Here is a 57,671-nt window from a genome sequence, read left to right on the forward strand (position 1 = left end):
TTGAAAAAGGAACACTCAAGCAACGGATTGTACAAATTCTCGGCAACCAATACAACGCTAAACTCGTAACAGTGCAGGAGCATACGGATTATATGAATATCCGTGGCTTTATCGGTAAACCTGAAACCGCCAAGAAAACAAGAGGTGATCAATACTTTTTTGTAAACAACCGTTTTATTAAGAGTGCTTATCTCAATCATGCAGTGGCAAGTGCGTTCCAGGAAATGATTGCGGCTGATAGTTTTCCTGCCTATGTTTTGTTTATTGACCTTGATCCGTCCCAGGTAGATGTAAATGTGCATCCCACGAAACAGGAAATAAAGTTTGAAGATGAAAAAATTGTTTACGCCTTTGTACAATCTGCCGTGAAACATGCATTGGCACAATTCAGTATCACACCTACGTTGGATTTTGATTTAGACCCCGGCATTCAGCAATTAGATGCCGTTAGCAAACCTTTTACGGAACAACGTAAAAACGAAGCTTCTTCTTCATCGCTTTACCAAACCTTTACGCAAAAATATGCGGCACATAAAATAGATCCTTCTCACAAAAGTGAATTGAAACATTGGAAGGATTTTTATACTGCAGATAGTCAGCTAACAGATGAGCGTAACAAGATGACAGATGAAAGAGGACCGATGACAGTCAATACAGGTACTGATGTGCAAGCACTGTCAACTTCCGGCTATCATCCTTCTACTTTACCCGACCAGGATTTTACACAACTGCACAACACTTATATAGTTGCTGCAACTAATAAAGGCATCATACTTATTCATCAGCAAAATGCACATGAGCGTATTTTGTTTGAACGTTATCAACAGGCTATGAGCGGCACAGCAGTGGCTACACAGCGAAGTTTGTTTCCTGCCACCTTACAGGTGTCGCCACAGGATGCAGTTATGCTGAATGAAATTATTCCTGATTTGCATCAACTCGGTTATCATGTAGAGCCATTTGGTAAAAACACATTTGTAATACAAGGCACACCGGCTGATGTAGAGCAGGGTAATGAAAGCTTTGCCATTGAACTGCTGCTGGAGCAAATCAAACATTTCAGCAGTGATGTGAAGTTTTCAAAGCGTGAAAAAGTGATTCGCTCCCTGGCACAACAGCATTCTGTTAAAGCAGGCCGTTCCCTCACACAAAAAGAAATGAAACAATTAGTGGATGATTTGTTTCAATGCCGCCAGCCCAATGTAACGGCACTGGGTAATCCTACTTATACTGAATTAAAGAAAGAAGAACTGGAGAAATTATTCGGCAAATAAAAAGCAGCCCTTAGAAAAGAGCTGCTTGTTTGCTATAAGAAAAGTAAATCGCCGTCTTTAATTCACTTTTTGAAATTTACTGCTGCATACAATACCATTGTATTTTACTTCGAGTGTGTAATAACCTGCCGGTAATGTAGCAATACCAATATTGAAACTGTTCCATCCCTGCAAACCGTTAAAGAAATGTACGGTTCTGCGTACCCCCATTGCATCAACGATTGAAGCAGTTACAGTTTGATTGCCTCTTAACTCCAGCCTGAAGAATATTTGTGTTGTGGCAGGATTAGGTGTTACCTGTAAACTGCAGGTGCTTGGGATTTCACCTATGCGGATGGTATCACAATATTCTTTTACACAACCGTTAATCGTTACAGCACGCAGACAAACTTTATAGATGCCCGGCTGTGTAAACGTGTAAGTAGGATTATTGGCATTAATGATCACCGGTGTTGTTGCATTATCTTTTTGAATGCTCCAGCGTTGTGAGATGATGGTTTGATTGCTCACTGCAGTAAACTTAATACTGTTGCCTGCACTGTTAAGCCGCTGGTATTCAAATTTTACAGTTGTTAATGAGCAGGGTAACGGTCCCACCACAATTTCTTTACAGGTGGTGGAAGCACAGTTTTCACCACGATATACTGTTAAACAAATGGTGTATTTGCCCGGCTTTGCATAGGTATGTGAAGTGGATGCTGTAAAAGCTCCCGTACCATCTCCAAACGTCCATACATATTTTAAACTGCTGTTGGCAATCGCAGCTTCTGCTTTGATGGTATTAGGTACAGAGGTTAAACGTACTTCAAAATTGCTGAGACGCTCACATGATGCCGGTTCCGGAATTACAATGGTTTTACACACTTCTTTAGTGCATCCTTCAAAGAAGGCAATCTTCAAACATACATGGTAAGTTCCCGGTTTTTCATATTTATGGAAGGGATTCCATTCGCTGCTTTCAGTACCATCACCAAAACTCCAGCGTACACGAAGAGGTTGAATAGTGAGTACAGGTGTTGTATTTCTGAACTGAACACCACGTAATGGGTAAATACTATCTAATTGCCAGCTGAAACCCGGTTCAATAGTGCAGGCACGTACCACCACCTGTTTGCAGATTTCTTTGACACAGGTATTGCTGATGTACACCTTTAAACAAACAGTATAAACACCGGCCTCTTTGTATTCATGTGTGGGGTTCCATTCGCTGCTGGAAGCGCCATCACCAAAACTCCATCTTACCTGTGCTGTAGTTGAAGTGGGTGCTGTCAGATTGGTGAATTTATACTTCAGCGGATTGGATGCATCGGCAGTCCAGCTGAAATTCGGCTGCAGATTACAAGGAGGAGGAACAATAACTTTTGCACAGAATGTTTTTTCGCAAACGCCATCAATACGCATGATCAGGCATACTTCATACTCGCCCGGTTGCTGATAAATATGTACAGGAGAAAAATCAGAAGAAGAACTTCCATCTCCAAAACTCCATTTAAAACTTACACCTGCCGGTGGAGGGTTGGGTTGCGATACGTTGTAAAATTTAATACGTGCAGGATGTGCAGAATCTCTTTGCCATTCAAATTTCGGCTTGAGCAGATCGCAGACATTGCCAAGCCTGATTTCTTTAACAGCAGAATCATAACAGTTCAGCACTTCATCCTTTATATAGTGTATTACTTTGTACACACCCGGACTGTTATAGGTAAATACAGGATTAGCTGCATCTGAGCTTGCATCGCCTTGGCCAAAAAGCCAGCGATGTTTCAGTTGCGTATTACTGGTGTTAAGAGAGTAAAAGTTTACAGTAAGATTATTTACCGTAAACTGAAAATTTGCCTTCCCGGTGCAGGGATTTGTGGTTCCCTGGGCAGCGGCTCCGCTTGCCCAGAAAAACAAAAGGGCATAAAGAGGGTACAAAACCTTTTTCATACTTTTTTGGTTTGGGTTTTAAAATGCTGTTTACTCACGGAAGTGTCCAGCAACAAAGGAATTTTCAAAAGGGTTTACAGGTATAGTTCCCTTTTTAATGAACAGCGATGCCCGGCAGCAGAATTTTTTTTTAGAAAAAACTATATCATTTAAATAGTGGGGAGATTGCGGGGTATAGCCCGCTGCAATTTTTAAAGCAGCAGAACTTAGTAATCAGTTTTTTACCCTGAGCTCTTTAATAAATTTTTCTACGGCCCTTCTTACCGCAGCAGAAGAAGTATTATGATTATTTACAAGAAATGAAAAGACCAGCAGGTTGTTTTTATTGGTGTAGAGATAACCGCTCAGTGCTACTACGCCGCTGAGCGTTCCTGTTTTGGCATAAATGTAACCGGCTTCCTCTTTATAGTAGTTGCGGAGTGTTCCGGTATTGCCGGTTGCAAAAATATTTTTCAGCCGCTCCATTCCGAATTCATCTTTCATCTTAAGCAGGAGCCACACAAAATCATCAGGTGAAAACAAATTATAACGGCTGAGCCCGCTGCCATCTGCCCAGCGAGGTCGTTGGGGCATGTTTTTAAAATCGGATCTGATGAGCGAATCTGTCAATCGTTGCTCATCCATATAACCCAGCAACTGCTGGCTCACCATCAGCAATGTTTGTTCCGCAAAAAAGTTATCACTCCGGTACATCAATGGTTTAAACATGGAATCAGATGGCTGGGAATAGATAATGGAGGGTTTCTTTAATTGTGTAGTAGTTGTATAAATTTCTTTTTGCAAACTGTCTTTCAGTAATTCCAGCGTTGCTTCAATGCCATTGGTAACAAAAGGTACTTCCAGCTCAGCTTTCATTTCCCTGCCTTCAGTAATGGTGTATTTATTTTCTGTACGTGGGCGGTACACATCAAACGAGCGTGCTTTTACCGGTTCAAATGTTACGGGCCAATTTATTTCTGGCTCAGTTGTAATGATAACACCGGTATCTTTTTTCCCGTTCTGTTCTTCAATTGTTTTTTGTTGTGTCCACTTAATATAGTTTCCATACACAGGCATGGGGCTACGCTCAACGCTGTAATAACCGAGATAATCATTCCAGGTCCATCCGCTGCCAAGTGCTTCTGTTTTCCAGTTGCTGCTGTTTACAGCAACAGGTTTGTTTACTGATTTGAGAAAATCAAACACCGGGTGCTTTTTATAGTCTGCATGTAAAAAAGTAGGATCTCCTGCAGGGGCGATAAGCAGGGTATCGTTTCTGTCTTCTGCGAGCAGACCGGGCAATTGCAGCCCTAGGTATTTCATGCCTGCATACAGAGTTGGAATTTTTGTATTACTGGCCGGTACAAAATATTTACGGCTGTTGTATTGTAAGATTGTTTTTTGCAGGGTAGCATTATAAACAGAAACACCAATATGTGCATTTAGTAAAGCACTGTCTGCGGCATAATGTTTTTGAAATGCCTTTACAATTTTTCCAGTTGAAGAACAGGAACTAAATAAACTGCCGATGATAAGCGAAATAACTGTAAGACTTGGCTTCATGGTTGATGAATTGAAGAAAACGAGGCAATAAATATACAGGTTTCTGTATGGTTGTTTTGTATTGCATACGAGGTTGCTTATTTTTAAAGTATGTATTGGTTCCGCCGTTTACGTTACTTCAGTGGGTTGATTCTTCCCTTGGGTTTGTTTTTCATACTCCTGCTTACAGGTACGTTTGGCTATATGCTCATTGAGAAGTATTCTTTTTTTGATGCCTTGTACATGACGGTGATTACAGTGGGCACAGTTGGTTATATGGAAGTGCATCCGCTTTCTGTGGCCGGGCGGGTGTTTACGGTTTGTATCATCCTTGTTAACATCGGCGCCTTTACCTTTTTTGTTACCTATCTAACCCGTTACCTGCTCGACGGGGAATTTATAAGAACGTATAAACAAATGAAAATGGACAATGCTATTCAGCAACTCAGAAATCATGTGATTGTTTGCGGTTTAGGAAGAAACGGTACTGAGTGTGCACAGGTGTTACATAATAATAATATTCCTTTCGTAGTGGTGGAAGAGAAAAATGAAATGCCCGATGATCTTCCTTTTAAAGTAGATTATTTTATGAAAGGTGATGCCACAAAAGATGAAACACTGCATGAAGCAGGGATTGAGCATGCCCGTGCCATTATTGCAACAATGCCCATTGATGCTGATAATTTATTTATGGTGCTTACAGCAAGACAATTGAATCCTAACATTACCATCATCAGCCGTGCATCACAGGACAGCAGTGTGGGTAAACTGAAAATTGCCGGTGCTAACAATGTGATTATGCCCGATAAAATAGGCGGAGCACAAATGGCCACTCTTGTTTTGAATCCTGATGTGCAGGAAATGATTGCGTTAATGGCCAGCAAAAACAACAAACAGTTTCAATTGGTGGAAATGGTGGCTACAAAGAATACATCACTCAGCGATATAAATCTTTGGGCCCGCACAGGCAGTACCTTGCTGGCTGTGAAAAATGCAAATGAATATATTCTCAACCCCGGTCCTTCCTTTGTTATACATGGCGGGGAACGATTGATTCTTATGGGCAGCGAAGAACAACTGGAACAGGCAAAAAAGCTGCTGTAACTACACCTTGATGTAGATTTTCTTTTTGTCCAGCCAGTAGCAGATAGCCCAGTACATGATGATCATAGAAAGGGCGTAGAATAATGATCCGTTTTCAGGAATGCCCGGCACCAGTTTGCAGATTTTTTCATAGTACCAATCAAAAGCACTTAAATAATCAGGAGTACCATCTTCATTCATACCATTGGGTAAGCGGAACAAACCGAGGAATCTTGGTAAAAAGCCACTGAGTACAAAGATGAAAAGCGGGTTTTTGCCAAATACATCAAAGAACTTTGTCCATCCTCCTTTTACCTGTTTAAACTCTATCAGGTAAATCATCGTTGATAGGGTGAAAATAGCCAAGCCCGTTGTGTACATCACATAAGAGCTGGTCCATATTTTTTTATTGATGGGGAAAGCAAGATCCCAGCAAACACCGGTTACAGTGAGCACAACGCCGGCTGTAAACAAACCGCTGAGCATTTCATGATTCTTTCCTTTGGTTTGAATATAATCACCCACGAGGTATCCTAAGATAACCTGTGCAATAGGAGCAAACGTGCTCATGAAACCTTCCGGGTCAAAAGGCACCCCTTCACCTTTGTACAAATGTTTTTCACCTAAAAGAGCAATGTCGTATTTATTGCCAAACCAGCCCTCGAGGCTGTATGGATCAACAGCATTTCCTAACAGTAAACACAGGAGCCAATAAAAAAGTAATAGCACCATGCTTACTACAAATGCTCCTTTTTGTTTGAGGTAATAAACAGCGACGGACGCAAAAAAGTAACAAAGGGCAATCCGTTGCAATACCCCCAGGATGCGTACATTTTCCCATGCTTTGAATACCAGGTTATCGCCGCTCCATTTAATAAAAGGGCTCCAGTTTAAAAAAAGACCGATGCCAAAAATGAGGAGGGTCCTTTTGATCACTTTTTTCCAGAACACAGCATCACCCCCCGCCTGCAGTTTGGGCATTACAAAAGCCATGGCATTGCCCACCGCAAAAAGGAAAAACGGAAACACAAGATCTGTAGGCGTACATCCATGCCAGGGCGCATGTTCCAATGGAGCATAGATATGACTCCAGCTTCCCGGGTTGTTTACTAAGATCATGAGGGCAACTGTAGCACCTCTGAAAACATCAAGTGAGTAAAATCGTTGTTGCACAAGCAATGTGTTTTGGGATATAAATGTAGGGATTGTGTTATCAACAATTACCGGAAAAAACTGAATAAAAGAAACCGGCGTATTTGTTCGGGTTTCAGGTTCAAAGGCTATATTGCGGCCTGAAAAACAATGTGTAAAGGCCCGAGGCGATTAGGTAACCCAACAACAAATGATAAGGGATTTAAACCCATATCTTTGCAACTGAAAAAAGCAGGCGTTTTGACTGCTTGGTTTTATGATCAAAAGCTGTAGCAGAAAAGAGTACCAATATTTGCCGTTAAGGCATTTAAAATAGTTAAAAGGGTGGGCAGGCCTTAAAGGCATGTTTGCCCCTTTTTTTTGAAGATTTCTGAAAAGGAGACTCAGTTTTTTTTAGATGTGACTGAGGTGGCGAAGCTTTTGCCTGATATGACCGAAGCAAAAAAATGGTACGCAGTTTACACCAATCCCCGCTGGGAAAAAAAGGTGAGCGGTCTTTTTGAAAAGAAAGGTTTGGAATATTACTGTCCGCTCACCAAAGTACGCAGACGCTGGAGCGATCGCTACAAAACCATTGAAGAACCTTTATTCAAATCGTATGTGTTTGTAAAAATTACGGAAGAAGAAAAATCAAGGGTTCGCTTAACTGACGGGGTGGTAAACTTTGTATATTGGTTAGGCAAACCGGCACAGATCAAAGAAGATGAAATTGATGTTATCCGGAAATTTTTAAAAGAGTACACAGGAGTGCAGGCAATACCTGTTGATCTGAAACAAGGTGAACAGGTACGTGTTAAAACAGGAGTGCTGATGGATACGGAAGGTTCGATAATAAAAATTATCAATAACAAAGTTTTTGTATTACTGGAAAGCCTCGGCTACCAGCTAACCGCTACTTTTGAAAAATCCAATCTGGAACCCCTTCCCAATAAAAAGGCTTTATAACCGTTAAATTGTAATAATGATTCGATTCTTAACCAAAACGCTCAGGTACCGGGCCTTGCCGGCTGTATGGCTGCTTGCAGCTTTGTTCAGTTCCTGCGTATCAGCTGAAAAACTCCGGAAAGAACTGGTTTATTTTAATGAAGGGCTTGATACAGCTAAGCTTAAACAATACATGCTTGTAGAACCGGTAATCCAGAAAGGGGATGTGTTGCAGATTACCATTTCATCACGCAGTTCTTCCTCTAACCAGTTGTTTGCTCAAAACTATTCTACCAATATTTCTGGAGTTGCTTCCGGTGGTGGAACTGCAACAACTCCCGGTTCAGCAGGTTACCTGGTGGATATTACCAGCGGTGAAATAAAACTTCCGTTGCTGGGAATTATTAAGGCTGATGGTATGACCAAGCAACAACTGGAAAAAGAAATCATCAAAAGAGCATCTGAATACCTGAAAGAAGATCCTATTGTAAATATCCGTTACATGAACTTCACTGTTACTTTTCTGGGAGCAGTGGGTAATCCGGGAAGAGTAACTTTTGAATCAGAGCGGATCAACTTTTTACAGGCACTTGGCGAAGTAGGTGGTATTGCACCCGGCGGAGATTTGAAAAAAGTATTGCTGATGCGTGAACAGAACGGTGAGCGTATCTGGCAATTTATTGATCTCACCAATGGAGAATTCTTAAACTCTCCCAATTATTACCTGAAACAAAACGATGTGATTTATGTTAGCCCCTCTAAGCGCCAACTCTTGGCTGCAGACCAGGGTGCCAACCGAATTACACAGTATATGGGTCTCGGATTTGGAGTTCTTAACCTCATTGTTCTCATACTTACACGTCTATAATCCATGAATCAAAACGGCAACGAACAACTATTTACAGGTGAAGGCGAGAGCAAACTGCTTTCCTTTAAAGAAATCCTGTTCAAGTATATCTCTAATTTACCATTGTTCTTTTTTGCATTGGGCGCTGCCCTTATAACGGCATGGGCTTACCTGCGTTGGGCCACACCTGTTTATAGTGTGGGGGCCAGCATGATTATTAAAGTGGAGAATGCAGCCAATATCAAAAGCAATGATAAGTTCAGCAGCATCTTTAACCCGATTGACAAAATCAATATGGAAGATGAAATTGAGCTGATGAAGTCAAAAGAATTCCTGAGCAGGGTGGTTGATACATTGCACCTCAACAATAAGTACATTGAACATGGAAAAGTAAGAAGCAGTGAAGTGTACCAGGGCATTCCCTTTGAAGCAGAAGTGATCAATATTGCAGACAGCTCCGGTTATTATTCTTTCTCTCTTCAGATTCTGAATGAAAAATCTTTTCTGCTTAACAAAGAAACCAAACCCAGACCTTTTTACAGTAATATAGAGCTGAATGGTTCCACCTTCCGCATTGTTCCCAAAATAACCAATCCCGAGTTTGATGGTGGCAGGAAGTTTACTTATACATGGGCTCCTTCAAAAGCGATAGCAGGTGAAATCAGCGGCCGATTAATGATTTCGCAAAAGAGCCGTAACTCCAGTGTGTTATCCTTTGCACTCAATACACTCAATCCGGATAAAGGAAAAGTAATTCTGAACCAGATCATGAAGGAGTATGGTGATTATAACGTATATGATAAAAGCCGTATCTCTAAAAATTCTCTTGCATTTATTAATGAACGTTTAGGCCGTTTGGAAAATGAACTGGGAACAGTGGAAGGCAATCTACAGGATTTCAGAAAGCGTACACAGTTCCTGGACATGGAAGAGCAGTCAAAAATGTATCTCGAAGACATCAGCGCTACAGAAGAAGAATTGAGAAAGCAGGAACTGCAATTGAAAGTAATTGAACTTTTAGACGATTATATTAAAGACAAAAAGAATATCTATAATCTCACTCCCACTAACCTGGGTATTGATGATCCTGTTTTAACCAAACTTATAAGTGAATATAATAACCTCATCATTAGAAGGGATAATGAATTATTAAACAATAAGGAAACCAATCCTGTAGTAAAAGAAATTGAGTTCAATATTGAAAAAACAAGACAGGGTATTATTGAAACGCTTAAAAACATCCGGGAACTCTACGTTGTATCAAAAACAGAACTCGAAAAGAAGAATCGTGTGAGCAAAGGAGAAATGTTTTCGCTCCCTGAAAAAGAAAGCCAGATCCGTGAAATCAAACGGCAGCAGGCAATCAAAAACGAACTGTATAACTTCCTGTTGCAAAAACGTGAAGAAACAGGTATTCAACTTTCGTCTATTGTTTCCAACGCAAAAATATTTTCTGAAGCGGAGGGTGGCTACATTCCCATTTTGCCCAAACGCAAGAATGCATACATGTTGGCTATTTTCTTTGGCCTGCTCATTCCGGTAATCATCATCTTCATCAGGGATCTGATGAATGATAAAGTAACCACCAAAAACGACATCATTAAAAATACCAAGATGCCGGTGATCGGGGAACTGGGTCATAATGACAAACCGCAAACATTGGTGGTATTAAAAAACAGCCGGATCATTCTTGCAGAACAGTTCCGTATCATCCGATCCAATCTTCAATTCCTTTTGAAAAGGGATCGTACACCTGCTTTTCTCATCACTTCATCATTCAGTGGTGAGGGTAAATCGTTTGCTGCTACTAACCTTGCTGCATCCATTGCATTAACCGGTAAAAAAACGGTGTTACTTGAATTTGACTTACGCAAACCAAAAGTATTGAGTGGATTGGGCTTGCAGCGTACAGTAGGTATTACACATTTTGTAGTAGGTAAAGTTAGTGTGGAAGAACTTCCGGTAAAAGTTCCTGAAACAGATAACCTTTATGTGATTGGTTGCGGACCTACTCCTCCTAATCCATCAGAGATGTTACTTGATCCGAAGATTAAAGAGATGTTTGAATATCTCAAAGACGCTTTTGATGTAATTGTGGTGGATACCGCCCCTGTTGGACTGGTGAGTGATGCTCTTACGCTTGCCAATTTTGTGGATGCCAGTTTGTTTGTGGTGCGCCAACGCTACACTTATAAAAAGCAATTACAACTGCTGGAAGAATTGTATCAACAGAAAAAATTCCCGAACGCCGCCATTATGGTGAATGATATTAAAGTGGAAGGCTATAACAGTTACTACGGTTATGGTGGATATGGTTACGGTTACGGTTATGGATATGGTTACGGTTATGGATATTATGATACGGATAAGACACGTAACAAATGGTATATACAGGTTTTAAAATTCATCGGGCTTAAATAATCATGTGCCGCATAGCCGGTATATATAATCCTAAAGAAACATTCCTGCCGCAGCGTATTGCAGCCATGCGTGATGCTATGCAGCACGGAGGTCCTGATGACGAAGGTGTTTTTCTGCATCCGGAACTTCCGTTGGCATTTGGTCACCGGCGTCTTTCGTTAATTGATCTGTCGCCTAACGGGCATCAGCCCATGCATTTTAAAGATGCAGGATTAACCGTTGTATTTAACGGTGAAATTTATAATTACAAAGAACTTCGCTCCACCTTGCAGCATCACGGGTTTCAGTTTCAAACAGAAAGTGATACCGAGGTAATATTAAAAGCCTATGCACATTGGGGAGTGGAGTCATTTGAATTTTTTAACGGCATGTTTGCTATTGCCCTGTGGGACGATCGTAAAAAGCAACTTGTACTTGCAAGAGATCATGCCGGCATCAAACCTTTATACTATTACCTGGAAGAAGGTGTTTTATATTTTGCTTCAGAAATAAGAGCTTTTGCACATTCGGGAAAAATATTTGAAGAGCATCCGCACTGGAAGGCGGCATTTCTTTCATTTGGTCATTTGCCCGAGCCCATCACCACTTTGCACAAAGTGATTCCTTTGCCCAAAGGTTCAGCATTGGTAATTGACCTGCCTTCTCTCAACACAAGGAAGCATCATTTTTTTAAATGGAAGTTTAAAGGTGATTTAAAAAATGAAGGCGACGCATTGCAGTTGATGCGTGAAACACTGGAACAATCTGTTGAACGTCATCTCATATCCGATGCACCTATCGGTTTGTTTCTCAGCGGTGGTATTGACTCCAGTCTTTTAACCCTGCTGGCAGCACATTCACAACGGGATAATCTTCATACGCTTTCGATTGTATTCAACGAAAAAGAATTTTCAGAAGAAAAGTACCAGCAACTCATCATTCAAAAAACAAATGCAAAGCATCAATCCTTCCTGGTAACAAAAGAAATTTTTAATAAGCATATTGAAGATGCTATTGCAGCAATGGATCAGCCCAGTATTGATGGTATCAATACTTATTTTATTTCTAAATATGCGAGGGCTTATGGACTAAAAGCGGTGCTTTCAGGTGTGGGTGCAGATGAATTGTTTGGCGGATACCCTTCTTTTCAGCAACAAAAGAAAATGAAACTGGTACAGCATATCCCTGACCGTATGCTTCGTGGTTTGCAACACCTGCCGAACCAGCGTATGAAAAAACTGAGCTATGCAGGATGGCAGCACGCAGCGGCTGAATATCTTTTATACCGTGGCATATTTACATCCAATGCAACAGCTTCAATTCTTCATATGCCGCAGGGAGAAGTAGAACGAACATTGGAATCCATCAGTAAAAATTATAAGCTCAACGGATTGGAAGATGGTAATCGCATCAGCTGGATTGAAACCAACTTCTATATGCAGAATCAGTTGCTGAAGGATTCTGATTATATGAGCATGTGGCATTCACTTGAAATAAGAGTACCGTTTCTTGATAAGGAAGTAATGATGATGGCGGGTAGCATCCATTCTTCCATTAAGTTTAAAAATACAATGCCCAAATACCTGTTGGTAAAAGCATTTGAAAAAGAATTGCCTGTTGAAATCTGGAAACGGAAAAAACAGGGCTTTACATTTCCATTTGAACGCTGGTTAAAAGAAAATGAATACAGCAAGCCTCATTCAACTGAAGAAGAACGGCTGTATAAAAATTTCACCAACGGTAAATTATCATGGGGCCGTTATTGGTGTGCACTTTTGATGACCCGATTCAGTACTAAATCTGTGCATGCCGCATCGTAGAATTTTAAGTTTGGTGCTTACTTCTTTTTCCAGTACAGGAGGTATTGAAAAATTCAACCGTGCTTTTTTTAAAGCAATGGACGAAACCGGACAGCAGCTTGCTATAGAGTGGAGTGCTGCAGGTATGTATGATTCCGGTAGCGATGACCGGTATCTGCCAAAAGAAAAATTTTATCCGTTTTATGGAAACAGAATTCGCTTTATCATCCGTAACCTGTTGCGTTTTTTTTCAACGGATGAATTGATTCTCGGGCATATGAATCTTTCGGTAATGGGTGTTTTATTTAAATGGCTGAGGCCTTCAAAAAGGCTCACACTCATCTGTCATGGTATTGAAGTGTTTCAGGAGGTGAAAGGAATTCAGAAAAAAGCATTGCTTGCTGCAGATCGTATTTTGGCGGTAAGCAACTACACCAAACAACAACTTATTACACTTCAGGGATTACCGGAAGAGAAAGTGATTGTTTTTCCTAACACACTCGATCCTTTTTTTGAACTGCCTGCACAGTTTCAAAAACCTTCTTATCTGAAAGAACGCTACCGGGTGCAGGAAAATGAAAAGGTATTATTTACGCTTACAAGGCTGCGTAGTAATGAAGGGTACAAAGGGTATGATAAAGTAATCCGTGTGCTGCCCCGGCTTCTTCAAGAGGGGTATCAGTTTAAATACATTCTTGCCGGCAGTGCAGATGAGAAAGAATTATTTGCTGTTAAAAGTCTGATCAATGAACTGGGGTTACAGCAACATGTAATACTCACCGGTTTTATTGCTGATGAAGAAGTAACCGATCATTATCAACTGGCAGATGTTTTTGTGATGCCCAGTAAAGGTGAAGGTTTTGGAATTGTGTACCTGGAAGCGATGGCCTGTGGTTTACCGGTAATTGCCGGTAATAAAGATGGAAGTACAGAAGCATTGCAGTTTGGAAAACTGGGAACACTTATAAACCCTGATGATGAAGACGAACTGTTGCAGGCTTTGCAAACAAGATTACAGCAACCAAGTAATCCGTTGCAGGTACAACAGCAAATGCTGGAATATTTTGCGTTTCCAAAATTCAGGGAACAGTTACATAAAGTACTCGCTGCATAATTTTTTATGAATCATTATAACGATACAACGGATCATTGGGATCTTGAAATAAAACCCAAGGCTTCTTTGTTCAACCTTAATTTAAAGGAAGTATGGAGCTACCGTGATCTTATGTTCCTGTTTGTACGGCGTGATTTTGTTGCCCAGTACAAACAAACCATATTAGGTCCGCTCTGGCACATCATTCAGCCAATTCTTACCACCATCATGTTTTTACTGGTGTTTGGTAAGATTGCCAACATTCCTACTGATGGAATTGAGCCCATACTCTTCTATATGAGTGGCATCACCATCTGGAATTATTTCGCTACCTGCTTAACTGCAACGTCTAACACCTTTGTAGCTAATGCACATATTTTTGGTAAGGTATTTTTCCCGAGACTTGTATTGCCTTTATCAATCGTTATTTCCAATATGGTAAAGTTTGCCATACAGATGGGCATCTTATTACTGGCGATGATCTGGTTTGCTGTTTTTAAAGGAGTACCCATTGTGTTTGGATGGCAATGGTTGCTCATACCTGTACTTATGTTGTTAATGGCCGGTATCGGCCTGGGAACAGGTATCATCATTTCATCACTTACTACCAAGTACCGTGACTTTACCATACTCATCAGCTTTGCAGTGCAGTTATTAATGTATGCAACACCGGTAGCTTATCCGCTTTCTTATTTACAAAACAAATCATTTGCCCCGCTTATACAATGGAATCCGTTAAGTGCAGTGGTAGAAGGATTCCGTTATGCGTTGTTTCATACAGGCAGTTTTGAAATAGCATCACTGGCTTATAGCGCCGGTTTTATGATTGTGGTGCTGCTCTTTGGAATTGTTTATTTTAACAGGGTGGAACGTTCTTTCATGGATACTGTTTAACAAAAGACAGCCGACTTAATTTTTATTGAATGAGTAACACAGTAATCAAAGTAGAAGGTCTTTCCAAACAATACCGCCTGGGGCAGGTAAGTACCGGAACACTTACACATGATCTTAACCGCTGGTGGCACCGTGTTCGTGGTAAAGAAGATCCTTATCTGAAAGTGGGCGAAGAAAACGACCGTACCAATAAAGGAACAAGTGAATATGTATGGGCTTTGCAGGATATCAACTTTGAAGTAAAACATGGCGATGTGTTAGGTGTTATCGGTCGTAACGGAGCCGGTAAATCAACACTACTGAAAATATTGAGCCGTACAACAGCGCCTACTACAGGTTCAGTAAGAATTAAAGGACGTGTAGCCAGTTTGCTGGAAGTGGGCACCGGTTTTCATCCTGAATTAACCGGACGGGAAAACATCTTTCTGAATGGCGCTATACTTGGGATGACCAAAAATGAAATCAAACGAAAGTTTGATGAGATTGTAGATTTTGCAGGAGTGGAGCGTTACATTGATACCCCGGTAAAACGATACAGCAGTGGTATGTATGTTCGTTTGGCCTTTGCTGTGGCGGCACATTTAGAGCCTGAAATACTCGTGGTGGATGAAGTGCTTGCGGTAGGTGATTCTGAATTTCAGAAAAAAGCACTCGGTAAAATGAAGGATGTAAGTAATAAAGAGGGCCGAACGGTGTTGTTTGTAAGTCATAACCTCAGCGCTATTAACAGCCTTTGTAATACCGGTTTATTATTACAAAACGGTAAAGTGCAGATTTTTGATAAAGTAGATAAAGTACTGAATACGTACCAGCTTACAGGCAAATCATTAACAGCAGGTTTAAATACAGACAAACGGTTTGGTGCAGGCGAAATAAAAATTGCTGACCTCGAATTAATTTCTGCTCACGAATCCGGTTTGATTGCATCCGGCTCACAACTTGACATCGTGTTTTCTTATGAAGCCGCTCACATTGATCCCAATGCTTCTTATGAATTTGCACTGGGTGTGTGGAATGCATTTGAGCGTCCCATGTTCATGGCAACTAATGTGTACAAGCAGCAGCAGATACGCTTAACAAGCAATACAGGCAAGGTGATTATACGGGTTCCAAAGCTCCCGCTGCACACCGGTTTATATACCATGAATCTGGCTATCCGTAAAGATGGTATTGACCAGGATTTCCTGGAAGAAGGAAAAACCTTCCAGGTAGAGGTGGGTAATTTCTTTGAAACAGGAATTGCTTATCACAGTGAGTATGATGGTTTTTATACTGACTTTGAGGTAATCGTTGCATCTTAATTTATTCAATGTTCATGATAACACGTGGTCTTCGTTTTATAAAGCGTCAGCTCAAAGCAATACCCGCAGCAATCAGTTCATTTTATTTTGACAAACTGCTGAAGCGTTCTTACTATAAAAAAATTCCGACAGGTATTCTGTGGATGAATTTTATTCATCAGCGTTTGTTTGGCATCAACGGTAAGGTTCCATTCTCTGTTTACTATACCAATTCCATAGAAGGATTTGAAAATATTATTCTTCCGGAAAATGATGAAAGCATTAAAACCAGTTTTGCAGTGAGTGGCGGCTGTTATTTTGCAATTTTCAAAGGCACAACACTTGAAATAGGTGAAAAAACAATCTGGGCTTTTAATGTGTGTATCCAAACGGGGAATCATGATTTGTATGACCGGAGTGTTTATCACACCAGGTCTGTAAAAATTGGTAAGAATTGCTGGATCGGCAATGGAGTTACTATTCTTGCAGGAGTTGAGTTGGGAGATAATGTCACAGTAGGTGCCAACAGCGTGGTTACAAAATCATTTCCTTCTAACGTAGTTATCGGCGGTGTGCCCGCCCGTATTTTAAAAGAGCTTTAAGTATGTGTGGCATTGCAGGTATCATACAGTTTACATCCAAGCAGGTTACAACGCATGAGATCAAATCACTTACGGATGTAATTGCTCATCGTGGGCCTGATGGTGAAGGTTGCTGGATTCATCAGCAAAACTTTTTAGGTCTGGGTCATCGTCGTTTGTCCATTCTTGATCTGAGTGAACAAGGGGCACAACCCATGCATTATGCTGATGGCCGTTTAACACTCATCTTCAATGGAGAAATTTTCAACTTTGCTGAGCTGCGGGAAGAATTGAAACAAAAAGGATACAGTTTTCATTCTGATTCTGATACGGAGGTATTGCTTGCAGCCTATCATTGCTGGGGCAAGGATTGTTTGCAACGCTTTAATGGTTTCTGGGCATTTGCCTTGTGGGACGAACAAACAAAAGAATTATGGCTTGCAAGAGATCGTTTTGGCATCAAACCACTTTATTATTTATATCAATCCGGAGAACAATTGGTATTTGCTTCAGAAACACATCAGTTCAAACATGTGGAAGGTTATCAGCGGGAGGCAGAAGCATCACATCTCAGTTATCTGTTGCAAAACCCATGGGGGCTTGAAGGATTAGGAAAAACTATTTTCAAGCAAATTGAACAGGTGCGTCCGGGTCACTATCTCACAGTCAAACCTGATGGAACAATCCAGACTGTGCAATGGTGGAATACAGCAGATGAATTGATAGATGTACCGGAAAATTTTGATACCCAGTCAAAAGAATTTCTTGCGCTGTTTGAAGATGCCATCAAGCTTCGCCTGCGCAGCGATGTGAGTATTGCTTCAGCACTCAGCGGCGGACTTGATTCTTCAGCAGTGTATTGCACGATTCATCATCTCGTATCAAAACAAAAAGATTTATATCGCCTGCCTGCCGACTGGCAGCGTGCTTTTGTAGCGGTATTTCCCGGAACGGAACAGGATGAGCGTGTGTATGCAGAACAGGTATTGCAACACACCCATGGCACCGGTGAATTTTTTGATATGACTACGGGTGCAGATCTAACGGATCGTTTACTCAGCAGTATTACAGCTTATGATACGGTGTACTCTACACCATTGTTTATTTTAGATGGTGTATATGGTGCCATGCGTTCCAAAGGAATTACTGTTTCTATGGATGGTCACGGCGTGGATGAAATGATGTATGGTTACCCGGCTAATGTTTTGCAGGCATTGCAATATGCACATACACAACAGGATGCTGCTTATACTAATGATCTTACTGATACTTATCTCTCCATGCTGCCTCCTGATCAACGACAGGCAAAAGCAAAAGAGCTCAGCAATAACGGAACTTCTTTTATTCATAAGCAATGGAACAGGGTAAAACGCAAGCTTCAAACAAACGTGCAGGAAGCGGCATGGTTTGAACCATTTGATGCTTCAGCACTTTCTTTACCCTCCATGCCGGTGCCCAAACATTTTAACCGGGCAGAAGCACAGCTGTACACGGCTTTTCATTATACCGTGTTGCCTACTGTACTGCGGAATTTCGATCGTGGTGCCATGCGTAACAGTATTGAAATACGGATGCCCTTCCTTGATTACCGTTTGGTACGTTATGTGTTTTCGCTTCCCATGCAAAGTAAGTTGGGTGGTGGGTTTGCCAAACGCATTCTCCGTGAAGCCATGAAAGGTATCCTGCCGGAAAATATCCGCACCCGCAAACTCAAAACCGGTTTTAATGCGCCGCTGCAAAGCTGGTACCGTAATGAATTAAAAACATTATTGCTGGATGAAGTAAATTCTGCTTCCTTCCTCACCAGCGATTACTGGAACGGTAAAGTGATCCGTGATTTTACCGAGCGTACCTGCAAACAAAACAACTGGACAGAGGCAGCAAGTTTCCGTCTCTGGCCTGTGTTAAACGCACATTTATTATTTAAACAATCTGATAATTAGATGGGAGTTTCTCCTTTACGATTTGCCATTATTGGTTGCGGACGCATTGCCCAGCGTCATGCAGAACATATCAACAACAAAGCACAATTAACTGCTGTTTGTGATACTGTTCCTGAAAAAGCCGATGCACTGGCGCAGCAATACAATGCAAAAGCATATTATTCTGTTACTGATTTATTGAAAGACAGTAACAGCTTTGATGTACTGTCTGTTTGTTCACCTAATGGTTTGCATGCGGAGCATAGTATTCTTGCTCTCAATGCAGGTGTACATGTGCTTTGCGAAAAACCGATGGCGTTAACCGTTGCAGACTGCGGACGTATGATACAGGCTGCGGAAAAAAACAACCGTCGTTTATTTGCCATTAAACAGAACCGCTATAATCCACCTGTAGCAGCAGTCAAGCAGTTGATTGATGACGGAAAGCTGGGAAAGATTAACAGCATTCAGCTCAGCTGTTTCTGGAACAGGAATGAAGCTTATTATGCGAATTCATGGAAAGGTACCAAAGACCTGGACGGCGGCACTTTGTACACACAGTTCAGTCACTTTGTTGATTTACTTTACTGGATGGTAGGCGATGTGGGAGAGGTGCAGGCAATGATGGGCAACTATGAGCATACCAACAGCATTGAATTTGAAGATACAGGTGTTGTGATCTTACGCTTTGCCAACGGAGCAATTGGAACCATTAACTATACAGTGAACAGCTATGAAAAAAACATGGAAGGTTCTTTAACGATTTTTGCAGAAAAAGGAACAGTAAAAATTGGTGGTCAATACCTCAACGAGTTGGAGTACCAGCAAATTGAAGGAATGAAAATTGAAAATCTTCCGGAAGGCAACAAGCCAAACAATTATGGTACGTATGTAGGTTCTATGAGCAATCATAACCTGGTTTATGATAATGTGATTGAAGTACTGGAGAAAGGAGCAAGTATTACCACGAGCGCTTTTGAAGGATTGAAAACGGTTGAGATCATTCAGAAAATTTATGCAGCAGCCTCTAAATAATCAACCTAATCTCAAACAGGCCGGTATTATAAACGTTCAGTTTGGTGAAAACGTAACCGTTGTACAACCGGTTAATCTTTATGGATGCAGTATCGGTGCTCATACATTTATCGGACCGTTTACAGAGATTCAGAAAAATGTATCCATCGGCACTCATTGTAAAATTCAATCACACAGTTTTATCTGTGAGCTGGTTACTATTGGAAATCATTGCTTCATTGGTCATGGAGTGATGTTTGTAAATGATCTCTTTCAAACCGGTGGCCCGGCAGGTGGAGATGCAAGCAAGTGGAAAGCAACACACATCGGCAATCATGTTTCTATCGGCAGTAATGCAACTATATTACCGGTATCTGTTTGTGATCATGTGGTGATTGGTGCAGGTGCTGTTGTTACAAAAGATATTACAGAACCGGGCATTTATGCAGGTAACCCGGCTAAAAAACTGAGATCTATCTGATGAATAAAATTCCTTTTGTTGATTTAAAAGCCCAGTATCATTCCATCCGTTCAGAAATTGATGCTGCCATGCAGCAGGTGATGGAACAAACGGCTTTCATTGGCGGTAACAATTCTTTTGTACAACAATTTGAACAGGCATTTTCTCAGTACCTCGGCATCAAACATGTAATGAGTTGCGGTAACGGAACTGACTCACTGGAAATTTTATTAAAGGCTTATGGCATTGGTACAGGTGACGAAGTGATTGTGCCCGCCATGAGTTGGATTTCCACTTCTGAAGTGGTATCCGCAGTTGGTGCACGGCCCGTGTTTGTAGATATTGATCCTGTTTATTATACGATTGATCCTTCTAAAATTGAAGCCGCCATCACCTCCCGTACAAAAGCCATCATTCCTGTGCATTTGTATGGCCAGCCGGCTGATATGGATCCGATAATGAGCTTAGCTGCTACTCATAATTTAATTGTTATTGAAGATTGTGCTCAGGCACATGGTGCTCTCTACAATGGTAAAATGGTAGGCACCATCGGTCATGCATCTTCTTTCAGTTTTTATCCCGGCAAAAATTTAGGTGCTTATGGCGATGCAGGTGCCATGGCTACCAATGATGATCGTATAGCTGCTGTATGTCGTATGATTGCCAATCATGGTCAACAGGGTAAGCACAATCATATTATGGAAGGACGCAACAGTCGTTTGGACGGATTGCAGGCCGCAGTTCTTGCTGCTAAACTTCCACATTTAAAACAATGGACTTTACTGCGGCAGCAGCATGCACAACAATTCAATTCTTTATTACAGCATCCTTCTATTGTTACACCGCAGGTAAGCCCTTCAGGTGCGCATGTATTTCATTTATATGTGGTGCAGGTACCGGATCGCAATCAATTAGCACAACACTTAAAAGAAAAAGGAATTGAAACAGCGGTACATTACCCGGTGGCACTACCGTTTCTTACCTGTTATCAACACTATCAACATACTTCAGAACAGTTTCCTGTAGCTGCTTCGTTTCAAGATAAAATTATTTCATTGCCCATGTATGCAGAGTTAACAATGGAGACCATTGCGTACATCAGTGAACAAGTAAAACAATTGATTTAATCAGATGAAGGTTTTTCAATCGGCACATACGTTTGCAGCATTTAATCAATACCTGGAGCAGAAGCATCAGATCAGCAGGCAGCAATACAGTTTTGCACAACTGCAGCAAATGCTCATAACAGAAGGCTTTAATGCCGTACACCAGGTGTTGCCTGTTTTAGAGCCGGCAAAGGGAAAAGGCTTTTTTACGTTGTGGAATTATGAACCCATTCAGTTGCAGTGGGCTAAAGAAAAAGGATGGGCCGAAACAGATTTAAAAAAAATTCTTTTTGCCCAGATCGAAGAATTTGGGGGTGATGTGTTTTACAATTTATCACCCATTCAATATAAACCGGAAGAAATCAAACAACTGCCGGAACGGATGGTGAAGATTGGCTGGTTTGCATCACCTGAAAAAAATAATATTGATTTCAGCGTTTATCACACCCGGTTTACCAATCTTCCTTCAGATGTGGATCCTGATGCAAAGCGTGGTTTCCGCAGTCACTTCTTTCAGTTAAGTGATGCACCGGTGTTTCATGAATACACAAACAATGAGAACCGCCCCATTGATGTGCTGTTCTTCGGACAATACCTCGAAAGCCATTTTGATAAACGCAATGGTTATATTGATGAGTTGATACGTTTGCAGGAGAAACATGGGTTCAACCTCGTATTAGCTTTGATGGCAAACTATAAATACAAATATCTTTTGCCGTTTAAGCTGCCGATGGCTTTGCATCAGAAATTTAAAGTATTACAGTTTCCTCCCCGGAAGGTAGCGGCACATGCATCGCCTGCATTGTTTGGTGCTGATATGCTGCGTCATATCGGCGAAGCAAAAATTGTGTTCAATTGTCATGTGGATATGGCGGGCGATTACAGGGTAAACATGCGCATTTTTGAAGCATTGGGTTGTGGCGCACACATGTTGAGTGATGAAGGTATTTATCCTGATGGATTGCAAGCAGGCGCCCATTTCTCCGTATACAAAGATGTAGCAGAGCTGGAAGAAAAGATTCTCTACCTGTTGCAGCATGAACAGGAACGTAAACAGGTAGCAGGTGCCGGCAGTGCTGCACTGCGTACACACTATTCAAAAGAACAACAGTGGCAGCAGTTTCAGCAGATTGTTGCACAAATCAGTTGATATATGAACCAACCGTATATACTTTCTTTTCCACCTATCGGAGATGCTTCACTCGGGTATTTGTCAGTTGCACAGCAGCTTTCAGATGTTCCCTTTGAAATTGCAAGGGTTTACTGGACTTATTATACACCGCAGGATGTAACCCGTGGTGGACATGCCAATATCGATAAAGAGTTGGTGCTTGTTGCTGTTGCAGGTACTATCACCGTTACAACAGAAATGCAGGATGGCCACAAACATACTTTTGTTTTAGATCATCCCTCAAAGGGTTTATACCTGCCTAAGCTTTGCTGGCACACCATGCAGTATTCTGAAAACGCCGTGCAGATGGTGATTGCCTCCAACCTGTACAGTGAAGATGATTACATCAGGGATTATTCCTTATTCAAATCATGGCAGTAACGCTTTGTGCATTTGATACTGTTTTCCTGGAAGCTTCCTGGAATTGGTTGCAGGATGAAGAGTTGTGCAAACTGGTAGATGCGCCGGTTATTACAAAAGAACAACAGCAAAGCTGGTTTGAAACGTTGCCGCAGCGAAGGGATTATTGCATCTGGGGTGTTTTATATGACGGTAAGCCTGTGGGTGTAACCGGTATTAAAAATATTAAGAGTAACACCGGTGAATACTGGGGTTATATCGGCGATAAAAATTATTGGGGAAAGGGGATAGGTTCAGCTATGATGCAATGTACCATTGCTGAAGCATATTCCTTACAGTTGAAACAGCTTACATTAAAAGTGTTGCGTACCAATCAAAGAGCTATACAGCTTTATGAAAAGAACGGGTTTGTACAAACACAGGCTGATGAAACCCATCTGTTGATGCAAAAAACACTTTCATAAAATTTATGAGTGAGTTGAAAGACGAATGGATTGAAGTTGCTGCAGATGCCTATGCACAGGTAATACAGCATCCGTATCATATTTTTAATGCGGCTGCTTTTACAGAGTTGAACAGCAGTAAATGTGAAGAGGCTTTTTATTTACTCTATAAAGATACCAAGTACCGCCTTGCTCTTACAGCCGGTATACGTGGTGGTATATTACTTTCACCGTTTTCAGCGCCTTTCGGCGGTTTTAGCTTTTTAAAACAGGATGTTCAGATTGCTGTTATAGAAAAAGCAGTTCAGCAATTGGAAGTGTTTGCTCTTTCAAAATCCTGTAGCGGCATCCGTTTGATATTACCTCCTTTGATTTATAACGAAACCTTTCTGGCCAAACAAATCAATGTATTGTACCGGATGGGATATCGTAACAGTAATCTTGATCTGGATTTTTATATTCCGTTGCAGGCCGGTGCATCCTACGAAGAGTTGCTCTGGTACAACGCCAAAAAGAATTTACGCATCAGTCAGCAGCAGGACTTTGAAGTAACGGTTTGTAATGAGGATGTAACGGCACAGCAAACGATTTATGAAGTAATCAGGGAAAACAGAATCAGCAAGGGAAAACCAATGAACATGAGTTGGGATGAGATCCGCTCCACTGCATCTGTTATACCCACTGATTTCTTTTTGCTGAAACGTGGTGATGAAGCTATTGCCGGCGCAATTGTGTACAAGGCAGCAGCAGGTATCCGCTATGTGCCTTTTTGGGGTGATCGTCCGGGTTATACGCCGCAAAAGCCGATGAACTTTTTATCACATTACATTGCTGAGTTCTATCGCCGGGCCGGTGACCAATACCTTCATATCGGCATCTCTACGGAAAACAGTGTACCTAATTACGGGTTGTGTGAGTTTAAAGAAAGTATTGGCTGTACCATTACACCCAAGCTTAGTTTTGAAAAAAAAATTTGATCGTATAATCATCATGAATATTCCTTTTTTGTCTTTTGATGCAGTAAACCGACAGATCAAAACGGAAATCACACGTGCTTTTGAAACAGTGTTTGATGATGCCTGGTATATCATGGGGAAACAGTTAACTGCTTTTGAACAGGAGTATGCTGCTTTCAACAAGGTGCAACATGCAATCGGCATCAGTAATGGGTTGGATGCATTGCATATTGCACTGAAAGCAGTAGGTGTGGGTGCAGGTGATGAAGTGATCGTTCCTTCCCATACTTATATCGCTACGGCACTGGCCGTTTCTTATGTGGGCGCTACACCTGTTTTTGTAGAACCTGATCCTCTCACCTATAATATTGATGTAACAAAGATTGAAGCTGCCATCAGTTCCAGAACAAAAGCAATCATGCCGGTACATTTATACGGTCAGGCATGTAACATGGAAGCTATTGAAAAGATTGCAGCCAAACATCAGCTTACTATTATTGAAGATAATGCGCAGGCACATGGTGCCACATGGAATCAAAAGATTACCGGAAGCTGGGGCCATATCAATGCCACCAGTTTTTACCCCGGAAAAAATTTAGGTGCCCTTGGTGATGCAGGTGCTGTTACCACGAATGATGCTGCTCTTGCGGCCAGAGCTTCCATGCTTCGTAATTATGGTTCTGTAAAAAAGTACCATCATGAGTTGATTGGTTATAATCAACGGTTGGATGAGTTGCAGGCCGCTTTTCTTCGTGTAAAGTTGAACTACCTGCAGGAGTGGACGCTCCAACGGCAATCCATCGCTGCACAGTACAATGAACTTTTAAAAGATGTGGGTGACCTGGTGTTGCCTGCTGTAGCACCTGAAGCTACCCATGTCTATCATTTATATGTAATCCGCACTGCACAAAGAGATGCCTTGCAAACTTATTTGCAGCAACAGGGAATTGGTACACTTATCCATTATCCTATACCTGTTCATCTGCAGGAAGCATATCAATCTTTGGGTTATGCAAAAGGAAGTTTTCCTTTAGCTGAAACCATTGCTTCCACTTGCTTAAGTTTACCTGTATGGCCGGGCATGAGTACCGGCGAAGTGGAACAGGTAGCTCAAAAAATCCGTTCGTTCTTTTAATGGAAACTGCATTGCCGCTTGTTACAGTTGTGGGTTTGTGTTATAACCACAGTCGCTATGTGGTAGAAACATTAGAAAGCATCCGACAACAGACATATTCACACCTGCAGGTAATACTCATAGATGATTGTTCCAAAGATGATTCTGTTGCCATTGTTGAAAACTGGTTGCAGCAACATCAGCTTAACTGGACTTTTATTAAGCATGAACAGAATCACGGTATTACAAGATCACTCAACGAGTCGCTGCAGTCAGCACAAGGAAAATATTATAAAGCCATTGCCTGTGATGATGTATTGTTACCCCATTTCATCAGCACCATGGTGGAGCGGTTTGAACAATTGCCGAACGATTATGCACTCATTTATTCTGATGTACAAACGATCAATGAACATTCAGAAGTATTCGGCACCACACCGTTTACGGAACGTGGTTGGGATGCAGAAGAGAAAGTGCCTTCCGGAAAATTATTTGATCAGTTAGCCGGTTGGTGTTTTATTCCGGCTGTGGGAACTTTTATGCGTACATCCGTTTTAAAGGAATTGAAATTTGATGAAACGCTCATGGTTGAGGATTGGGATATGTGGCTGCAAATGGCGAGGAAGTATCAGATCAAAGGTATTGTTCCTGCCATGGGCCGGTATCGTATTCACAACGCTTCTATGTACCAGCAAAAAAGTCCTGCTTACAGGGATCATGAGTTACGTACGCTGGAAAAACACCTGGGCTTTAGTAAAGCAGCCGATGAAAAAATCAACGATTTTATTTACAAACAAAGCATATTGTTGTACATGCACAACGGAAACCGCCCGCTCCATTGGTTGTGGAAACGGTTCCTGATAAAAAAAACAGCGAATAACTTTTTGCATGTGCTACTTGCTTTGTTCAATATCTCTTATAAACAAAAGGAAAAATGGCTCAGGCGGGTGAAGTAAATGCAGTAGCAGTACTGGTATTATTCTTTAATAAACTGGATCAGACAAAGGATTGCATCCGGAGTTTTATTCCTTCCGGTCAAATGATTTATGTGCTCAACAACGGATCGTCTGAAGATCAGTGGCAGGATTTACAACAAACATTTGCAGCGCACAGCAACGTAAAATATTTTAATGCAGCAAAAAACCTGGGAGCAACCGGTGGCAGGAATTATTTGATTCAGCACACAACAGAACCCTGGATTTTCTTAGTAGATAATGATGTAACGGTGAAACAGCAAATGGAATGGGTTTCATTGTTTCATTCATTTTTAAAAAAGCAGCCGGATGCAAAACTCATCAGCTGTAATGTGTTTAACATTCATGAAAATGCTTATACGCAACAATTACGTGTAGTAAAGCAGGGAAAAAAAGTACAGATTGAAGCAGGCTCCTTTGAAATAACCAATACTTTTTCTGCCTGCGGAACGATTGTACACAGAACCATTTTTGATACCTACGGTTTGTTTGATGAAAACATGTTTGTAGGTATGGAGGAATATGAATACACTTTACGTACGATGCAATCGCCGGCCGGTGAAATAAAAGTGTATCAATACAATGCTATTGAAATCATTCATGATCACCGCTTTCAAAAAACTACGGCTGATAAGGAAGCAACAAGGGTTCGTTACAATATGGAAATGCTGCAGGCCGGTTATAATCACATGGTTCAGAAATATGATATTGAAATGGATCATGATTTTGAATGGTGGTCTAAAAAACAGGTGGTTACCATGACGGTGCCCCGCTGGAAACAAATACTTCAAAACCTGGTTACAAAACTCCTGCGTAAATAAAACGTGCATCTGTTACTGGTTACATACGAGTTTCCTCCTTTTATGGCTACCGGTGGTATTGGTTCTTATATGTATCACCTGGCACATGTAATGGCAGCTAAGGGGCATCATGTTACCGTTTTTTCTGCAACACAGACGCACAAAGAAGTTACTGTGCATAAAGAAAAAGAATACACCAATTACCTTATTCCCGCTGCTGACACCATTGTTTTTCGTAAGCAAGTTTTGAAATTATTTGAAAGCTATATTCAGAACCATCCGGTAGATGTGATAGAGAGCCCTGAAGTAGGAGCTTGCGCCCTGCCTATAAAAGAAGCCTATCCGTTTCTGCCGCTGGTGGTTAAAATGCATACACCTGGAGTGCTTATCACAAAGATTTCAAATACCTATCAATCGATATTCACAAAGTTGAGGTACGTTGCAGGTGCGTTTTTGAGGGGACGTTTTGATTTAGGTTATTGGTCAAAAACAGATTTAAATAAGGAATCAAATCCTGAGTACCGGATCTGTCAATTGGCTGATCATTTGTTATCACCTTCTACCGCATTAAAAGATTGGGCCATACGTTACTGGCAACTGCCGGAGCAAAAAATAAAAATTCTCCCGAATCCTATTTCGGCTGATGAGCATTTGTTTTCAGTCCCCATCAGCAATCGTCCTCAAACCATCTGCTTCATCGGAAAGCTTACAGTGTTAAAAGGAATGATGGCATTGACACCTGCTATCAAAGAAATTTTACTAAGGCATCCTGACTATAAAATGATTATTGCAGGAAGAGATGAAGCCTTGAGTGATGCTGTTCCTTCCATGAAAGCCTGGATGCTTCATCAGCTGGAGGCGGTAAAAGACCGTGTGTTATTTACCGGTGCACTTGAAAAAGAAAAAGTATTGGAGATTTTATCTCAAAGCAGGGTTTGCATTGTACCCAGCTTGTGGGAAAACTATCCCAATGTAGTACTGGAAGCCATGGCGGCCGGTTGTACAGTAGCAGCTGCACACAGAGGTGGTATTCCTGAATTAATTGACGATGGTAAAACCGGATTACTATTTGATCCTTTAAAACCATCTTCAATCGTAAAGGCGATTGATCAATTGCTGAACGATGAGCCAAAGCGTCTGCAATTAGCTGCCGCTGCAAGAGAAACAGTGTACAACCATCAGCACAGTACAAAACTTGCCAATGATCTGGATGCCTTTTACCGTTCCGTTCAAAAACCGGAACCGGTTATCAGCGAATTATTTTGAACATAGTTCATTTTCATAATGGTTTCGGCGGAGGTGTATTAACGGTTATCCGTAACCTGGTACAATACCGTCAGCATCCTGAATGGAAACAGTTGGTCATTTATACGTTGGATAAAAAAAAGTTTTCTGCTTTCAGTCCTATGCTGCCGGAAAATATGGAACAGAAAATATTGTATTACTCCGGTAACTGGAATTTTTATCATACCGCTAAAAAACTTTCAAAACTATTACCTGCAAGTGATACTGTTCTCATTGCACACGACTGGCTGGAACTTGCTATGATCAGTAATCTTGGTTTAAATTACCCGGTGGTTCAGTTCCTGCATGGTGATTATGACTATTATTACAGGTTAGCACAACGCAACGAAGCCTGGGTTGACTCTTTTATTTGTGTGAGTGCATCTATTGCTGATGAATTAAAAAAAAGAATGCCGGAACGAAGCAATGATATTCAGTACCTCCGTTTTCCCGTTCCTGAAGTAAATGGTACAAGAGAAGATCCATCAACACTCGAGTTGGTATTTGCCGGCCGGTGTGATGAAGCAAAAGGATATCATTTGTTGCCATGGATTGATGCAGCATTGCAGCAAAAAAATATTCAGGCGCATTGGCATATTGCAGGGCCGGGTTCTGATCAACCCAAAGTACAGCAGCAATGGAAGCAGTCGCAGGTTCGTTTTTATGGTAATCTATCTCAAAAAGAGTTGACTGCTTTGTTATTGAAGTCAACTGCTTTTGTTTTGCCTACCTTGGCAGAAGGTATGCCTCTCTCGGTAATTGAAGCGATGAAAGCAGGTTCCATACCTGTGGTTAATGATTTGAACGGCGGCTTGCGGGAACTGGTTACCAACGATGTTACAGGTTACCGCATCCCCAACAATGATCCTTTGATTTTTGCAGAACGGATAGCGGCTATTGCAGGAGATGGAGAAAAGCGAAAACAGTTATCAGCTGCAGCTGTTTCATTTGCCAATACACATTTTGATCCTGTTCAAAATACAAAGCTGTTTGAAGATTGTTTTATAAAAGCATTTCAACATGCAAAAAAGAAAACAGCTTTTAAAACAACCGGCAGCAGGTTGGATCAACCTTATCTTCCTAACCTGCTGGTAAAAACCATACGCTCACTCATTTAGACCAATCAACTGTATGAGCAAACCACTTTTTTCCATCGTAAGCCCGGTGTACAGAGCAGAGCAGATTGTTCCTGAACTGGTACGCCGCATTCGTGCTGCTGTTGAAACCATTACACAGGATTATGAAATTATCCTGGTGGAGGATGGCAGTCCTGATAGAAGCTGGGAAGCCATTGCAGCAGAAAGTAAAAAAGAAGCAAGAGTAAAAGGCATTCAGCTCAGCCGGAACTTTGGTCAGCATTATGCTATTACCGCCGGGTTAGATCATACAAATGGCGAATGGGTAGTGGTAATGGATTGTGATCTGCAGGATCAGCCGGAGGAGATTGCGTCCTTATATCAAAAAGCAAAAGAAGGATATGATGTAGTGCTGGCGCAACGGAAAGAACGACAGGATAACTTTTTTAAAAGAGGTTCATCACAACTGTTTTACCGTACACTCAGTTATTTAACCGGCACCAGGCAGGATCCTTCTATTGCCAACTTTGGCATCTATCATTACCGTGTGATTGAAGCGTTGCGAAAAATGCAGGAACCTATCCGCTATTTCCCCACTATGGTAAAATGGGTAGGCTTCCGTCGCACAGCTATGCAGGTAACACATGCAGAACGTTTTTCAGGAAATACATCTTACAACTGGAGCAAGTTGTTTCGTTTGGCATTGGATATTATCCTGGCCAATTCCGATAAGCCCATACGTTTGATTGTAAAGTTTGGATTTTTTGTTGCATTCATTTCTTTCCTCATTGGTGCTGTTGTAATCTACCGTTACCTCATGCATCAGATAACCGTGCCCGGTTATACCAGCTTACTGGTTTCCATCTGGTTTATAGGTGGTATGATTTTATTTGTATTGGGATTGATTGGTCTCTACATCGGAAAAATATTTGAAGGCGTTAAAAGCCGGCCTATTTACATCGTTTCAACCAAAACTAATTTATGATCGGTTTTTACCTGATGACGGAAAAAGGTTTTGAAGTACTTCGCTCTGTACTTCAAGCATACGGTGCACAAGCTGTTTCTTTTGTGGTAGCAGCTAAAGATGCCCAGTTGCAAAAAGATTATTATAAGGAGATTGAAATGATTTGCAGGGAACACTCCATTCCTTTTTTTAACAGGGAAGAGAAAGTTTCATTACCCTCCTGTAAGTATCGTATTGCTATTTCCTGGCGCTGGCTGCTTTCCAATGAAGAACAAAATTTAATAGTAGTGCATGATTCTTTATTGCCGAAGTATCGGGGTTTTAATCCCCTGGTTACAGCATTGATTCAGGGTGATACGGAGATTGGTGTAACGGCTTTATGGGCCGATGATGAAATGGATGCAGGGAATATCATCTTTCAGTCTTCCTGCAATATTAATTATCCCATAACCATTGCCGCAGCCATACAAAAAATTACAGCTTGTTATACGCAAGTGATTTCATTGATTATTGAAACTGTGCTTGCCAATAAAACATTGCCCTCTCTTCCGCAGGATGCGGCAAAAGTGAGTTACAGTCTGTGGCGGGATGAAGAAGATTATCATATTCAATGGCAGCAACCGGCTGCACAAATCAAACGGATGATTGATGCAACAGGCTATCCTTATGCCGGTGCTTTTTCGATGGTTGATGGTGAACAGCTCAGGATTTTGGCGGCAGAAGAAACGGAAGATATCACCATTATTAACCGTGATTGCGGAAAAATTTTAAAACTTATTAACGGCAAACCGGTGGTGGTTTGCGGCAGCGGACTTTTATTACTCAAAGAAGTAAAAGATAAAAACGGAACAGATTATAAGTTCACCAAAATGCGTTTACGATTTTCATGAGCAATTATTCCATTCCTTTTAATAAGCCCAGCTTAACCGGTAAGGAAACACAGTACATCCAGGAAGCAGTAGCTTCCGGAAAAATTTCCGGTGATGGTATGTTTACAAAAAAGTGCCATCAGTTTTTTGAAGAGCGTTATGGTTTTCAAAAATGCCTGCTCACTACTTCCTGTACGGATGCACTGGAAATGGCAGCTATCCTCATCAACATTCAACCCGGTGATGAAGTAATCATGCCTTCTTACACGTTTGTATCTACAGCCAATGCCTTTGCATTGCGGGGTGCCAGACTTGTTTTTTGTGATAGCCGTGCGGATCATCCCGGTATGGATGAATCAAAGATTGAATCCTTGATTACACCTAAAACAAAAGCCATTGTGCCGGTGCATTATGCTGGCGTAGCCTGTGATATGGATGTAATTATGAAGCTGGCAGATAAATACCAACTCTTTGTGGTAGAAGATGCAGCCCAGGCCATTGACAGTTATTATACATTTCCTGATGGCAGCCGTAAGCCATTAGGTGGTATTGGCCACCTGGCTGCTTTCAGCTTTCATGAAACGAAAAATGTTATTGCCGGTGAAGGTGGTATGCTGGTGATTAACGAGGAACGTTTTAACGAACGTGCTGAAATCATCCGTGAAAAAGGAACCAACCGCAGTAAGTTCTTCAGAGGTGAAGTGGATAAATACGGCTGGGTGGATATTGGCAGTTCTTTTCTTCCTTCGGAAATTATTGCTGCGTTTCTGTATGCACAACTGGAACATATAGGCGAAATTCAGCAAAAGCGTTCATCTATCTGGAACCGGTATCAACAACTGTTACAGCAGCCGGGTGCTCCTTATCAATTGCCGCAACTGCCGGCCTATGCTACTAACAATGCACATATGTTTTACATACGCTGTTCCTCTCTGCAGGAACGTTCTGCGTTAATCAATCATCTGCGTAAGGAAGGCATCCTGTCCGTATTTCATTACCAATCTTTACACCGTTCTGATTATTACCTGCAATCCAACCCGCTTTCAGAACTACCCATGAGTGATTATTACACGGATCATTTGCTGCGGTTACCTTTTTATAATTCTTTGCAGGAAGCTGATCTTGAAAAAATCACTTCACTTATTCTTTCCTTTTACCAACAATATACTGCCTGATGGAAAATAGTATGCAATCGTTTAAACGCCTGCAGTGGATACTCATCCTTGTATTCTTTGGTATTTTACTGTTTACGTTTTCACAGGAAAAAACAGTGAATAATGGAGCCGGTTATGATGGAATTTATTACCGTGACCTGGTGCGGAATTTTCCGGAGATGCTTCGTGCCAGTTTCAGTGATTATAAAGCCAGCCGTGTACTGCCTTTTGCTGCTGCACATTATTTACTGAATGTATTAAACATTGAACCAACAGATGGTGTGATTCTCTTTACCATCTGGGGAATGATGTTCCTGCTCATGATAGCAGGAGTTGTTTATTATTTTAAAATCGCTAAGCTGCTGCAGTGGCGGCCTGATCTTACACTGCTTGGCTTTGTACTCCTGTTTTACCAGTTTGCTGTTTTAAAATACAGTGGTTACTACCCGATACTCACGGATCATTTTATTTTTTCACTCACCATTATTGTACTGTATCATTTTTTAAAGAAACAAACCCTGTACATGATGCTTACAGGTTTTGCTGCTTGTTTTATCTGGCCCACTTACAGTTTGTTTATTCCGCTGCTCTTATTGAACAATCCTGTAAATCTTCCTGCTGAAAAGATGCAGGAAACAAAATACGGACCATTATTGTGGAAGCTGGTAAAGCTCGGACTTGCATTGGTACCGGTGGTATTGTTTGTGTACCTCATACGTTCACAAAATCTGTGGATTGAAAAACGATATCTCACAGCAGATCGTATCTATGCCAACTTCAGGCCTTATAACTTCCTTGTTTCAGTAATTGCTACAGCAGCGGTTTATGTGTACTACCTGGCTTTGTTGTGGCCGGTGCAGTGGCAGATGATTACAGGCTGGTTCAAAAGTTTATTCCAAACAAAAATCAAACAGGTGGTATTGGCGATTGTATTTGTGGCAGCAGTTGCAGCTGTAAAATATTTTATGACGCTGGGTAATACAGAACCACCTTATCCTACCATCGGTTCTTTACTGGTAGAGTTTACGTTCCGCCCGGCAGTAGCGCCTTTTAATTTTATCGTATTTGCATTCTGGTTCCTCGGTTTATTGGTCTTCTTCAGCATCCATTATTACAAGCATTTATTACAACAATTCCTGCAGCTGGGCAACGGTTATTTTATATTGCTGGTGTATTCACTTATTTTTTTAACGACGGCACAGCCACGTTTTTTAACTACCATGCTTCCGTTTTTCCTGGTAGCATTAATGCCGGTGTTGCAACAGTTCATCCCTAAACCGGTACCAGGTAAATTATTAATGGTGTTGGCCGGGTTCTCTTTATTGGTTTCCCGTTTTTGGTTTCCGGTTGAAGTAAATCCGCATTACATGGTGGATGGTGATAGTGCTGCAGAGAAACTACCCATGTTCATCGGGCCGTGGATTTCAGATTACTTCTATTGCTGGCTCATTGCAACCGGATTAGTACTTTATTTTATATGGCATCGCTGGCTGCTGCGCCCTATGCTGCAACAAACACAGGAATAATTTTATGAGTCAACCTGTTTTAGTAAGTGTGTTAATGACGGCTTATAACCGGCAGGCTTTTATTGCCGAAGCCGTTGAAAGTGTATTGGCTTCTACCTATCCGCATTTTGAATTGATCATTGTGGATGATGGTTCCAGAGATGATACGGTATCAATTGCTCAGTCTTATGCAGCAAAAGATAGCCGTGTAAAAGTGTACATCAACGAACAAAACCTCGGTGATTATAAAAACCGCAATAAAGCAGCTTCTTATGCAAGCGGTACCTATATCATGTACGTAGATTCTGATGATACTATTTTCCCGGATGGAATTGAACGGTGTGTGCATGTAATGGAGCAATATCCGCAATCAGGTTTTGGTATGACCGGTGCTAAACTGAATTTAAAGCAACCATTGTTTTTGAATAGTGAAGAAGCCATTCAGAACCATTTTTTTAAAGAACCATTTTTAATGGTAGGGCCGGGAGGTACTATTCAACGCAAACAGTTTTTTGAACAAATCAAACAGTACCCGGTAAAATATGGTCCTGCTAATGATATGTATCATCATTTGAAAGCTGCTTGTTTTTCCCCGGTTGTTTTATTGCCTTTTGAATTTATCTATTACCGCCGCCATGAAGGGCAGGAAATAAACAATCAATATTCTTACCTCTACAACAATTATAATTACCTGCGGGATGCTGTAATGGAACTGCCGCTTCCTTTATCTTCTTCAGAAAAAAAATGGATCTTAAAAAAGAATAAGCGGAGGTTTGTAACCAATATCATTTCGTATTTCACCACTACGTTTGATCTGAAAAAAACATTCGGTGCAATCCGTGCAGCTCATTTCAGTTTCCGAAACGCACTGGAAGGGATATTCCAGGTTTGAATTTGCTTAAAACCACTCTAATATGACCGACTACTATCATTCCGGTTATTTCTCTTCCAGCATATTTGACTATGATTATGCTGCTATTGCAGAAACAATAATAAAGGGGTATCAACCCAAACGAATTATAGACTTTGGCTGTGGCACCGGCGATCTTGCAAAGGCTTTTGCATCCCGTGGTGTAACCGTTGAAGCTATTGATGGGTATTCAACTCCTGATTTTTCAGCTTACAGTAATATACATTTTACAAAAGTTGATTTGAATAATACTGTTGCCACTCAGCATTTTTTAGAACAGTTTGATGGAAAGTTTGACCTGGCCATCAGTATTGAAGTGGCGGAACATTTAAACCCTGCTGTTTCATCTTCTTTTATTGAGTGGATGACTTCTATGGCCGATGTGATTGTTTTTTCAGCAGCGGTTCCCAGCCAGGATGGGGATGGTCATATCAACTGCCGTTCCCGTTCAGATTGGTATCAGTTTATAAAGCAAGATAATTTTGTGATTGCCGATACTCTCCGGCAGCATTTTATATCCAACCCCCGTTTAGGCCTCTGGCACAAACTCAATATTGTAGATTATTTGCAGAAAGATTCAGCATTTGCAAAACGAATTCAAGCAGTTGAATTAACTGAACGCCTGATTGCAGCAGAAACATTTGCTGCATCACAATGCTTTCATTATGTAAAGCATTCACAACTCAGAGAATGGGCATTAGGTTTACAACCGGTAAAAGCTGCTGTTCAATTGCGAAATATGCTTACCCGTATGCTCGGTAAGACATCTATTGAATTTTGAAGCTTTCACATAAGATGTCCCAACCACTCATTTCCATCATCACACCCTGTTATAATGCAGCTCCTTTTTTAAAGGAAGCAATGGACAGTGTATTATCTCAAACCTATCCGCATTTTGAGTGGGTACTGGTAAATGACGGATCAACAGATGCAACCGAAGCCATCATTCATTCCAGCAATGATGCACGGATACGTTATTACAAGCAGGAAAATAAAGGTCAATGTGCTGCATCCAATTTTGGTTTAAGCAAGGCAACCGGTGATTATATCAAATTTTTTGATGCCGATGATGTTATGAATGCGCAACACCTGGAAGCACAATTAAAAAAACTGAATGGCCGTACAGATGCTTTGGCTTCCTGTGCATGGGGACGTTTTTATGATGGCAATCCTGCTTCCGCACAATTTATTCCTGAAACGGTATGGGAGGACCTGGAGTCACTTACCTGGATCAGGAAAGCACTCTCGCAACAATATGATATGATGGGCGCCTGGGTTTGGTTAATTCCAAAAGGTGTTTTGGAAAAAACAGGTGGATGGGATGCTTCTCTTTCGCTCAATAATGATTTTGAGTTCAGCATCCGTCTCTTACTGGCGGTGAAAGAAGTATTGTTTACTGAAGATGCCAAAATGTATTACCGCTCCGGCAATGCATCACTCAGCCAGCGGCCATCAGAAAAAGCTTTTGCAGCCGCCATCCGTTCTACAGATATGGGTTGTGCGTATTTGCTGCAGAGAGATCACTCTCCTTTAATGAAGCAACTTTGTGCTAACCGTTACCAGGAATGGTTGTACCGTATATATCCTGATGCACCTTTGTTACAGCAGGAAGTAGAACAGAAAATAAAACTGTTAGGCGGCAGCAACCGCAGCATGGACGGAGGCAAAGTGTTTCAGTTACTCTCTTCCATATTCGGCTGGAAAAAAGCCAAGCAATTACAACGCTGGTTAAAACAAAGAGGTTACCGAAAACTTCCTTTTAACTGATGCCGCCGCATATACTTTTTGTAAGTACTTCTAATCTTGCTACCAATCCACGTTTGGTAAAAGAAATAGAACTGGCTTTGGAAAAAGGTTACCGTGTTACTGCACTGGTATGCAGCTTTCACAACTGGAGTTATGCGTTGAATGAAGCGGTGAAGAAAAAGCTGGCTGAAAAAATTCAGTTGGTGGAAGCAGTGGCAGATCGTTCAGCATTTCCGGTTTGGGTTTTGAGTACATTGCTGCAAAAGTTTCAGCTACTGAAATTAAAGCTGGGCGTTTCTAATCCTTCTGTGTTAAGTGATGTATTGATTAAGCGGAGCATACTTCTGCGTTGGAAATTAGGCCAGCTTAAAGGAAATTATCAACTGGTGATTGCACATAATCCCGGAGCTTTTGAACCGGCTGCTGTATTTGCAAAAAAGCATCGTACCCCTTTGGGTATTGATGTGGAAGATTATCATCCCGGTGAAGCAACCAATCCTGCTGAATCAAATAGAATGAAGCGACTGCTACAGCAGGTATTACCACAGGCAAATTATGTAAGTGCTGCTGCGCCTTTAATATTAGAGAAAGTACAAAAGGATTGCAGCAATGAGTTAAGGAATGCTTTTACCATACTCAACTATTTTAATAAGGCAGAGTTTGTTGCTCCACTTTCTGCTAAAGACAAGCCCTTGCAGTGTGTTTGGTTTTCGCAAAACATTGATCAAGGAAGAGGATTGGAACCTTTGCTGGCTCTTTTAAAATCTTTTGGCGAAGAGGTGCAACTTCATTTATACGGAAATGCCAATCCGTTGTTTTATGAATCACATCTGGCAGGTAATCCGCAGGTTATTCTGCATCCGCCGGTACCGCAGCAGCAATTGCATCAGCTGCTGGCATTGTATGATGTTGGGATTGCGTTAGAAGATCTAACATCAAATCTTAACCGTACAATTTGCTTAACCAATAAACTGCTTGCTTATTACCAGGCCGGGTTATACATCTTAGCAACAGATACAGCGGCACAGCAACAATTTTTAGAACAGCATCCTTCGCACGGCATCATTACATCACTTTCAAATTTGCAGGAAGGATTGCAGCAACTGGTACAGCAAAAAGAAACCATTCGTGCCGGGTCACAAACCCGTTATACAACTGCAGCAAAGCATCATGCAGCAGCTGAGTTGCAGCAACTGGCTCATTGCTGGGAACAATTGATAAAAGAAAGTTGTAAATCCTGAGATTATTCTTAGTAGTTTAAACATTGATTCAAGAAACTTATTTTTCTTAATAATGAATAAATAATTCTCTTTCTTTTATTAAAACTATAATTCTTATTTCATTAGCAACCGATGCTATTTAATTCGCTGGATTATTTTTTGTTTCTGCCGCTGGTGTTTATTCTTTACTGGTTTGTAACCTATAAGAAGCTGGCGGTGCAAAACGGCATGCTGCTGGTAATGAGTTATGTGTTTTATGGCTGGTGGGACTGGCGCTTTCTGTTTCTGCTGCTGTTTTCCACCTTGCTGGATTATTTCAGCGGTATAAAAATTCATGAATCGGAAAACCCGGTACGCCGCAAGTTCTGGCTGGTACTCAGCATTGGTATCAATCTTGGCTTTCTTGGTTTCTTTAAATACTATAACTTTTTTGCAGCAGAGTTTGGTGCTTTGCTGCAGCAACTTGGTTTTAATGTAAATGAGTTTACGTTCAGGATTATACAGATTATTCTGCCGGTAGGTATTTCATTCTATACGTTTCATGGTCTTTCTTACATCATTGATATTTATAAAAAACGAATTCCGGCTGTCTACAATTTTGTAGAGTACGCTTTGTTTGTAAGTTATTTTCCACTGCTGGTGGCAGGTCCTATTGAACGGGCAACGCACTTGCTGCCTCAATTACAAGTTCCAAGAAAATTTAATTATCACCAGGCAGTAACCGGTCTGAGGCAAATTTTATGGGGCCTGTTTAAAAAAGTAGTGATTGCAGATAGCTGTGCCTACTATGCTAATATGATTTTTAATCATAGCGGTGATTATAACGGCAGCACCCTCTTCTTAGGTGCTTTGTTTTTTACCTTCCAGATCTATGGTGATTTCAGCGGCTACTCAGATATTGCACTCGGTACTTCCAAACTGTTTGGTATTGAACTGTTGCGCAATTTTGCCTTTCCTTATTTTTCAAGAGATATAGCGGAGTTCTGGCGCCGCTGGCATATTTCACTCTCTACCTGGTTCCGTGATTATCTCTATATACCATTGGGAGGAAGTAAAGGCGGCAAATGGATGAAAGTGCGGAACACATTTGCTATTTTTTTAGTGAGCGGTTTCTGGCATGGCGCTAACTGGACCTTCATCGTCTGGGGTTTTTTAAACGCTCTTTATTTTATTCCGCTCCTGCTTTCTAACAAGAACAGGGATCATATCAATATTGTAGCCGCCGGTAAGCTATTACCCTCCATATCAGATGTGGGAAAAATTGCCATCACTTTTTTCTTAACGGTACTTGCGTGGATCTTTTTCCGGTCCGCTAATCTTACACAGGCATGGGATATTCTCACTACCATCTTTTCATCATCTCTATTACAGCCGTTGCAGGTGTTTCCAAAAGAACCTTTACTGTTGATTGTATTTTTTATGTTGATTGAATGGCTGGGAAGGGAACACCAGTTTGCACTGGAAACATTTGGTCTTAAATGGAACAGGTGGTTACGACTTGCTTTTTATATGATTCTTACTGTGATGGTGTTTATGTACAGCGGTAAAGAAGAAACATTTATTTATTTCCAGTTTTAGTAATGCGATTGTTTCTTACCAAACTGCTGCTCTTTTTAATTCCGTTCATCCTCTTATTTCCATTATATGTGGTAATGGATCCTTTTAAAGTTTTACGGAAGTATGATAGTTATTACCCGGCTTATGGTACCAGTCCGGCTAATATTAACAAGGATTACGTATCTACCCAAAACCTTTTGCACCGGTATAAATCGGCAAACTATAACAGTTTTATTTTCGGTAGTTCCCGTTCTATTTTTTACCGTGTAAATGAATGGAGCCGTTATATTCAAACGCCTCCGCAGCAATGTTATCATTATGATGCCTTTGGTGAAAGTTTGTACGGCATCACCAATAAAATCAGGTTTCTGCAAAAGCAACAAATACTCATCAAACATGCTTTGCTCATCTTTGATTATGCATTACTGGAAGGAGCAGAGCAACCGAAAGAATATTTTCGTCAGCAGCATCCTGCCATTTCCGGCAAAAGCAGTATTACCTTTCATTACAATCATTTCAAGGCGTTTTACAACTATCGTTTTCTGAAAGATTATTTTACCAACCTCTATGGAAAAAAATCATCTGTGGTACATGATGCTGCCTTATGGGAGGTGAATAAGCAAACCTATGATGCAGCTATGAATGAAGCACGCTTTGATGACCTGGAACAATTAATCCGTACAAAAGGTGATGCGTATTATAAAGAACGCAGTACTGTATTTTTTAAGCGGAGTACCACGCCGCAAGTTTATGGTGCGGTGATTCGTGAGGTGCAGCAAAAACAATTGCAACAGATCAAAGCCATCTTTGATGCCAACGCTACTGATTACCGCATCGTCATCAGTCCTTTGTACGACCAGGTACAACTAAACCCTGATGATTTACAGTTTCTTCAAAAGCTTTTCGGTAAAGAAAAGGTGTTTGATTTTTCAGGTATCAATTCTTTTACAACCCCTGTTACCAATTATTACGAAGAATCACACTACCGGCCACAGGTGGCTGATAGTATTCTGAAAATTATTTACAGTGCCCGCCAATAAGAAATTACTTATCATCAGTCCGCACTATCCGCCTTCTAACCTTGCAGCGGTACACCGCAGCAGGTTGTTTGCACAGCACCTGCCTTCCTTTGGTTGGGAGCCGATAGTTCTTACGGTTCATGAGGATTATTATGAGGAAGCATTGGATCATAACCTCGAACGTTTATTGCCAAAAGAACAAAGAATTGAAAAAGTAAAAGCATGGCGGGTAACAAAACCACGATTGATTGGTGATATTGGTCTGCGGGCTTTTTTTCAACTCCGCAAACGTGCAGTGCAGTTGGTAAAAGAAGAGCGCATTGATTTTGTATATATACCTATCCCTTCTTTTTATGCAGCGTTGCTGGGGCCTTATATAAAAAGAAAAACAGGTGTTGCTTATGGTATTGATTATATTGATCCTTGGGTGCATCGCTTTCCGGGTTCGGATCGTTTGTTTTCAAGACATTGGTTCAGTACCCAACTGGCACAATGGTTAGAACCGAAGGCCGTAAAACATTGTTCATTGATTACAGGTGTGGCACAAGGTTATTATGAAGCGGTGTTACAACGCAACCCGCAGCTCCGGCAACAATGCATTACGGGTGCTATGCCTTACGGCGGTGAAGCAGCAGATCATGAAAAAGTTAAAGAGCTTTCCCTCACACCTTACTTGTTTCAGAAAAATAAGAAACTGCAATTAGTGTATGCAGGTGCCATGTTGCCAAAAGCGTATCAACCACTGGAACAGATTCTGCAGGTAATTGCAGTGAACCGTTCTCACTTTGAAAATGTGGAGTTTCATTTCATCGGTACCGGTAAAACGCCTAATGATCCGGAAGGATTTAATATCAAACCATTGGCAGAAAAATATAGTTTGTGGGAAAGCGTAGTGTTTGAATATCCGAAACGCATTCCTTATCTCGATGTGTTAACGCATCTTGAAGCTTCAGATGGTGTGTTTATTCTTGGTAGTACAGAAGCTCATTATACACCCAGTAAAACCTACCAGGCTGTACTTAGCAAAAAGCCGGTTCTTGCTGTGCTCAATGCAGAAAGTACAGCTGTGGAAGTGCTGAGGATTGCAAATGCAGGCGAAGTGCTGGATTTTGCAGGCGAAAATGATTTGAATACAATCGGAAACAAATGGATGAGTTGCTGGGAACGTTACCTTGATTTTTATAAAAAATTTGATCCTCACAATGTGAACCGGGAGGTATTTAACAGGTATTCTGCCCGTGCTGTTACAAAAGAGTTGGCTGATTTATTGAATCAAATACCTATTTAGCATGCCTGTGCGAATTGTTCACATAATGATCTATGAAAAATTTACCCGGGATTACATTTGTTTTCTCGACACTCATTTTAATATTCAGGAACATGTTTTTTATGTGATTGGTAAAAACGATTCAGGATACCCTGTTGATGGGCTACTCAATGTTGTTAAGATCAATAGTCACTGGTCCTTACCCGGTTTAATAAAAGGACTTCTGTTTGCTGATAAAATTATTCTTCATGGCTTGTGGCATCCTGTGATGATCAGGTTGCTTCTTTTGATGCCATGGACCATTCATAAATGTTATTGGATGTTGTGGGGTGGTGACTTTTATTTTCCTGATAAAGAACCGGCTTATAAAAAGAAATTAATAAAACGCATCAGGCATTTTGTTGGGTTTATAAGAGGGGATTTTGATTTCATCTGTACTAATTATGGCGCTAAGGGTGTTTTTCATGAATGTATTTTGTATCCTGTTGTATTTGCTGAGGACACCCAAACCGTTGCTGAAACTAAAAGCAATAACGAAGATTTAAAAATTCTTGTTGGTAATTCTGCAGATCCTTCCAATAACCACCTTGAAATATTTCAGAAACTAACTGCTTTTACCGGTTCAAACTTTGAACTTTTTGTTCCCCTGTCTTATGGTAATGATGGGCATGCATTAAACGTGATTGAAGAAGGCAGAGCAAAATTTGGCAATAAGTTGAAGCCCTTGCAGCAGTTTATGTCTTTTGAATCTTACAAACAATTACTTCAAAGCGTAGATATAGCCATATTTAATCATAAGCGCCAGCAAGGCCTTGGTAATATTGTTCAATTACTTTCTAATGGAAAAAAAGTTTTTTTAAGGAAAGATGTAACAACCTGGGGGTTATTTACTGACCTGGGTGTTAAGATATACGATATTGAAGAGCTGAACCTGGAGCCGATTGATCCCACTATTGCCAAAGAAAACATTCATCTCGTACGTCAATATTTCAACGAGTTGAATTACATCCGTCAATTAGAGCAGTTGTTTGAAGTAAAGTCAAAGGAGAAATGATAATGAGGCGGTTTTTACGATACCTTTTAGTTTATGTTATCTACTCCGTCCGGCTTTTACTTTTTAAGAAGAAATTCCGGAGTTTCATTTATGATTTACGGCATTTTTTTTACTGGTACCGTCTTCAGAAAACCGGTCAATCACCGGTAGATCTGCAAATACCCTGGCTGCAGCAATTGACTTTTTGAAAAAATGGCTGCACAGGGAGATGGTCGTTTTTGAATATGGTTCAGGGGGTTCTTCTTTATTCCTTGCTGCAAGAGTAAAACATCTTTATTCAGTTGAGCATGATGCATCATGGTTTGCAACTGTACAAAAAACAATACAGGAAAAAAATATCAAGAATCTTTCTTATAAACTTACAAGGCCGGAGCCTGTTTCACCAACCCCGAGCGATTGCGGCAATCCGGGTCTTTATCTTTCCTGTATGAATGAATATAAAGGCTTTAGTTTTGAAGCATATGTAAAATCAATTGATCAATATCCTGATCAGTTTTTTGATATGGTAATTGTAGATGGCCGTGCCAGACCCTCCTGTATTCAACATGCTGTTGGAAAAATTAAAAGAAATGGCGCTTTGCTTTTAGATAATGCGAACCGCAGCTATTATCTGCAGTCTTTCCCTGATCTGATGGATACAGCACAATGGCAAAGAATAGTTTTTGAAGGTCATTTTCCCGTTAGCCCTGCATCAGTTCTTAATACAACCATGGTTTTCATCAAGCGATAATTTTATAAAGATGCTTCAGTTTGCACTTGTTATACCCTTCCGTCCTAAAAGCGAGTCAGAGAATTGGGAAACAGAAAATGAAATACTGTATCAAACGGTGCATTCCTTATTGCATCAAACTTATACTCATATACATGTATATGTAGTGTATACCGATATGCCCACTTTTGAAATGCCGGATAGCCGTTTAACACTGGTGCCATTTCCGTTTGAATTTAAAACCTATGAAGCTATTGAATGCCGGGAAGCATTAATGAAGCGGTTTAAGTCAGAAAAGCTGGTGGTACGCCGTTGGGATAAAGGCCGTAAACTGAGTTACGGCGCTATGCTGGCCAAACAAAACGGAGCAGATTATATCATGGCCTTTGATTCAGATGACCGAATAACAAAATATTTTTTTGAACGGTTGAATCAAGCTGCAGGAACTCAGAAACCTGCAGGCTGGTATATTGAAAAAGGATTTTTATTTAAAGAAGGCAGCAGCTACATGATCCGTATTCCCAAGAATATGCGGTACTACAACGGATCAACACATGTATTACGGAGCGACCTGGTACGTATTCCTGATTTTAACTCATTGGACTGGAATGATTTTAATCTCTTTACAGATCATGGATGGATCAAAGACCGCATGAAAGAAACTTATGGTGTTGAACTGCAGCCGGTAATGCAACCTTCATTGGTGTATGTTGTTCATGGATCCAATATGTCAAAAGTAAAACGGGAATTTACATTAAGCCTGAAAGGAATTGCTAAACGTATTATCCGTGGTGTTTGGTTGAATAATAATATAAGACGGGAATTTTTTTTAGAACCACGACCCACCACAGATACATTGTTTTTTTCTTTTAAGTGGCTTTCAGTATCACGCTTCACAAAAATTCTTCAATTTATAAAGGAGCACCCCCTGGCCGGCAGAAATAAATGGAAGTATTACAAACGGTTTTTCTATTGGCAAATTTCACAGCGCTTCTTTGCACATGACCAGGTATGGAGATTTACTTCTAAAACCAAGCTTGTATTGCGCAGACATTTAATAGGAGCCACCGGTAACCTGTACACAGGGTTGCAGGATTTTGCTGAAATGGGTTTTGTATTACATTTTCTGAGAAGTGAAGATCTGTTTGCTGATATTGGCGCCAATGCAGGAAGTTATACAGTACTTGCATCCGGTCATGCAGGTGCTAAAAGCCTCGTGTTTGAACCGATGCCAAGTACATTGATCGGGTTAAAGAAAAATATTAACATCAACCATCTCCAGGAAAAAACAGAACTGCATGCAGTAGCGCTGGGTGATGTAAAAACAACAGTCCGTTTTTCCAATAACCTCGATGCAGAGAATCACGTACTTCCGGATTGGGAAAAGGCCGATGAAACACTGGTGCAGGTGGAGCGTTTTGATGATTTGTTTTATCCTGCTAAAGTTCCTTTGCTGGCTAAAATTGATGTGGAAGGTTATGAAACAGCTGTGCTCAAAGGAATGAAGCAAACAATAGCTGATCATCGCTTAAAAGCCATTATCATTGAATTGAATGGTTCCGGTTACCGTTATGATTTTGATGAAAAACAGATTCATCTTGATTTATTGGCAGCAGGTTTCCGGCCTTATGCCTATGAACCATACAGCAGGCAATTAACGTTATTGGAAACCTTTGGGGCAAACAATACTATCTACATCCGGGATATAGAGTTTGTGAAACAACGATTACAAACAGCAGAGAAAGTTCGTGTAAACGGAGTGGAATTTTAAAGAACAGGAAGTGCATATTCCCAAACTTGCCATTATTACAACACACCCTATTCAGTACAATGCACCTTTATTTAAGGTGCTCAGCAGTCGTGGCAGGGTTGCAGTGAAAGTGTTTTACACCTGGGGACAGTCAAGAGATAAAGTGTATGATGCACGTTTTGGAATTGAACGTAACTGGGATGTGCCCTTGCTGGATGGATATGATTACGAATTCATCAACAGCACAACAAAGGCTCCAGACTCCAATCGTTTTTTCGGCATCGTTAATAAAGGTCTTTACCGCCGTCTTTTAAAGGAAGAGTATGATGCGGTATTGATTTACCGCTGGAGTTTGTGGAGCCATTTTTTATTAATGCAAAAGCTGGGCGGGAAGCCGCTGCTTTTTTTTCGTGGTGATTCGCATTTATTACAACAACCGTCCGGCTGGAAACGGTTATTGAAAAAATGGTTGCTTCGGTTTGTTTACAGAAAAGTAGATATGGCTTTTGCAACCGGTACCCATAGCAGGGATTATTTTTTGTTCAGTGGTTTAAAACCTCAACAGGTGCTGATTGCACCTCATGCTGTTGATAATAATTTTTTCAGTACTGATGCTCCGGCAAAAGAAACAGAAGCATTGCAACAACGTCGTCAACTGGGCATCCCTGATGAAGCAGTTGTGTTTTTATATGCCGGTAAGTTTTATGGAGTGAAACAACTGCATCTGCTCATCAATGCATATAAGAACCTGCCATCATCACAATATTATTTACTCCTCGTAGGTAATGGAGAAGAAGAAGCATCATTAAAATCTCTTGCTGCCGATCATCCCCGTATCATATTTCAGTCGTTTCAAAATCAATCGGCCATGCCGGTAGTTTACAGAACGGGTGATGTATTTGTATTACCCAGCAAAAGCGAAACATGGGGTCTTTCCATAAATGAAGCAATGGCTTGTGAACGACCCGTTATTGTGTCGGATCAATGCGGTTGTGCTCCGGATCTTATTAAAAGTGGTACAACCGGTTTTGTATTTGAGTCAGGTAATACCGTGCAATTGCAGCAGCTATTGTTGAAGTTTTCTGACAGAGCAGTTTCCCAAAAAATGGGCAAGCAGGCGTCGGCATACATAAACGAGTTTTCATTAGAAAGGATTGCAGCAGCAATAGAAGAAAGGCTACTGCAAAAGATTGCTATGTCTTTATAAGAGATGTCCGTTGTATGAAAAAATTAGCCATCATCACTTCACACCCCATACAGTATAATGCGCCTTTGTTCCGACTGCTTACTGAACGAAACAAGCTGCAACTGAAAGTTTTTTATACATGGGGACAAACACAACAAGGTCAGGTGTATGACCCTGATTTCAAAAAATCCTTTTCCTGGGATATTCCCTTGCTGGAAGGATATGATAAAGAATTTGTAGAAAACGTTTCTGCACAACCTGGAGCCGGTCATTTTAAAGGCATTCAAAATAAAGATCTTATTCAAAAGATTGAACAATACAACCCTGATGCATTACTGGTATTTGGATGGAGTTTTAAAAGTCATTTGGAAGTGTTGCGTTTTTTCAGCGGTAAGAAAAAAATAGTATTTCGTGGCGATTCAACTTTATTGGATGAACCTGAAGGCTTTTCATTTAAAAAATTATTACGCCGTTCTTTTTTAAAATGGGTGTACCGTCATATAGATGTTGCATTGTACACAGGTGCAGCCAATAAGGATTATTATCTCAAACATGGGTTACTTACTTCTCAATTGATGTATGCGCCGCATGCAATAGAAAATGAACGCTTTTATGAACAACCTGCTTTGAATTACGAACAGCAGGCAGAGCAATGGCGTAAAGAATTAGGTATCGATAACGATTGTTTTGTGTTTTTATTTGCAGGTAAATGGGAGCCCAAGAAAGACCCGCTGTTGCTTTTAGAAGCATTCTGCAGCATAAAAAATAAAGAACTGCGTTTGATTATGGTGGGAGATGGTGTGCTGAAAGAACAGGTGAAACAATTTGCCGCAAAGGACGAACGGGTGATCCTGCTTGGTTTTCAAAATCAACAGAAAATGCCCGTAGTGTACCGTTTGGGTGATGTGTTTGTGCTTCCATCAGCAGGGCCGGGCGAAACCTGGGGATTGAGTGTAAACGAAGCGATGGCTTGCAGCAGACCGGTTCTTGTAAGCAGCAAATGCGGATGTGCAGCCGATCTTGTAAAAGAAAATGGCTTTGTATTTGAAGCTCAGAATAAAGATGCATTAGTAAAGGCAATGCTTAGTTTTGTGGATCAAAAAAGTGCCTGCGAACAAATGAGTTTAAAAAGCAAAACAATTATTGAACAGTTTACGCATGAGCAGATAGCTGCATGTGTGGAAGAAGCAGTATGAGATGGAATAAAGGCATATACGGATTAATTGCTTTCATTGCTGTTGCTTTCGCTTCAACGATCGAAAGTATTCGTATAGAGGAGTTGATCGGCATCGGTTTATTTATATATGTTTTGCTGGATTTTATTGACTCTATTGGACGTACTTACAACATTCTTGATATCCCCATCCTGCTGGCCTTATTTCAATGTGTGCTTATGCCTGCAGTGGTGTATCATAATTTCAATGATGATCCGCTGGTTATTGCGTTGAAATATGATATGACTGTTTCGGCTGATGTTTATTATGGCTTTATGTTGCCGGCAATTATTGCAATGACTGTAGGTATGAAATTGCCTCCCATCTTCATGCCTTCTTATGAACAGCGCTTTCAACGGGCTGTGTTTAATGTAAGAGCTTATCTGAAAGGAAGAGGTAACCTCGGTGTGTTGCTCATGCTGGTTGGTTTTGTACCTAATATTTTCCGTGATTTTGTTACGGGGCAGATTCAATACATAGTTTACCTGCTCAGCTTGTTGTTTTATATCGGAGTGTTGTACAGTTATTTTTCAGATCATAAACAAAGGAAATGGTTTCTCATAGGTGGTCTAATTGTAATTTTTGTACAGGCTATTGCCAAGGGAATGTTTGGAGAGTTGGTATATGTGATGTTATTGGCCATACAATTAGCCTTGTTAGGTACTAAAATCAAAAACTCACTTAAGTTTTCCCTTGCCATTGTGGGCATGTTTGCTGTGATCTTACTTCAAAGTATCAAAGCCGAGTTCAGGGATATTACCTGGAGAGGTATTGGTGCAGGAGAAGAATCAAAAACGGAAGTTTTTTTCAATCTTATAAGCGGACGTTTAACAGAACTGGATCAGTTTGCTGATATCAAAGCGATGTTCCCTACCATCAACCGCTTTAACCAGGGAATGATTGTTGGAAAAGTGCTGGATCATGTTCCGAAAAATGCTCCGTACGCAGAGGGTGAAACAATATTCGTATCCCTGGCGGCCACCTTCGTGCCACGATTGTTATGGCCCGATAAACCCATGGCCGGCGGTCAGTTTAACATGGAGCGTTTTGCAGGTTTTCGTATTGAAGGGGTGAGTATGAACATCAGCCCGATGGGGGAGGCGTATGGTAATTATGGGGTGCAGGGCGGTATATTCTTTATGTTTTTGTACGGCCTGTTCTTTTCGCTGCTCATTGTAATCCTGATGAACAGCGTAAAAAGCAGACCTACACTCATCCTCTGGTTTCCTGTATTGTTTCTGAACTCCATACAAATTGAAACAGATATACTCATGTGTTTAAATTCCTTTATTAAGAACGGCCTTTTTGTAGCTGTTTGTTATTGGGTATTTAAACGTATGCGTTTGAATTTATAGGTTCCTTACTTTTTGTGAAGACAAAACTTCTTATTTTTTACGATCATTTTTATCCTTCCTATAAAGCAGGAGGTCCCACACAATCCGTAGTTAACCTGGTGAGGGCACTGCATCAAGAATTTGAACTATCCGTTGTGTGTAAACCACATGAAATGGGTGCAAGTGAAACGCTCCCCGGCATCCGCATCAACCAATGGATGGATTGGGAGCAGAAAGCCCGTGTGTTCTACTGGAAGTATGGCTGGCGTCAAATACTGCAATTGAAAAGAGTGATAATGGATGCAGCGCCGGGTATCATTTATATCAATGGTATTTATTCTTTGTTTTTCAATTTCCTTCCTTTGTTAGTAGCCCGTTCTGTTGGAGCTGCTATTGTTGTGGCGCCAAGAGGGATGCTGCATGACGGAGCCCTCTCACAAAAAACCTGGAAGAAAATACCTTTTCTGTTTTTGTTTCAGCTGCTTGGCTTGCCCAAAAAAATACACTGGCATGCTACCGATGAAACAGAAGCCAATTTTATCCGCTCTAAAATGGGAAATGATGTTCGTATTTCTATAGCACCCAATTTGCCAAACTTGTTAAGCATCTTGCCGGCGCCTGAAAAAAAGAAAGGCGAATTAATATTGGGTAGCATTGCACTCATCAGCCCTATGAAAAATCATCTGGAAGTGATTAAAGCCTTGCAACACGTACAGGCAAAAGTAGAGTGGCATATTTACGGTCCTGTTAAAGATGCAGCTTACTGGAAACAATGCAAGGCCATGACACAGCAGCTTCCTGCAAATGTGCAAATGCATTATCATGGTGAACTGCCGCCACAGGAGTTGAGCAATGCCATGCAGCAATTCCAGGTATTTATCCTGCCCAGTAAAAGTGAAAACTTCGGGCATGCATTAGCTGAGGCATTAAGTGCAGGTAAGCCTATCATTACTTCTGTTAACACACCATTTGCAGGCATTGAATCTTATGGATGTGGTAAGGCCGTTACAGAACAGGAAATGCACTTACAATTAGCGGAAGCTATTGAACAGTATGCGTCAATGGACGCTACTGAATTTAACCAGCAGGTTACAGCCACTCAAAGCTATACTGAACTGAAATTTAAAAATACCGATGTGCTGAAACGTTATTATTCTCTTTTCAGTGATAGTTTTGCTTCATGATGCAAACAAGACTAGATCAATATAACAACAGTTGGTATAAGCCAGGCCGTTCTGTTGCGGTGCGGATGCTCTGGCATTGTACCAGTGTGCTGCTGGTACAATGCAGTTGGAATCTGTCTTCTGCTGTTCGTACCTGGTGTTTGCGTTTGTTTGGTGCAAGTATTGGTAAAGGCGTTGTTATTAAACCCGGCGTGCAAATAAAATATCCATGGCTGCTCAAAGTAGGGAATCATGTTTGGATAGGAGAGCATGTATGGATTGATAATTTAACAACAGTTACGATTGATGATCATGTATGTATATCACAAGGTGCTTACCTGTTAACCGGTAATCATGATTACACATCAGAAAAATTTAATTTGATGGTAAAGCCGATTATGTTGCAACAGGGTGTTTGGATTGGTGCAAAAGCCATTGTGGGTCCGGGTGTAACGGCAGCGCCACATGCCGTTTTAACGGCCGGCTCTGTAGCAACAAAAGATTTAGAGGCATTTAAGATTCATAGTGGCAATCCGGCATTGCCGGTAAAAGAACGGGTATTCAGGCAATCATGAAAATTTCAATTATCACTGTTGTTTATAACAGGGCGCAGACGATTGAGCGGGCCATCAACTCTGTACTCAATCAAACCTATAGCAACATTGAATACATTGTTGTGGATGGGGCTTCAACAGATGGTACGGTGGATGTAATAAATAAATATGCTCATCGACTTTCCCGTTTTGTGTCTGAAAAAGATGCGGGCATGTATGATGCATTAAACAAAGGAATTAAGATGAGCACCGGCGATGTGGTAGGCATTCTGCATGCAGATGATGTATTTACAAATGAACGGGTCATTGAAACAATTGCCGCAACATTTGCCCAACAGCCGCAAATTGATTGTGTTTATGGTGATGTGGGCTTTGTAAAAAATGAACGGCCTGATAAAATTGTACGTTATTACTCCTCAGCTATTTTTAAACCGGGACTTTTTACCCGTGGGTTTATGCCGGCACATCCTACTTTCTTTTGTTACAAACGTTTTTTTGATTTGCATGGATACTATCGTACCGATTTAGATATTGCTGCAGATTTTGATTTGCTGGTAAGGTTTCTCAAGGTAAACGCATTACGTTCCTTTTACATTCCGCAAATGCTGGTGAAGATGAACCTGGGAGGTAAAAGCACGAACGGTTTAAGCAGCACACTTAAGATTAACAGGGAAATTAAAAAGATATTGACCGAGCAGAATCTGCCTTCAGGTTACCTGCGGTTATATTCACGGTACCTGGTGAAAGTGCAGGAGTTCTGGAAGAATAAAAATTGAGTGAGTTTTTTAAAACAGTTATTAAAACAGCATAAATGAAAAAAGCATTGATTACGGGTGTTACCGGCCAGGATGGAGCTTATCTCTCCGAATTCCTGTTAAAGAAAGGGTATGAAGTACATGGTATTAAACGCAGAAGCTCTTTGTTTAATACGGATAGAATTGATCACCTGTATGAAGACCCCCATGTTAACAACCGTCATTTCATTCTTCATTATGGTGATTTAACGGATAGTGCTAATCTCATCCGCATCATCCAGGAAGTACAGCCGGATGAAATTTACAACCTTGGCGCCATGAGTCATGTAAAGGTAAGTTTTGATACGCCGGAGTACACTGCCAATGCAGATGGGATCGGTACACTTCGCATTCTTGAAGCCGTTCGTTTATTAGGCTTAACACAGAAAACAAAAATTTACCAGGCATCCACGTCTGAATTATATGGGTTGGTACAGGAAGTACCTCAATCAGAAAAAACACCTTTTTATCCCCGCTCACCTTATGGAGTGGCTAAATTATATGCTTACTGGATTACTGTAAACTACCGTGAAGCTTATAATATGTTTGCCTGTAACGGTATTCTTTTTAATCATGAATCTCCGTTGCGTGGTGAAACATTTGTTTCCAGGAAAATTACAAGAGCCGTTGCAAAAATTGCAATGGGTATGCAGGATAAATTATACCTCGGTAACCTGGATGCAAGAAGAGACTGGGGTCATGCAAAAGATTATATTGAAGCCATGTGGCTGATGTTGCAACAGGAAAAACCGGAAGACTTTGTTATTGCTACCGGAATTACAACTGAAGTAAGAGAATTTGTACGTATGGCCTTTGCTGAAGCCGGAATTAAAGTTGCCTTCCGTGGCAGTAAAGAAGAGGAGAAAGGTTATGTGGTATCCTGTTCTAATCCTGAGTTTCAGTTAACAACAGGTACAGAGGTGGTGGCCATTGATCCTGCCTACTATCGCCCTACTGAAGTGGATTTGCTCATTGGCGATCCCACTAAAGCACAAACCAAACTGGGATGGAAACCAAAATATGATTTGCCTGCATTGATTAAAGAAATGGTGGCTTCCGATATTCAACTGTTTAAACGGGAGCGACATTTAAGGGAAGGAGGTTTTCAGTCAACAAATCAATACGAGTAATGGATCCGAAAGCAAAAATCTATATAGCCGGGCATAGGGGCATGGTGGGTTCTGCCATTGTAAGAAAACTGCAGGCAGAAGGGTTTGAGAATCTGTTATTAAGAACATCTACTGAACTCGACTTAAGAAACCAGGAAGCAGTAGATCGTTTTTTCAGAGAGCATAAACCGGATTATGTTTTCCTGGCAGCAGCAAGAGTAGGTGGTATTGTAGCCAATAATACATACCGTGCAGAGTTTTTGTATGATAACCTGATGATTGAAAGCAATATTATTCATGCAGCTTATCAACACAGTGTAACAAAGCTTTTATTCCTGGGGTCTTCCTGCATTTATCCTAAACTGGCACCACAGCCACTCAAAGAAGAGTACCTGCTTACCGGAACACTGGAACAAACAAACGAGCCTTATGCAATTGCTAAAATTGCCGGACTGAAATTGTGTGATGCCTACCGCAGCCAGTACGGATCTAATTTTATTTCGGCCATGCCTACTAATCTATACGGGCCTAATGATAATTATGATTTAAACAACTCGCATGTGCTTCCGGCATTATTACGGAAAATGATTGTGGCAGAACGTAACGGTGAGCCACAGGTGGAAATATGGGGAAGCGGTACACCCATGCGTGAATTTCTGCATGTAGATGACCTGGCTGAAGCTTGTTATTTCCTGATGCATCATTATAACGAAGCAGGTTTCATAAACATCGGCACCGGTACTGATTTAAGCATCAGCAGCCTGGCTGTTTTAATAAAAGAGATTACAGGTTATAAAGGGCAATTGGTATTTAATACAGAAAAGCCGGATGGCACTCCCAAAAAACTACTTGATTGTTCACGCATTCATGCATTAGGCTGGAAAGCACGTATTGATTTAAAGAACGGAATCGAAAAAGTGTACCAGGAAATTAAATCACTTCCTTTTTAAGATGTTCGGATTATTTAAAAGAAAACCAAGCGAGCCTGTTTTTAAAGGTAATTACAGCGGTTTGCATACGGATATGCATTCGCATCTTTTACCGGGCATTGATGATGGAGCGCCCGATCTTGATACTTCTGTTCAATTAATTAAGGGAATGATGGAGCTGGGGTTTCAAAAATTTATTACCACTCCGCATATTTATCCTGATCTATATCCTAACACAAGGCAAACCATTGAACAGGCGCATACATTATTAATGCAGCGATTGCAAGAGGAGCAACTGAATGTAACTGTTAAAGCTGCTGCTGAATATTTTGTAGATGAACAGTTCCCTGAACGGATTGATCAGGGGGAACAACTGTTGACGCTTCATAAAAACTGGGTTTTATTTGAAGTATCTTTTGTGAGTCCGCCTGCTGATCTTGCTGATACCATATTTAAAATGATTGTTGCAGGTTATCAACCTGTACTGGCCCACCCGGAACGCTACAGTTTTTATCATTATAAAAAAGAAGTGTTTCAACGGTTTAAAGACCAGGGCTGTTTGTTGCAGGTAAACCTGCTTTCCCTGTTGGGTTATTATGGAAAATCAGTTCAGGAAACAGCACGTATGCTGGTAAAAGAACAGATGGTTGATTTAATTGGCACTGATCTGCATCATATCCGTCACCTGCAAACCATGAATCATCCCTTACTCATGGCAGAAGTTGATGCCTTGCTCCAAAGTGGAAAAATTTTAAATCCTACTCTCTGAGCCCTTCTCCCAAACCAAGACTTTTAATGGTTTTAAACCGCCTTTCCATTGGTGGCCCGGCTGTAAATACATTGGCTGTTGCACATCAGTTAAGCAATGATTTTGAAATTCTTTTATTAGCCGGTGAACCGCTGCCACAGGAAGAATCAGCAGCTTATCTGCTGCAGAAATACAAAGGATTCCGTGTGGAAATACTTCCATCCATCAGGCGGGCTATTCAACCGGTTCAGGATCTGAAAGCTTTTTTTCAGATCAAAGAAAAGATCCGCTCCTTTCAACCGCAAATCATACATACACATGGTTCTAAGCCCGGCGTATTAGCACGCCTGGCAGCTTTACAATGCAAGGTGCCCGTAATTGCACATACGTATCACGGGCATGTATTTCACTCTTACTTTAGCCGTTTTGTTACTTCTTTCATTTTGAAAGCAGAAAGATGGCTGGCAAAAAGAAGCAGTTTTCTAATTGCCATTAACAGCCAATTGATGAATGATCTTACTGAAGTGTATTGTATTGCACCGGCAGATAAGATCGTACTCAACCGGCTTGGTTTGGAAACAGCAGATATGTTTGATGAAACAGGTGCAGGCCGCCAACGGTTCAGAGAAGATTATGGTTTAACAGCGCAAACTGTTGCCATCGGTATTGTGGGCAGATTAGTGCCTATTAAAAATCACCGCCTTTTTATAGAGCTTGTTGATTATTTGTTACATACATCTGCCATAAAAATGCCCATGCGTTTTTTTATTGTGGGCGATGGTGAAGAGCGAACAAAGCTGGAAACTTTATTGCAGCAAAAGCAGATTGAGTTTACAAGCGATGACCAAAATATAAATGAGGAAGCACCTGTTGTTTTTACCTCTTGGCGTACCGATATGGATCTTGTTTATGCAGGGCTGGACCTCATTGTTCTTACTTCTTTAAATGAAGGAACTCCTGTTTCAGTAATGGAAGCGATGGCGGCGGGCAAACCGGTTCTTTCAGCCAGAGTGGGGGGTATTGCAGAATTGTTTGGCGCCCATGAAAACGGCTTTTTCTTTGAAACGAAAGAAGAATTCTTTCAACTTGCTGAGGAACTTGTTCAAAATGCGCAACTACGTCATACGTTGGGTACCCGTGCCCGTTCTTATGCACAGCAGCAGCTCTCCCTGGAGCAGCAGTCAGGAGGGTTAAAATCTATCTACCACTCTTACTTAGCTGAAAACTAAGCACAGCCTTCTCTATCAGCCTGAAAACCAATTTTCCCCGGTTTTTATCACCCCAGGCCCTAATCTCATAAGTATCAAGTCTTTATTTTTTATTTTTTAAACATTTTGTAGGTTCGAGGTGTATTATTGGAGGTATGAACAAGTTCACAATAAAGGATCTGGAGAATTTAAGTGGTATTAAGGCCCACACCATCCGTATTTGGGAGCAGCGGTACACTTTTTTAAAACCACAACGTACCGCTACCAATATCCGTTACTATAGCAACCAGGAGTTAAAAATGCTTCTCAATATTTCCCTGCTTAATAAGTACGGGTATAAGATTTCGCATATTAACCGGATGAAGAATGAGGAACTGCGGGAAAAACTCCTGTCTTTGTCGGGTAGCCAGGCGCAGCAGGAACGTATTGTGAATGACCTCATACAGCACATGATTGATCTCAATATTGATGAGTTTGAAAAAGTGCTGGATCAGTTTATTGCAACAAGAGGTATTGAAAAGGCCATTACCTATATTATATTCCCCTTTTTAGAGCGTATCGGAATTTTATGGCTTACAGATCATATTAACCCTGCCCAGGAGCATCTCATTACCAATATCATTCGTCAAAAGATTATTGTTGGAATTGAAAATATTGTTACACCACTGGAGTTAAAGACAACGGTGCTCTTATTCATGCCCGAAAACGAGCACCATGAACTGGGACTTTTGTTCATGAATTATCTGCTCAAAAGCCGTGGCGTAAAAACTATTTACCTGGGCGCCAATGTGCCTTTATCTGACCTGGAGTTTGTAGCCGATCTTAAAAAACCTGAATATATCTATACCCATCTTACCACGGTAATGAAGGAATTCAACTTTGAGAAATTCATCAACAATCTCAAGAACAGGTTCCCCAATACTCCCATCATGATTTCAGGGCTTTTAAGCAGCAGTTTCGATAAAAAAGCCCCGGGCGGTTCCATCCGGTTTATTAAATCTCTTACAGAAGCCACGGAGTTTATCGGTTCGCTTCAGTAAACCACCGGTTTTTCCCTTTAAATCGTCATAACTAAAAGCTATAACAGCCGCCCCAGGGCGGCTTTTTTTATAACTGGCTGGTTTAAAGTGTTTTACTTTTTAAGAAAAAAATTAAACAAAATCCTTGGTAGTTTGGAATAAGTTTGTTTAAATTTGACGAGTCAATAATTAAACATTATTCGCCATGTCAACAGTAGAGTTCAACCAAATGCTTGTTAGCAATACCGATTTTCTGAAGCCGTTTGCCTTCACGCTTACAAGGGATAACGAAACCGCTAAGGATCTGTTACAGGAAACTATGTTTCGTGCATTGGCTAACAAAGACAAGTACAATGTGGGTACCAATATCAAAGCGTGGCTGTACACTATCATGCGTAATATTTTCATCAACAACTACCGCAGACGTGTAAAACAGAACACCATTTTTGACTCTACTCCCAATGACTTTTTTATTAACTATCAACAGGCAACTGTGAGCAATGATGCAGAAGCAAGTATGAAGTTGAAAGAAATTCAGAATGCGGTACATCAGCTCCCCGATATTTTCAAAAATCCTTTCATGCTCTATTTTGAAGGATTTAAATACCACGAAATTGCAGAAGCACTTGAAGAGCCTTTAGGAACCATCAAGAGCCGCATTCATTTTGCCCGTAAATTGCTGAAAGAACAAATCAGCCGTAATTAAACAATCATTCTATTTGTGCCTACTGCTATTGTAATCGGAAGCGGTTTTTCCGGTCTGGCAGTTTCCTCTTTTCTTGCTAAACAGGGATGGAAGGTTACTGTATTGGAAAAACATTCACTCCCCGGCGGCCGTGCCCGCAAAATGGAGGTGAACGGTTTTACATTTGATATGGGTCCCAGTTGGTACTGGATGCCCGATGTGTTTGAACGTTACTTTCAACAATTTAATAAACAGGTAAGCGATTATTACCAGCTTTCACGTCTGGATCCTTCCTATCGTGTTTACTTTAAAAAAGATGTACTGGACATTGCTGCCGATTATGAGCAGTTGAAACAATCCTTTGAACAGTTAGAACCCGGCAGTGGCGCCCGGCTGGATGCTTTTATGTCCGAAGCTGCTTATAAATACAAAGTAGGTATTAACAAACTGGTGTTTAAACCCGGTCTTTCCGTTACAGAGTTTTTTGATGCAGAGCTTGTAAAAGGCTTGTTCAAATTGGATGTGTTTACTTCCATCAGCAAGCATG

The 57,671-nt window shown here is 40.9% G+C and carries 53 protein-coding genes (2 of these 53 only partly in view); 50 read left to right on the forward strand and 3 right to left on the reverse strand.

The features are described 5' to 3' along the window. Positions 1–1,274, forward strand: the 3' portion of a protein-coding gene (gene mutL / locus PDL71_RS03670; protein ID WP_407525491.1) for a DNA mismatch repair endonuclease MutL. 598 nt of this gene lie to the left of the window's left edge; 1,274 of the gene's 1,872 nt are visible here — the last part of the coding sequence; its start codon lies beyond the left edge, outside the window; the stop codon is at positions 1,272–1,274. Positions 1,275–1,331: 57 nt separating this feature from the next. Here mutL and PDL71_RS03675 read toward each other — a convergent pair whose 3' ends face one another. Together PDL71_RS03675 and PDL71_RS03680 are read right to left on the reverse strand one after the other, a co-directional pair. Beyond that, positions 1,332–3,203 carry a PKD domain-containing protein gene (locus PDL71_RS03675; protein ID WP_407525494.1) on the reverse strand — a complete coding sequence of 624 codons (1,872 nt, stop codon included), beginning with the start codon at positions 3,201–3,203 and terminating at the stop codon, positions 1,332–1,334. A 213-nt stretch (positions 3,204–3,416) separates the two neighbouring features. Next, positions 3,417–4,745, reverse strand: a complete 1,329-nt coding sequence (locus PDL71_RS03680; RefSeq protein WP_407525496.1) for a D-alanyl-D-alanine carboxypeptidase/D-alanyl-D-alanine-endopeptidase — start codon at positions 4,743–4,745, stop codon at positions 3,417–3,419. Between the two features lie 90 nt (positions 4,746–4,835). Between PDL71_RS03680 and PDL71_RS03685 the strand changes: the two genes are divergently transcribed. Further along, on the forward strand, positions 4,836–5,828 hold the full coding sequence (locus tag PDL71_RS03685; protein ID WP_407525498.1) for a potassium channel family protein: 993 nt from the start codon (positions 4,836–4,838) through the stop codon (positions 5,826–5,828). On the opposite strand, the gene PDL71_RS03690 is transcribed toward PDL71_RS03685, so the two are convergent. Continuing rightward, positions 5,829–6,980: an acyltransferase family protein gene (locus PDL71_RS03690; protein WP_407525501.1), complete on the reverse strand. Its 1,152-nt coding sequence runs from the start codon at positions 6,978–6,980 to the stop codon at positions 5,829–5,831. 408 nt (positions 6,981–7,388) lie between these two features. Between PDL71_RS03690 and PDL71_RS03695 the strand changes: the two genes are divergently transcribed. The 48 genes from PDL71_RS03695 to PDL71_RS03930 all read left to right on the forward strand — a co-directional run. Next, positions 7,389–7,904, forward strand: coding sequence for a transcription termination/antitermination protein NusG (locus PDL71_RS03695; RefSeq protein ID WP_407525504.1), 516 nt, complete (start codon positions 7,389–7,391; stop codon positions 7,902–7,904). 16 nt (positions 7,905–7,920) lie between these two features. After that, positions 7,921–8,751, forward strand: coding sequence for a polysaccharide biosynthesis/export family protein (locus PDL71_RS03700; RefSeq protein ID WP_407525507.1), 831 nt, complete (start codon positions 7,921–7,923; stop codon positions 8,749–8,751). Between the two features lie 3 nt (positions 8,752–8,754). Continuing rightward, positions 8,755–11,151, forward strand: coding sequence for a GumC family protein (locus PDL71_RS03705; RefSeq protein ID WP_407525510.1), 2,397 nt, complete (start codon positions 8,755–8,757; stop codon positions 11,149–11,151). Positions 11,152–11,153: 2 nt separating this feature from the next. After that, positions 11,154–12,950 carry an asparagine synthase (glutamine-hydrolyzing) gene (gene asnB / locus PDL71_RS03710; RefSeq protein ID WP_407525513.1) on the forward strand — a complete coding sequence of 599 codons (1,797 nt, stop codon included), beginning with the start codon at positions 11,154–11,156 and terminating at the stop codon, positions 12,948–12,950. Next, entirely contained in the window at positions 12,937–14,043 is a 1,107-nt protein-coding gene (locus tag PDL71_RS03715; protein WP_407525516.1) for a glycosyltransferase family 4 protein, read from the forward strand. Before asnB (PDL71_RS03710) ends, PDL71_RS03715 begins: the two co-directional genes overlap by 14 nt. Before the next feature lie 6 nt (positions 14,044–14,049). Next, a complete protein-coding gene (locus tag PDL71_RS03720; RefSeq protein WP_407525519.1) occupies positions 14,050–14,916 on the forward strand; it encodes an ABC transporter permease in 867 nt (288 codons plus the stop codon). A 29-nt stretch (positions 14,917–14,945) separates the two neighbouring features. After that, positions 14,946–16,217 (forward strand): polysaccharide ABC transporter ATP-binding protein, encoded by a 1,272-nt coding sequence (locus PDL71_RS03725; protein ID WP_407525522.1) that lies wholly within the window; start codon positions 14,946–14,948, stop codon positions 16,215–16,217. Between the two features lie 8 nt (positions 16,218–16,225). After that, on the forward strand, positions 16,226–16,798 hold the full coding sequence (locus tag PDL71_RS03730) for an acyltransferase (protein ID WP_407525525.1): 573 nt from the start codon (positions 16,226–16,228) through the stop codon (positions 16,796–16,798). A gap of 2 nt (positions 16,799–16,800) precedes the next feature. Beyond that, positions 16,801–18,720, forward strand: coding sequence for an asparagine synthase (glutamine-hydrolyzing) (gene asnB / locus PDL71_RS03735; RefSeq protein ID WP_407525527.1), 1,920 nt, complete (start codon positions 16,801–16,803; stop codon positions 18,718–18,720). Continuing rightward, the gene (locus tag PDL71_RS03740; RefSeq protein WP_407525529.1) at positions 18,721–19,734 is read left to right on the forward strand and encodes a Gfo/Idh/MocA family protein; all 1,014 of its coding nucleotides are present in this window, start codon (positions 18,721–18,723) and stop codon (positions 19,732–19,734) included. It begins immediately after the preceding gene. Then, positions 19,715–20,194, forward strand: a complete 480-nt coding sequence (locus tag PDL71_RS03745; RefSeq protein WP_407525532.1) for an acyltransferase — start codon at positions 19,715–19,717, stop codon at positions 20,192–20,194. Before PDL71_RS03740 ends, PDL71_RS03745 begins: the two co-directional genes overlap by 20 nt. Next, positions 20,194–21,300, forward strand: a complete 1,107-nt coding sequence (locus tag PDL71_RS03750; RefSeq protein WP_407525534.1) for a DegT/DnrJ/EryC1/StrS family aminotransferase — start codon at positions 20,194–20,196, stop codon at positions 21,298–21,300. The genes PDL71_RS03745 and PDL71_RS03750 overlap by 1 nt, the downstream gene beginning before the upstream one ends. 4 nt (positions 21,301–21,304) lie before the next feature. After that, on the forward strand, positions 21,305–22,429 hold the full coding sequence (locus tag PDL71_RS03755) for a glycosyltransferase (RefSeq protein ID WP_407525537.1): 1,125 nt from the start codon (positions 21,305–21,307) through the stop codon (positions 22,427–22,429). Between the two features lie 3 nt (positions 22,430–22,432). Further along, positions 22,433–22,831 (forward strand): sugar 3,4-ketoisomerase, encoded by a 399-nt coding sequence (locus PDL71_RS03760; protein WP_407525540.1) that lies wholly within the window; start codon positions 22,433–22,435, stop codon positions 22,829–22,831. Next, positions 22,822–23,274, forward strand: coding sequence for a GNAT family N-acetyltransferase (locus PDL71_RS03765; RefSeq protein WP_407525542.1), 453 nt, complete (start codon positions 22,822–22,824; stop codon positions 23,272–23,274). The genes PDL71_RS03760 and PDL71_RS03765 overlap by 10 nt, the downstream gene beginning before the upstream one ends. A 5-nt stretch (positions 23,275–23,279) precedes the next feature. Next, positions 23,280–24,230 carry a hypothetical protein gene (locus tag PDL71_RS03770; protein ID WP_407525545.1) on the forward strand — a complete coding sequence of 317 codons (951 nt, stop codon included), beginning with the start codon at positions 23,280–23,282 and terminating at the stop codon, positions 24,228–24,230. Between the two features lie 13 nt (positions 24,231–24,243). Further along, positions 24,244–25,344, forward strand: a complete 1,101-nt coding sequence (locus PDL71_RS03775; protein ID WP_407525548.1) for a DegT/DnrJ/EryC1/StrS family aminotransferase — start codon at positions 24,244–24,246, stop codon at positions 25,342–25,344. After that, positions 25,344–26,279: a glycosyltransferase family 2 protein gene (locus PDL71_RS03780; RefSeq protein WP_407525550.1), complete on the forward strand. Its 936-nt coding sequence runs from the start codon at positions 25,344–25,346 to the stop codon at positions 26,277–26,279. Before PDL71_RS03775 ends, PDL71_RS03780 begins: the two co-directional genes overlap by 1 nt. Continuing rightward, entirely contained in the window at positions 26,258–27,118 is an 861-nt protein-coding gene (locus tag PDL71_RS03785) for a glycosyltransferase family 2 protein (protein WP_407525553.1), read from the forward strand. Before PDL71_RS03780 ends, PDL71_RS03785 begins: the two co-directional genes overlap by 22 nt. 3 nt (positions 27,119–27,121) lie before the next feature. Continuing rightward, positions 27,122–28,363, forward strand: coding sequence for a glycosyltransferase family 4 protein (locus PDL71_RS03790; protein WP_407525555.1), 1,242 nt, complete (start codon positions 27,122–27,124; stop codon positions 28,361–28,363). Continuing rightward, the gene (locus PDL71_RS03795) at positions 28,360–29,499 is read left to right on the forward strand and encodes a glycosyltransferase family 4 protein (RefSeq protein WP_407525558.1); all 1,140 of its coding nucleotides are present in this window, start codon (positions 28,360–28,362) and stop codon (positions 29,497–29,499) included. Before PDL71_RS03790 ends, PDL71_RS03795 begins: the two co-directional genes overlap by 4 nt. Positions 29,500–29,512: 13 nt before the next feature. Continuing rightward, positions 29,513–30,442, forward strand: a complete 930-nt coding sequence (locus PDL71_RS03800; protein ID WP_407525560.1) for a glycosyltransferase family 2 protein — start codon at positions 29,513–29,515, stop codon at positions 30,440–30,442. Next, entirely contained in the window at positions 30,439–31,311 is an 873-nt protein-coding gene (locus tag PDL71_RS03805) for a methionyl-tRNA formyltransferase (protein ID WP_407525562.1), read from the forward strand. The genes PDL71_RS03800 and PDL71_RS03805 overlap by 4 nt, the downstream gene beginning before the upstream one ends. Further along, the gene (gene rffA, locus PDL71_RS03810; RefSeq protein ID WP_407525565.1) at positions 31,308–32,465 is read left to right on the forward strand and encodes a dTDP-4-amino-4,6-dideoxygalactose transaminase; all 1,158 of its coding nucleotides are present in this window, start codon (positions 31,308–31,310) and stop codon (positions 32,463–32,465) included. The genes PDL71_RS03805 and rffA overlap by 4 nt, the downstream gene beginning before the upstream one ends. After that, positions 32,465–33,970, forward strand: a complete 1,506-nt coding sequence (locus PDL71_RS03815; RefSeq protein ID WP_407525567.1) for a hypothetical protein — start codon at positions 32,465–32,467, stop codon at positions 33,968–33,970. The genes rffA and PDL71_RS03815 overlap by 1 nt, the downstream gene beginning before the upstream one ends. A 4-nt stretch (positions 33,971–33,974) precedes the next feature. Further along, positions 33,975–34,841 (forward strand): glycosyltransferase family 2 protein, encoded by an 867-nt coding sequence (locus PDL71_RS03820; protein WP_407525570.1) that lies wholly within the window; start codon positions 33,975–33,977, stop codon positions 34,839–34,841. Between the two features lie 22 nt (positions 34,842–34,863). Next, the gene (locus tag PDL71_RS03825; protein WP_407525573.1) at positions 34,864–35,640 is read left to right on the forward strand and encodes a class I SAM-dependent methyltransferase; all 777 of its coding nucleotides are present in this window, start codon (positions 34,864–34,866) and stop codon (positions 35,638–35,640) included. Positions 35,641–35,654: 14 nt separating this feature from the next. Then, positions 35,655–36,626, forward strand: a complete 972-nt coding sequence (locus PDL71_RS03830) for a glycosyltransferase family 2 protein (protein ID WP_407525576.1) — start codon at positions 35,655–35,657, stop codon at positions 36,624–36,626. Then, positions 36,626–37,846 carry a hypothetical protein gene (locus PDL71_RS03835; protein ID WP_407525578.1) on the forward strand — a complete coding sequence of 407 codons (1,221 nt, stop codon included), beginning with the start codon at positions 36,626–36,628 and terminating at the stop codon, positions 37,844–37,846. Before PDL71_RS03830 ends, PDL71_RS03835 begins: the two co-directional genes overlap by 1 nt. Before the next feature lie 111 nt (positions 37,847–37,957). Further along, positions 37,958–39,403: an MBOAT family O-acyltransferase gene (locus tag PDL71_RS03840; protein ID WP_407525580.1), complete on the forward strand. Its 1,446-nt coding sequence runs from the start codon at positions 37,958–37,960 to the stop codon at positions 39,401–39,403. 2 nt (positions 39,404–39,405) lie between these two features. After that, positions 39,406–40,422 carry a hypothetical protein gene (locus tag PDL71_RS03845; RefSeq protein ID WP_407525583.1) on the forward strand — a complete coding sequence of 339 codons (1,017 nt, stop codon included), beginning with the start codon at positions 39,406–39,408 and terminating at the stop codon, positions 40,420–40,422. Then, positions 40,409–41,689, forward strand: coding sequence for a hypothetical protein (locus PDL71_RS03850; protein WP_407525586.1), 1,281 nt, complete (start codon positions 40,409–40,411; stop codon positions 41,687–41,689). Before PDL71_RS03845 ends, PDL71_RS03850 begins: the two co-directional genes overlap by 14 nt. Before the next feature lie 25 nt (positions 41,690–41,714). Further along, on the forward strand, positions 41,715–42,722 hold the full coding sequence (locus tag PDL71_RS03855; RefSeq protein ID WP_407525589.1) for a TDP-N-acetylfucosamine:lipid II N-acetylfucosaminyltransferase: 1,008 nt from the start codon (positions 41,715–41,717) through the stop codon (positions 42,720–42,722). A gap of 184 nt (positions 42,723–42,906) precedes the next feature. After that, a complete protein-coding gene (locus PDL71_RS03860) occupies positions 42,907–43,452 on the forward strand; it encodes a hypothetical protein (RefSeq protein WP_407525592.1) in 546 nt (181 codons plus the stop codon). A gap of 10 nt (positions 43,453–43,462) precedes the next feature. Further along, positions 43,463–45,202, forward strand: coding sequence for an FkbM family methyltransferase (locus PDL71_RS03865; RefSeq protein ID WP_407525594.1), 1,740 nt, complete (start codon positions 43,463–43,465; stop codon positions 45,200–45,202). A 10-nt stretch (positions 45,203–45,212) separates the two neighbouring features. Then, complete coding sequence (locus tag PDL71_RS03870) at positions 45,213–46,388, forward strand: glycosyltransferase family 4 protein (RefSeq protein ID WP_407525597.1); 1,176 nt, start codon at positions 45,213–45,215, stop codon at positions 46,386–46,388. 14 nt (positions 46,389–46,402) lie between these two features. After that, a complete protein-coding gene (locus tag PDL71_RS03875; RefSeq protein WP_407525599.1) occupies positions 46,403–47,563 on the forward strand; it encodes a glycosyltransferase family 4 protein in 1,161 nt (386 codons plus the stop codon). Continuing rightward, positions 47,560–48,936, forward strand: coding sequence for a hypothetical protein (locus PDL71_RS03880; RefSeq protein WP_407525601.1), 1,377 nt, complete (start codon positions 47,560–47,562; stop codon positions 48,934–48,936). The genes PDL71_RS03875 and PDL71_RS03880 overlap by 4 nt, the downstream gene beginning before the upstream one ends. A 14-nt stretch (positions 48,937–48,950) precedes the next feature. Beyond that, positions 48,951–50,099 carry a glycosyltransferase family 4 protein gene (locus PDL71_RS03885; RefSeq protein WP_407525604.1) on the forward strand — a complete coding sequence of 383 codons (1,149 nt, stop codon included), beginning with the start codon at positions 48,951–48,953 and terminating at the stop codon, positions 50,097–50,099. Continuing rightward, entirely contained in the window at positions 50,096–50,653 is a 558-nt protein-coding gene (locus PDL71_RS03890; RefSeq protein ID WP_407525607.1) for a WcaF family extracellular polysaccharide biosynthesis acetyltransferase, read from the forward strand. The genes PDL71_RS03885 and PDL71_RS03890 overlap by 4 nt, the downstream gene beginning before the upstream one ends. Then, positions 50,650–51,408 (forward strand): glycosyltransferase family 2 protein, encoded by a 759-nt coding sequence (locus PDL71_RS03895; RefSeq protein ID WP_407525610.1) that lies wholly within the window; start codon positions 50,650–50,652, stop codon positions 51,406–51,408. The genes PDL71_RS03890 and PDL71_RS03895 overlap by 4 nt, the downstream gene beginning before the upstream one ends. A 35-nt stretch (positions 51,409–51,443) precedes the next feature. Further along, positions 51,444–52,556 (forward strand): GDP-mannose 4,6-dehydratase, encoded by a 1,113-nt coding sequence (gene gmd, locus PDL71_RS03900; protein WP_407525613.1) that lies wholly within the window; start codon positions 51,444–51,446, stop codon positions 52,554–52,556. Beyond that, a complete protein-coding gene (locus PDL71_RS03905; protein WP_407525616.1) occupies positions 52,556–53,485 on the forward strand; it encodes a GDP-L-fucose synthase family protein in 930 nt (309 codons plus the stop codon). The genes gmd and PDL71_RS03905 overlap by 1 nt, the downstream gene beginning before the upstream one ends. A gap of 1 nt (position 53,486) precedes the next feature. Further along, entirely contained in the window at positions 53,487–54,233 is a 747-nt protein-coding gene (locus PDL71_RS03910) for a tyrosine-protein phosphatase (protein WP_407525619.1), read from the forward strand. A gap of 26 nt (positions 54,234–54,259) precedes the next feature. Next, positions 54,260–55,441 (forward strand): glycosyltransferase, encoded by a 1,182-nt coding sequence (locus PDL71_RS03915; protein ID WP_407525621.1) that lies wholly within the window; start codon positions 54,260–54,262, stop codon positions 55,439–55,441. Between the two features lie 134 nt (positions 55,442–55,575). Beyond that, positions 55,576–56,460, forward strand: coding sequence for a MerR family transcriptional regulator (locus tag PDL71_RS03920; RefSeq protein ID WP_407525624.1), 885 nt, complete (start codon positions 55,576–55,578; stop codon positions 56,458–56,460). Positions 56,461–56,644: 184 nt separating this feature from the next. Then, positions 56,645–57,145 carry an RNA polymerase sigma factor gene (locus PDL71_RS03925; protein ID WP_407525626.1) on the forward strand — a complete coding sequence of 167 codons (501 nt, stop codon included), beginning with the start codon at positions 56,645–56,647 and terminating at the stop codon, positions 57,143–57,145. Positions 57,146–57,160: 15 nt separating this feature from the next. Further along, positions 57,161–57,671: the start of a phytoene desaturase family protein gene (locus PDL71_RS03930; protein WP_407525629.1), read on the forward strand. Its footprint extends 962 nt past the window's final position; the window shows 511 of its 1,473 coding nt (coding positions 1–511); the start codon lies at positions 57,161–57,163; its stop codon lies off the right edge, out of view.

Origin of the sequence: Lacibacter sp. MH-610 (genome assembly GCF_045780045.1) — a bacterium.
Classification (GTDB): Bacteria; Bacteroidota; Bacteroidia; order Chitinophagales; family Chitinophagaceae; genus Lacibacter.

Bases quoted from the DNA above. Each gene is read 5' to 3' on its own strand.
- PDL71_RS03675 (WP_407525494.1), bottom strand. From the start codon at position 3,203: ATGAAAAAGGTTTTGTACCCTCTTTATGCCCTTTTGTTTTTCTGGGCA.
- PDL71_RS03680 (WP_407525496.1), bottom strand. From the start codon at position 4,745: ATGAAGCCAAGTCTTACAGTTATTTCGCTTATCATCGGCAGTTTATTT.
- PDL71_RS03685 (WP_407525498.1), top strand. From the start codon at position 4,836: ATGTATTGGTTCCGCCGTTTACGTTACTTCAGTGGGTTGATTCTTCCC.
- PDL71_RS03695 (WP_407525504.1), top strand. From the start codon at position 7,389: ATGACCGAAGCAAAAAAATGGTACGCAGTTTACACCAATCCCCGCTGG.
- PDL71_RS03700 (WP_407525507.1), top strand. From the start codon at position 7,921: ATGATTCGATTCTTAACCAAAACGCTCAGGTACCGGGCCTTGCCGGCT.
- PDL71_RS03705 (WP_407525510.1), top strand. From the start codon at position 8,755: ATGAATCAAAACGGCAACGAACAACTATTTACAGGTGAAGGCGAGAGC.
- asnB (WP_407525513.1), top strand. From the start codon at position 11,154: ATGTGCCGCATAGCCGGTATATATAATCCTAAAGAAACATTCCTGCCG.
- PDL71_RS03715 (WP_407525516.1), top strand. From the start codon at position 12,937: ATGCCGCATCGTAGAATTTTAAGTTTGGTGCTTACTTCTTTTTCCAGT.
- PDL71_RS03720 (WP_407525519.1), top strand. From the start codon at position 14,050: ATGAATCATTATAACGATACAACGGATCATTGGGATCTTGAAATAAAA.
- PDL71_RS03725 (WP_407525522.1), top strand. From the start codon at position 14,946: ATGAGTAACACAGTAATCAAAGTAGAAGGTCTTTCCAAACAATACCGC.
- PDL71_RS03730 (WP_407525525.1), top strand. From the start codon at position 16,226: ATGTTCATGATAACACGTGGTCTTCGTTTTATAAAGCGTCAGCTCAAA.
- asnB (WP_407525527.1), top strand. From the start codon at position 16,801: ATGTGTGGCATTGCAGGTATCATACAGTTTACATCCAAGCAGGTTACA.
- PDL71_RS03740 (WP_407525529.1), top strand. From the start codon at position 18,721: ATGGGAGTTTCTCCTTTACGATTTGCCATTATTGGTTGCGGACGCATT.
- PDL71_RS03745 (WP_407525532.1), top strand. From the start codon at position 19,715: ATGCAGCAGCCTCTAAATAATCAACCTAATCTCAAACAGGCCGGTATT.
- PDL71_RS03750 (WP_407525534.1), top strand. From the start codon at position 20,194: ATGAATAAAATTCCTTTTGTTGATTTAAAAGCCCAGTATCATTCCATC.
- PDL71_RS03755 (WP_407525537.1), top strand. From the start codon at position 21,305: ATGAAGGTTTTTCAATCGGCACATACGTTTGCAGCATTTAATCAATAC.
- PDL71_RS03760 (WP_407525540.1), top strand. From the start codon at position 22,433: ATGAACCAACCGTATATACTTTCTTTTCCACCTATCGGAGATGCTTCA.
- PDL71_RS03765 (WP_407525542.1), top strand. From the start codon at position 22,822: ATGGCAGTAACGCTTTGTGCATTTGATACTGTTTTCCTGGAAGCTTCC.
- PDL71_RS03770 (WP_407525545.1), top strand. From the start codon at position 23,280: ATGAGTGAGTTGAAAGACGAATGGATTGAAGTTGCTGCAGATGCCTAT.
- PDL71_RS03775 (WP_407525548.1), top strand. From the start codon at position 24,244: ATGAATATTCCTTTTTTGTCTTTTGATGCAGTAAACCGACAGATCAAA.
- PDL71_RS03780 (WP_407525550.1), top strand. From the start codon at position 25,344: ATGGAAACTGCATTGCCGCTTGTTACAGTTGTGGGTTTGTGTTATAAC.
- PDL71_RS03785 (WP_407525553.1), top strand. From the start codon at position 26,258: ATGGCTCAGGCGGGTGAAGTAAATGCAGTAGCAGTACTGGTATTATTC.
- PDL71_RS03800 (WP_407525560.1), top strand. From the start codon at position 29,513: ATGAGCAAACCACTTTTTTCCATCGTAAGCCCGGTGTACAGAGCAGAG.
- PDL71_RS03805 (WP_407525562.1), top strand. From the start codon at position 30,439: ATGATCGGTTTTTACCTGATGACGGAAAAAGGTTTTGAAGTACTTCGC.
- rffA (WP_407525565.1), top strand. From the start codon at position 31,308: ATGAGCAATTATTCCATTCCTTTTAATAAGCCCAGCTTAACCGGTAAG.
- PDL71_RS03815 (WP_407525567.1), top strand. From the start codon at position 32,465: ATGGAAAATAGTATGCAATCGTTTAAACGCCTGCAGTGGATACTCATC.
- PDL71_RS03820 (WP_407525570.1), top strand. From the start codon at position 33,975: ATGAGTCAACCTGTTTTAGTAAGTGTGTTAATGACGGCTTATAACCGG.
- PDL71_RS03825 (WP_407525573.1), top strand. From the start codon at position 34,864: ATGACCGACTACTATCATTCCGGTTATTTCTCTTCCAGCATATTTGAC.
- PDL71_RS03830 (WP_407525576.1), top strand. From the start codon at position 35,655: ATGTCCCAACCACTCATTTCCATCATCACACCCTGTTATAATGCAGCT.
- PDL71_RS03835 (WP_407525578.1), top strand. From the start codon at position 36,626: ATGCCGCCGCATATACTTTTTGTAAGTACTTCTAATCTTGCTACCAAT.
- PDL71_RS03840 (WP_407525580.1), top strand. From the start codon at position 37,958: ATGCTATTTAATTCGCTGGATTATTTTTTGTTTCTGCCGCTGGTGTTT.
- PDL71_RS03845 (WP_407525583.1), top strand. From the start codon at position 39,406: ATGCGATTGTTTCTTACCAAACTGCTGCTCTTTTTAATTCCGTTCATC.
- PDL71_RS03855 (WP_407525589.1), top strand. From the start codon at position 41,715: ATGATCTATGAAAAATTTACCCGGGATTACATTTGTTTTCTCGACACT.
- PDL71_RS03865 (WP_407525594.1), top strand. From the start codon at position 43,463: ATGCTTCAGTTTGCACTTGTTATACCCTTCCGTCCTAAAAGCGAGTCA.
- PDL71_RS03875 (WP_407525599.1), top strand. From the start codon at position 46,403: ATGAAAAAATTAGCCATCATCACTTCACACCCCATACAGTATAATGCG.
- PDL71_RS03880 (WP_407525601.1), top strand. From the start codon at position 47,560: ATGAGATGGAATAAAGGCATATACGGATTAATTGCTTTCATTGCTGTT.
- PDL71_RS03890 (WP_407525607.1), top strand. From the start codon at position 50,096: ATGATGCAAACAAGACTAGATCAATATAACAACAGTTGGTATAAGCCA.
- PDL71_RS03895 (WP_407525610.1), top strand. From the start codon at position 50,650: ATGAAAATTTCAATTATCACTGTTGTTTATAACAGGGCGCAGACGATT.
- gmd (WP_407525613.1), top strand. From the start codon at position 51,444: ATGAAAAAAGCATTGATTACGGGTGTTACCGGCCAGGATGGAGCTTAT.
- PDL71_RS03905 (WP_407525616.1), top strand. From the start codon at position 52,556: ATGGATCCGAAAGCAAAAATCTATATAGCCGGGCATAGGGGCATGGTG.
- PDL71_RS03910 (WP_407525619.1), top strand. From the start codon at position 53,487: ATGTTCGGATTATTTAAAAGAAAACCAAGCGAGCCTGTTTTTAAAGGT.
- PDL71_RS03915 (WP_407525621.1), top strand. From the start codon at position 54,260: ATGGTTTTAAACCGCCTTTCCATTGGTGGCCCGGCTGTAAATACATTG.
- PDL71_RS03920 (WP_407525624.1), top strand. From the start codon at position 55,576: ATGAACAAGTTCACAATAAAGGATCTGGAGAATTTAAGTGGTATTAAG.
- PDL71_RS03925 (WP_407525626.1), top strand. From the start codon at position 56,645: ATGTCAACAGTAGAGTTCAACCAAATGCTTGTTAGCAATACCGATTTT.